This window comes from Heliomarina sp. (assembly GCF_052826185.1).
In genome coordinates this window covers 685,389-733,840 of sequence record NZ_JBRBUI010000045.1, presented here as the reverse complement: position 1 = coordinate 733,840, position 48,452 = coordinate 685,389, and the positions used below count along the sequence as shown (strand labels likewise).

At 61.9% G+C, this 48,452-nt stretch carries 47 protein-coding genes, 1 tRNA gene and 1 other RNA gene (1 of these 49 only partly in view); 23 read left to right on the top strand and 26 right to left on the bottom strand.

What is annotated here, in order from left to right; genetic code table 11:
• Window positions 1-214 precede the first annotated feature (214 nt).
• Window positions 215-1,120, bottom strand: a complete 906-nt coding sequence (locus ACU0FH_RS15790) for an AraC family transcriptional regulator (protein ID WP_446195598.1) — start codon at window positions 1,118-1,120, stop codon at window positions 215-217.
• Window positions 1,121-1,214: 94 nt separating this feature from the next.
• Here ACU0FH_RS15790 and ACU0FH_RS15785 point away from each other — a divergent pair, with 94 nt between their 5' ends.
• The 6 genes from ACU0FH_RS15785 (at window position 1,215) to ACU0FH_RS15760 (ending at window position 6,802) form a co-directional block, all read left to right on the top strand.
• Entirely contained in the window at window positions 1,215-1,964 is a 750-nt protein-coding gene (locus tag ACU0FH_RS15785; RefSeq protein WP_446195597.1) for an SDR family oxidoreductase, read from the top strand.
• Between the two features lie 219 nt (window positions 1,965-2,183).
• Window positions 2,184-2,816 carry a tyrosine-type recombinase/integrase gene (locus ACU0FH_RS15780; RefSeq protein ID WP_446195596.1) on the top strand — a complete coding sequence of 211 codons (633 nt, stop codon included), beginning with the start codon at window positions 2,184-2,186 and terminating at the stop codon, window positions 2,814-2,816.
• Between the two features lie 207 nt (window positions 2,817-3,023).
• Window positions 3,024-4,031, top strand: a complete 1,008-nt coding sequence (locus ACU0FH_RS15775; RefSeq protein WP_446195595.1) for an ABC transporter substrate-binding protein — start codon at window positions 3,024-3,026, stop codon at window positions 4,029-4,031.
• A complete protein-coding gene (locus ACU0FH_RS15770; protein WP_446195624.1) occupies window positions 4,031-5,068 on the top strand; it encodes a FecCD family ABC transporter permease in 1,038 nt (345 codons plus the stop codon). Before ACU0FH_RS15775 ends, ACU0FH_RS15770 begins: the two co-directional genes overlap by 1 nt.
• The gene (locus ACU0FH_RS15765) at window positions 5,065-5,829 is read left to right on the top strand and encodes an ABC transporter ATP-binding protein (RefSeq protein WP_446195594.1); all 765 of its coding nucleotides are present in this window, start codon (window positions 5,065-5,067) and stop codon (window positions 5,827-5,829) included. Before ACU0FH_RS15770 ends, ACU0FH_RS15765 begins: the two co-directional genes overlap by 4 nt.
• Window positions 5,830-5,905: 76 nt before the next feature.
• Window positions 5,906-6,802, top strand: coding sequence for a DMT family transporter (locus tag ACU0FH_RS15760; protein ID WP_446195592.1), 897 nt, complete (start codon window positions 5,906-5,908; stop codon window positions 6,800-6,802).
• A 417-nt stretch (window positions 6,803-7,219) separates the two neighbouring features.
• Here ACU0FH_RS15760 and ACU0FH_RS15755 read toward each other — a convergent pair.
• The 13 genes from ACU0FH_RS15755 to ACU0FH_RS15695 form a co-directional block, all read right to left on the bottom strand.
• A tRNA-Ser gene (locus tag ACU0FH_RS15755) sits at window positions 7,220-7,309 on the bottom strand.
• Window positions 7,310-7,453: 144 nt separating this feature from the next.
• Window positions 7,454-9,862 carry a DUF3772 domain-containing protein gene (locus ACU0FH_RS15750; RefSeq protein ID WP_446195591.1) on the bottom strand — a complete coding sequence of 803 codons (2,409 nt, stop codon included), beginning with the start codon at window positions 9,860-9,862 and terminating at the stop codon, window positions 7,454-7,456.
• An 11-nt stretch (window positions 9,863-9,873) separates the two neighbouring features.
• The gene (locus ACU0FH_RS15745) at window positions 9,874-10,908 is read right to left on the bottom strand and encodes a cysteine synthase A (RefSeq protein ID WP_238368878.1); all 1,035 of its coding nucleotides are present in this window, start codon (window positions 10,906-10,908) and stop codon (window positions 9,874-9,876) included.
• Window positions 10,909-11,101: 193 nt separating this feature from the next.
• Entirely contained in the window at window positions 11,102-12,211 is a 1,110-nt protein-coding gene (locus ACU0FH_RS15740; protein WP_446195590.1) for an NUDIX domain-containing protein, read from the bottom strand.
• 18 nt (window positions 12,212-12,229) lie between these two features.
• Window positions 12,230-12,670, bottom strand: a complete 441-nt coding sequence (locus tag ACU0FH_RS15735) for a TrgA family protein (protein ID WP_446195589.1) — start codon at window positions 12,668-12,670, stop codon at window positions 12,230-12,232.
• Between the two features lie 19 nt (window positions 12,671-12,689).
• Complete coding sequence (locus tag ACU0FH_RS15730) at window positions 12,690-13,898, bottom strand: class I SAM-dependent methyltransferase (protein ID WP_446195588.1); 1,209 nt, start codon at window positions 13,896-13,898, stop codon at window positions 12,690-12,692.
• Between the two features lie 76 nt (window positions 13,899-13,974).
• A complete protein-coding gene (locus tag ACU0FH_RS15725; protein WP_446195587.1) occupies window positions 13,975-15,399 on the bottom strand; it encodes a cryptochrome/photolyase family protein in 1,425 nt (474 codons plus the stop codon).
• A gap of 47 nt (window positions 15,400-15,446) precedes the next feature.
• Window positions 15,447-16,670 (bottom strand): aminotransferase class V-fold PLP-dependent enzyme, encoded by a 1,224-nt coding sequence (locus tag ACU0FH_RS15720; protein WP_446195586.1) that lies wholly within the window; start codon window positions 16,668-16,670, stop codon window positions 15,447-15,449.
• Between the two features lie 86 nt (window positions 16,671-16,756).
• Window positions 16,757-17,053, bottom strand: a complete 297-nt coding sequence (locus tag ACU0FH_RS15715; RefSeq protein ID WP_446195585.1) for a hypothetical protein — start codon at window positions 17,051-17,053, stop codon at window positions 16,757-16,759.
• 276 nt (window positions 17,054-17,329) lie between these two features.
• Window positions 17,330-18,967 carry a BCCT family transporter gene (locus tag ACU0FH_RS15710; protein ID WP_446195584.1) on the bottom strand — a complete coding sequence of 546 codons (1,638 nt, stop codon included), beginning with the start codon at window positions 18,965-18,967 and terminating at the stop codon, window positions 17,330-17,332.
• A gap of 94 nt (window positions 18,968-19,061) precedes the next feature.
• Window positions 19,062-19,478 carry a universal stress protein gene (locus ACU0FH_RS15705; protein WP_238368886.1) on the bottom strand — a complete coding sequence of 139 codons (417 nt, stop codon included), beginning with the start codon at window positions 19,476-19,478 and terminating at the stop codon, window positions 19,062-19,064.
• 312 nt (window positions 19,479-19,790) lie between these two features.
• Window positions 19,791-20,783, bottom strand: coding sequence for an acryloyl-CoA reductase (gene acuI / locus ACU0FH_RS15700; RefSeq protein ID WP_446195583.1), 993 nt, complete (start codon window positions 20,781-20,783; stop codon window positions 19,791-19,793).
• Between the two features lie 106 nt (window positions 20,784-20,889).
• Complete coding sequence (locus ACU0FH_RS15695; RefSeq protein ID WP_446195582.1) at window positions 20,890-21,396, bottom strand: DinB family protein; 507 nt, start codon at window positions 21,394-21,396, stop codon at window positions 20,890-20,892.
• A gap of 174 nt (window positions 21,397-21,570) precedes the next feature.
• Here ACU0FH_RS15695 and ACU0FH_RS15690 point away from each other — a divergent pair, with 174 nt between their 5' ends.
• From ACU0FH_RS15690 to ACU0FH_RS15680, 3 genes are all read left to right on the top strand, one after another.
• Complete coding sequence (locus ACU0FH_RS15690) at window positions 21,571-21,927, top strand: DUF4345 family protein (protein WP_446195581.1); 357 nt, start codon at window positions 21,571-21,573, stop codon at window positions 21,925-21,927.
• A gap of 119 nt (window positions 21,928-22,046) precedes the next feature.
• Window positions 22,047-22,394, top strand: a transfer-messenger RNA (tmRNA) gene (gene ssrA / locus ACU0FH_RS15685).
• A 211-nt stretch (window positions 22,395-22,605) separates the two neighbouring features.
• Window positions 22,606-23,091, top strand: coding sequence for an SspB family protein (locus tag ACU0FH_RS15680; protein ID WP_446195580.1), 486 nt, complete (start codon window positions 22,606-22,608; stop codon window positions 23,089-23,091).
• Between the two features lie 11 nt (window positions 23,092-23,102).
• Here ACU0FH_RS15680 and ACU0FH_RS15675 read toward each other — a convergent pair whose 3' ends face one another.
• The gene (locus tag ACU0FH_RS15675) at window positions 23,103-23,639 is read right to left on the bottom strand and encodes a hypothetical protein (protein WP_238368903.1); all 537 of its coding nucleotides are present in this window, start codon (window positions 23,637-23,639) and stop codon (window positions 23,103-23,105) included.
• 195 nt (window positions 23,640-23,834) lie between these two features.
• On the opposite strand from ACU0FH_RS15675, the gene fumC reads away from it, so the two are divergent.
• From fumC to ACU0FH_RS15650, 5 genes are all read left to right on the top strand, one after another.
• A complete protein-coding gene (gene fumC, locus ACU0FH_RS15670) occupies window positions 23,835-25,229 on the top strand; it encodes a class II fumarate hydratase (protein WP_446195579.1) in 1,395 nt (464 codons plus the stop codon).
• A 129-nt stretch (window positions 25,230-25,358) separates the two neighbouring features.
• Window positions 25,359-26,348: a serine hydrolase domain-containing protein gene (locus tag ACU0FH_RS15665; RefSeq protein WP_446195578.1), complete on the top strand. Its 990-nt coding sequence runs from the start codon at window positions 25,359-25,361 to the stop codon at window positions 26,346-26,348.
• Window positions 26,349-26,369: 21 nt separating this feature from the next.
• Window positions 26,370-26,564: a DUF4169 family protein gene (locus ACU0FH_RS15660; protein ID WP_446195577.1), complete on the top strand. Its 195-nt coding sequence runs from the start codon at window positions 26,370-26,372 to the stop codon at window positions 26,562-26,564.
• Window positions 26,561-26,782: a ribbon-helix-helix domain-containing protein gene (locus ACU0FH_RS15655; protein ID WP_088634961.1), complete on the top strand. Its 222-nt coding sequence runs from the start codon at window positions 26,561-26,563 to the stop codon at window positions 26,780-26,782. Before ACU0FH_RS15660 ends, ACU0FH_RS15655 begins: the two co-directional genes overlap by 4 nt.
• 34 nt (window positions 26,783-26,816) lie before the next feature.
• Window positions 26,817-27,044, top strand: coding sequence for an N-(5'-phosphoribosyl)anthranilate isomerase (locus tag ACU0FH_RS15650; RefSeq protein ID WP_088634962.1), 228 nt, complete (start codon window positions 26,817-26,819; stop codon window positions 27,042-27,044).
• A 47-nt stretch (window positions 27,045-27,091) separates the two neighbouring features.
• On the opposite strand, the gene ACU0FH_RS15645 is transcribed toward ACU0FH_RS15650, so the two are convergent.
• From ACU0FH_RS15645 to ACU0FH_RS15635, 3 genes are read right to left on the bottom strand one after another with little or no spacing between them, the layout of a single operon-like run.
• Complete coding sequence (locus ACU0FH_RS15645; RefSeq protein ID WP_446195576.1) at window positions 27,092-28,447, bottom strand: cytochrome P450; 1,356 nt, start codon at window positions 28,445-28,447, stop codon at window positions 27,092-27,094.
• Window positions 28,444-29,685 (bottom strand): hypothetical protein, encoded by a 1,242-nt coding sequence (locus ACU0FH_RS15640; RefSeq protein WP_446195575.1) that lies wholly within the window; start codon window positions 29,683-29,685, stop codon window positions 28,444-28,446. Before ACU0FH_RS15640 ends, ACU0FH_RS15645 begins: the two co-directional genes overlap by 4 nt.
• Before the next feature lie 57 nt (window positions 29,686-29,742).
• Window positions 29,743-30,495, bottom strand: coding sequence for a cytochrome c biogenesis CcdA family protein (locus ACU0FH_RS15635; protein ID WP_446195574.1), 753 nt, complete (start codon window positions 30,493-30,495; stop codon window positions 29,743-29,745).
• A gap of 104 nt (window positions 30,496-30,599) precedes the next feature.
• Here ACU0FH_RS15635 and ACU0FH_RS15630 point away from each other — a divergent pair, with 104 nt between their 5' ends.
• Window positions 30,600-30,833 (top strand): sulfurtransferase TusA family protein, encoded by a 234-nt coding sequence (locus ACU0FH_RS15630; RefSeq protein WP_238369525.1) that lies wholly within the window; start codon window positions 30,600-30,602, stop codon window positions 30,831-30,833.
• Between the two features lie 89 nt (window positions 30,834-30,922).
• On the opposite strand, the gene ACU0FH_RS15625 is transcribed toward ACU0FH_RS15630, so the two are convergent.
• From ACU0FH_RS15625 to ACU0FH_RS15610, 4 genes are all read right to left on the bottom strand, one after another.
• Complete coding sequence (locus ACU0FH_RS15625; RefSeq protein ID WP_446195573.1) at window positions 30,923-33,775, bottom strand: Rne/Rng family ribonuclease; 2,853 nt, start codon at window positions 33,773-33,775, stop codon at window positions 30,923-30,925.
• A gap of 474 nt (window positions 33,776-34,249) precedes the next feature.
• Complete coding sequence (locus ACU0FH_RS15620; protein WP_446195572.1) at window positions 34,250-35,719, bottom strand: carboxypeptidase M32; 1,470 nt, start codon at window positions 35,717-35,719, stop codon at window positions 34,250-34,252.
• A complete protein-coding gene (gene ctaA, locus ACU0FH_RS15615) occupies window positions 35,716-36,897 on the bottom strand; it encodes a heme A synthase (RefSeq protein WP_446195570.1) in 1,182 nt (393 codons plus the stop codon). Before ctaA ends, ACU0FH_RS15620 begins: the two co-directional genes overlap by 4 nt.
• A 62-nt stretch (window positions 36,898-36,959) precedes the next feature.
• Window positions 36,960-37,706, bottom strand: a complete 747-nt coding sequence (locus ACU0FH_RS15610; RefSeq protein ID WP_446195568.1) for an RNA methyltransferase — start codon at window positions 37,704-37,706, stop codon at window positions 36,960-36,962.
• 133 nt (window positions 37,707-37,839) lie between these two features.
• Between ACU0FH_RS15610 and ACU0FH_RS15605 the strand changes: the two genes are divergently transcribed.
• A complete protein-coding gene (locus ACU0FH_RS15605; protein ID WP_446195567.1) occupies window positions 37,840-38,460 on the top strand; it encodes a thiamine phosphate synthase in 621 nt (206 codons plus the stop codon).
• Here the strand turns inward: ACU0FH_RS15605 and ACU0FH_RS15600 are convergent.
• Window positions 38,457-39,605: a HupE/UreJ family protein gene (locus tag ACU0FH_RS15600; protein ID WP_446195566.1), complete on the bottom strand. Its 1,149-nt coding sequence runs from the start codon at window positions 39,603-39,605 to the stop codon at window positions 38,457-38,459. The genes ACU0FH_RS15605 and ACU0FH_RS15600 overlap by 4 nt on opposite strands.
• Between ACU0FH_RS15600 and ACU0FH_RS15595 the strand changes: the two genes are divergently transcribed.
• The 4 genes from ACU0FH_RS15595 to ACU0FH_RS15580 all read left to right on the top strand — a co-directional run bounded on the left by ACU0FH_RS15595 (window position 39,604) and on the right by ACU0FH_RS15580 (window position 43,009).
• The gene (locus tag ACU0FH_RS15595; RefSeq protein WP_446195565.1) at window positions 39,604-40,401 is read left to right on the top strand and encodes a DUF4198 domain-containing protein; all 798 of its coding nucleotides are present in this window, start codon (window positions 39,604-39,606) and stop codon (window positions 40,399-40,401) included. The two genes, ACU0FH_RS15600 and ACU0FH_RS15595, sit on opposite strands and share 2 nt — an antisense overlap.
• A gap of 48 nt (window positions 40,402-40,449) precedes the next feature.
• Window positions 40,450-41,349 (top strand): PfkB family carbohydrate kinase, encoded by a 900-nt coding sequence (locus tag ACU0FH_RS15590; protein WP_446195564.1) that lies wholly within the window; start codon window positions 40,450-40,452, stop codon window positions 41,347-41,349.
• Window positions 41,346-42,260 carry a pseudouridine-5'-phosphate glycosidase gene (locus ACU0FH_RS15585; RefSeq protein WP_446195562.1) on the top strand — a complete coding sequence of 305 codons (915 nt, stop codon included), beginning with the start codon at window positions 41,346-41,348 and terminating at the stop codon, window positions 42,258-42,260. Before ACU0FH_RS15590 ends, ACU0FH_RS15585 begins: the two co-directional genes overlap by 4 nt.
• A 77-nt stretch (window positions 42,261-42,337) precedes the next feature.
• Window positions 42,338-43,009 (top strand): DUF502 domain-containing protein, encoded by a 672-nt coding sequence (locus ACU0FH_RS15580; protein WP_446195561.1) that lies wholly within the window; start codon window positions 42,338-42,340, stop codon window positions 43,007-43,009.
• Between the two features lie 3 nt (window positions 43,010-43,012).
• Here the strand turns inward: ACU0FH_RS15580 and ACU0FH_RS15575 are convergent, their stop codons facing one another.
• The gene (locus tag ACU0FH_RS15575; RefSeq protein WP_446195559.1) at window positions 43,013-44,044 is read right to left on the bottom strand and encodes a patatin-like phospholipase family protein; all 1,032 of its coding nucleotides are present in this window, start codon (window positions 44,042-44,044) and stop codon (window positions 43,013-43,015) included.
• Window positions 44,045-44,200: 156 nt separating this feature from the next.
• Here ACU0FH_RS15575 and ACU0FH_RS15570 point away from each other — a divergent pair, with 156 nt between their 5' ends.
• Complete coding sequence (locus ACU0FH_RS15570; RefSeq protein ID WP_446195558.1) at window positions 44,201-44,791, top strand: L,D-transpeptidase; 591 nt, start codon at window positions 44,201-44,203, stop codon at window positions 44,789-44,791.
• A gap of 44 nt (window positions 44,792-44,835) precedes the next feature.
• Here ACU0FH_RS15570 and ACU0FH_RS15565 read toward each other — a convergent pair whose 3' ends face one another.
• Complete coding sequence (locus ACU0FH_RS15565) at window positions 44,836-45,609, bottom strand: 3-hydroxybutyrate dehydrogenase (protein WP_446195557.1); 774 nt, start codon at window positions 45,607-45,609, stop codon at window positions 44,836-44,838.
• Between the two features lie 513 nt (window positions 45,610-46,122).
• Here ACU0FH_RS15565 and ACU0FH_RS15560 point away from each other — a divergent pair.
• Together ACU0FH_RS15560 and ACU0FH_RS15555 are read left to right on the top strand one after the other, a co-directional pair.
• A complete protein-coding gene (locus tag ACU0FH_RS15560; RefSeq protein ID WP_446195556.1) occupies window positions 46,123-47,964 on the top strand; it encodes an extracellular solute-binding protein in 1,842 nt (613 codons plus the stop codon).
• A 149-nt stretch (window positions 47,965-48,113) separates the two neighbouring features.
• Window positions 48,114-48,320: a hypothetical protein gene (locus tag ACU0FH_RS15555; protein ID WP_446195554.1), complete on the top strand. Its 207-nt coding sequence runs from the start codon at window positions 48,114-48,116 to the stop codon at window positions 48,318-48,320.
• A 1-nt stretch (window position 48,321) separates the two neighbouring features.
• Here ACU0FH_RS15555 and ACU0FH_RS15550 read toward each other — a convergent pair whose 3' ends face one another.
• A protein-coding gene (locus tag ACU0FH_RS15550) for a helix-turn-helix domain-containing protein (protein WP_088634979.1) crosses the window boundary here: on the bottom strand, window positions 48,322-48,452 show its 3' portion. It continues 493 nt past the right edge of the window; the window shows 131 of its 624 coding nt (coding positions 494-624); its start codon lies beyond the right edge, outside the window; the stop codon is at window positions 48,322-48,324.

Below are 48,452 nucleotides of genomic sequence, written 5' to 3'. Positions count from 1 at the left end.
TGAACCTGCAATTGCCTTGTACACGAAGCTCGGGACCCGCGAAGATGTCATGCATTTCGATTTCCCATTGGACTAACAGCAGCCGTTCGATCCAGTCGCAGCATCCCTCAAAATGGGCTCAAACCGAGCTTCTGCGCACTGAGTCCAACTATCCCCGGGCCCGCGAAGGTCTGCTTGGCGGACAAAGCGGACATCGGATCGCAGATGCATCGGATCATCCTGCAGAGGCGACCTTCATATACCGGCTGGGAGAATACCCGACATGACGGGCGAAGGCGGTGCTGAACGCACTGGTTGATCCGTATCCAACGTTGGTCGAGACATCAGAAATATCGTGCCGGCCCGTGCGCAGCATGTGCTTGGCAAGCGTCATCCTCCAGTTCAGAAGATAGCTGAACGGCGGCTCACCGACGATCCGGTTGAAACGCGTGAAGAACGCTGAGCGTGACAATCCTGCGGTCCCCGCCAATTCGGCTACTGTCCACGGGTGGTGAGGAGCGGCGTGTACCGCGCGTAGTGCCGGGCCGATACGGGGATCGACCAGACCGCGCAGCAGGCCGGATGTTGCCCCGGACCGGGTCGTGGACCTGAACGCCTCGATCAGCAGAACCTGCAACAGGTGTTCGACCACCACATCGCCTGCCGGTCGGTCCGCACGCGCTTCCTCCCGCACCAGATCCGCCAGGGCAGCCAGGCGGTCATCGCCACCCACGACGACGATGTCAGGCAGGAGCGACACCAGTAGATCGGCATCCGGGCTGCCGAAGCTGCAATATCCGATCAGTTGCTGAACCTCGACCGGCCCGTCCGGCCGGCCGATCCGGAACACGCCGTTCTCGCCAAGGACGGGGCGGGTCCGGAGCCCCGGCGGGGATGGCGGGTCGATACTGGACACGGTGAACCCCGACGCGGCCGGAATAAGGACGAAATCCCCTGCGTTCAGATCCAGTGGCGGCTTTCCGTCCACCTCCAGCCGCACACGTCCGGAGAGCTGCATGCAATAGAACACCTCCTCCACGTCTTCCCGGCGCACCGAAAACGCCCCTGAGCCCTCCGTGAGCTTCGAATGCGGCGCGTGGGGTCGCAGAAGGGAGATCACCTCTGAGAGCGGATCGGCCATTTTCGGACTCTCGATAAAAAATTCTGGATTATTTACGGTAGTTCATCCTGTCTTGTGTGTCGACATTAAGAGCACCAAGAAAAGGAGAGTTTATATGAATACCGTCATGATTACTGGATGCTCCTCGGGCTTCGGCCTCGAGACAGCGCGCCATTTCCTCGATCAGGGATGGTCCGTCGTCGCCACGATGCGCAAGCCGGATACATCGCTTCTGCCTGTTTCGGACAGATTGCGCCTCGTGCCGCTGGACCTCACCGATGGCCACAGCATCGCACAGGCGGTCGAGGCCGCGGGGCCGATCGACGCGCTGGTCAATAACGCGGGCGTCGGCTGGCTTTCCGCTTTCGAAGGAACGCCGGACGACACGGTCCGCAGGATTTTCGAAACCAACACCTTCGGGACCTTCGAGATGATCCGTGCCGTTTTGCCGCAGATGCGCGCCAAGGGAGCGGGCGTCATCGTCAACGTCTCCTCCAGTGTGACGCTGAAGCCATTGCCCCTGCTTTCGGTCTACACGGCCGGCAAGGCCGCCTTAAATGCCTACACCGAGTGTCTTGCGCTCGAGCTCGCGCCCTTGGGCATTCGAGCACGGTTGGTCTTGCCCGGCCAGGCGCCGGCAACACGGTTCGGAGCGAATGCGAGGGCCTTGATGACCGAGGCCGATGAGACGCCAGAGGCCTACACCCCGTTTGTGGCACAGGTGATGAGCGACTTTCAGGCCAATTCGACCAAAGAAGCGACCCACCCTGAAGACGTCGTTCAAGCCGTTTGGCGTGCGGTGACAGATCCGGACTGCCCGCTTCACCTTCCAGCTGGCAGCGACGCAGAAGCACTGGCCGCCTGACTGGAGCGCACTCGGGCATCGGCGAAGGCCGCTGCCCGTTTGCTGTATGCAATCCTGCCAAGACACAGGCTGCCGCCGCGCGGATTCGTTTATCTCGCGCATCGCGGCATGAAAGGGCTCAAACCCGACTTTCTCCGCATGCGCACCTTTCGATGATATACTTCAACGCCAACGTCGGGTTGGCGTTGTGGCAGGGCGTGGCGGATCGGAGGAACCGCCATGACAATTGCGAACTTACCTGCCATTCGGGCTTGCCGCCCAGCTTGGAATAAAGGCCGTGTGGTCGGCCAGAAGCGCCCCTTGATGCCTAAGCACGTCTGGGCCATCCGCGTTCGTCTCGAAATCGCCGAGAACCACAGAGAGCTGGCACTGTTCAACCTCGCCATCGAGAGCAAGCTAAGCGGGTGTGACTTGGTGAGGCTCAAGGTGGCCGACGTCTATACCTCCGGTCATGTCAAGCAACGCGCTTCGATCATCCAGAACAAGACGCAGAGGCCGGTCCGTTTCGAGATCGCAGAGGGCACGCGTAAGTCGCTTGCGCGATGGATGGACGAACGGCTGATGGTCGGTTCGGAGCACCTGTGGCCTGGCCGGTTTCACGAACGACTTCACATATCGACGCGGCATTACGCCCGGTTGGTCCATGACTGGGTCAAATCCATAGGGCTCGACCCGACATCATATGGCACGCACTCGATGCGACGTACAAAGGTGGCACAGATTTACAGGAAGACCGGCAACCTGAGGGCGGTCCAGCTCCTGCTCGGCCACACCAAAATGGACAGCACTGTCCGCTACCTTGGCGTCGAGCTCGACGACGCACTGGCTATCTCCGTAAGCGTGGAAATCTGAGACCTCGGCGCCGTCACTGGCGGCCCGTTGCTGCCATTTGCGGGGCACTTGGCGAAGGTCCGGTGCTTCGCAGCCCACTAGCGTCGAACCCTTGGAAGTTGCAACTCGTGACCTCCCTTTCAGAAGTACCCGACAAAAACACCTTGAAACCGCCATCGGATGTCGATAGCCGGTTCCCGACAAAACAACTCAACAATGAGGTCCCCGATGACGAGCCAGATTCTCCCGGCTCTTGCAGTGACTGCTCTGGTCGTCTCGGCCAGTGCGACCCACGCCCAGACGGACTACCCCTTGACGATCGAGAATTGCGGCCTGTCCGTCACCTTCGAACAGGCGCCGCAAAACGCCGTTGCCCTGGGCCAGAACAGCGCGGAGATCATGCTGCTTCTCGGGCTCGAGGACCGGATGGCCGCGACCGCGTTCTGGCCCAATTCGGTGCTGCCCGAGGTGGCCGAGGCCAACAGCGGCGTCGAGTTGCTCACGGTTGAATTTCCGACGCTGGAATCCGTTCTGTCGAAGCAGCCCGACTTCGTGGCGGCGATGCTCACGACCCTTCTCGGGCCCGACAGCAAGGTCGCCAAGCGTTCGGATTTCGAGGAGCTTGGTATCCCGACCTACTTGTCGCCAAGCGCCTGTGCGACGACGCTCGACGCCAATGACGCATACGGCTCACGCGAGGAGCTGTGGAGCATGGACCTGCTCTACAAGGAGATCGAGGACCTGTCGCGGATCTTCGACGTCGCCGACCGCGGAGACGCGCTGATAGATGACTTCAAGGCGCGCGAGGCCGCCCTGCGCAAGCAGTTCTCGGGAAACGCGGATCTGACGTTCCTTTTCTGGTTCTCGAGCCCGTCGCCGGCCGACGACGCCTATCTGGGCGGGGGTAACGGGCCGTCCGGCTACATCGCGGACATCCTCGGCGGCACCAACGCCATCACGACCGAGGCCGACTGGCCGGCGGTGAGCTGGGAAGGCATCATGGCCGCCGACCCGACCGTGTTCGTCTCGGCCCAGGTCGACCGAAACCGCTGGGACCTCGACACCGCCGAGAACAAGATCGAATTCCTGACGTCCGATCCGACAGTCAGCCAGATGGAGGCGGTGCGCGAGGGCCGGATCGTGACCATGAGCGGCGCGGCCATGAACCCCAGCATCCGCACGCTCTACGGCGCCGAACAGGTCGCCGAACAACTGAAAGCGCTCGACCTGCCGTGATGTCGTCCGACGCTTCCGAGGGCGGGGCCGGACGGCTTGGCCTCTTCCTGTGCCTGTCCCTGGTCGTCCTGACCTTCGCCGTCGCAGCCGCGACGGCGATTGGCGATTACAACATCGGGTTGGGCACGGTCTTTCTGTCGGTCACAAACGAGATGGGCCTGACCGGCGCCGAGATCGCGCCGATCGAACAGAGCGTCGTATGGAACCTGCGCCTCAGCCGGGCGCTGGTGGCGGCCCTGGCCGGCGCGGGCCTGGCGATTTGCGGGGCGATCCTGCAGGCGCTGCTGCGTAACGCGCTGGCCGAACCCTTCGTGCTGGGCGTGTCGGCGGGGGCCTCCACCGGCGCGGTCTGCGTCATCGTGCTGGGTATTGGCGCGGGCAGCCTGTCGCTGTCGCTGGGGGCTTTCGCAGGTGCCTTTGCCGCCTTCGCGCTGGTGGCGCTTCTGTCCAACGGCGCGACGAGCGGGCCGAACCACACGATCCTCGCCGGGGTCGCGGCATCGCAGCTGTTCAATGCGCTGACCTCTTACATTGTCACGACCTCTGGCAACGCCCAGCAGGCACGAGACGTGATGTTCTGGCTGCTGGGCAGCTTCGGCGGCGTGCGCTGGCCGGATTTTCAGCTTCTTCTGGCCGTCGTGATCGTCAGCCTTGCAATCTGCATCTGGATGGCGCGCTCGCTCGACGCCTTCACATTCGGCGACGAGGATGCCGCCGCGCTCGGCGTGCCCGTCGGCCGCATCCGGCTAGTGCTGTTCGCGGTGACTGCCCTGCTGACCGCCACGATCGTCAGCATGGTGGGGGCGATCGGCTTCGTCGGGCTGGTCGTGCCGCACGCGGCGCGATACGTCGTCGGCCCGCTGCACCTGCGGCTGTTGCCGGCCTGCGCAGTCGTCGGCGCCATCTTCATGGTGATCGCTGATATCGTCAGCCGCGTGATCGCCACCCAGCAGACGGTGCCTATCGGCGTCGTCACGGCGCTGGTCGGCGTGCCCTTCTTCGCAATCATCCTCTACCGCGCGAGGCCGCAGACATGAGCGTCAAGGCGATGAACTTGGTCTGGGGCGTGAAGCGCAGCACCATCGTGTCCGACGTGTCGCTGACGGTCGCGCCGGGCGAGACGCTCGGCCTGATCGGGCCAAACGGGTCGGGCAAGTCGTCCTTGTTGCGGTTGCTGGCAGGACTGCGGCGGCCGGCCTCGGGGCGGGTCGAGATCAATGGCCAGGACATCGCGCAAGTTTCGCGCAAGGCGCTGTCGCGGCAGGTGGCCTTCGTCCAGCAGAGCGCGGCGACCGACACCAACGTCACCGTGGCCGATGTCGTGCGGCTGGGTCGGACGCCGCACCGCTCGGCGCTTGCCGGCTGGTCCGAGGCCGACGAGGCGTCGGTGACCGAGGCGCTCGACCGCGTGGACATGGCATCGCGCCGCAAGCAGGCGTGGCAGACCCTGTCGGGGGGCGAGCGTCAGCGCGTACATATCGCTCGGGCACTGGCACAGGCGCCGCAGGTGATGTTCTTGGACGAGCCAACCAACCATCTCGACATTCATCATCAGATCGAGATCTTGCGGATGGTGCGCGATCTCGACCTGACCAGCGTCATCGCGCTGCACGACCTGAACCTTGCCGCGATGTTCTGCGACCGGATCGTCGTTCTCCGGGAGGGGGCTGTTTGCGTTTGCGGCACGCCCCACGCGGTGCTCACGAAAGACATCCTGCGGGACGTCTTTCGCGTCTCGGCCCAGATCGACGGAACGGCAGATGCCGGGCGCCCGCATATCCGGTTCAGCGCGGAATGAGGCCGCGGGAAACCTCGGGCCAGGATACGCTGACATTCGGCTTCTCGGCGATCTCGAGTGCGCAGTCGGAGCTTGCATGAAGGCCGTGGCCAAATCGCGTCCCGTGGCGAACGAACGGCTCGGCATCACGTTGCGCATCCTGTCGACGTTGGCCTTCGCGCTGATGGGCGTCTGCGTGAAGGCGCTTGGCGACACGGTGCCCTTGGGACAGGTCGTTTTCTTTCGCTCGGCAGTCGCGCTGCTGCCTCTGGTGGCCTTTCTGTGGTGGCGGGGCGACTGGCCGAAGGGCCTCGTGACCTCCCGCCCCTTCGCTCACATCGGGCGCTGCGTGTTGGGCGCGGCGGCCATGTTCACGTCCTTCGCGACCATCCGTCTGCTGCCCCTGGCGGAGGCGACCATGCTCTCGTACCTCGCGCCGGTCATGCTCGCACTGCTCGGCTGGGCGCTTCTGGGCGAGCAACTGACGGCACGGCGGATCGCCGGCGTAGCACTCGGTCTCGCCGGGGCGGCGGCGTTCTGCCTTCCGGCCTTCGCGGGCGTGCTGCCAGACGCGGGCGGCCTGGGAGTGCTTCTCGGCCTCGTTACGGCGGTGCTTACCGCCGGAGCGTTGATCCAGGTGCGCCGCCTGACGCTGCTGGGCGAAGGGGCCGCGGCGATCGCGTTCTGGTTCGCCATCGTCTCCGCACTCGCCGGCCTCGCGACGCTGCCGTGGGGATGGGCCTGGCCCGGCCCGGTGGGTTTGATGCTTCTGGTCGCCACGGGCCTCGCGGGCGGCCTTGCCCACATCCTGATGACGCTGTCTTTCACGCACGCGGAAGCGTCGGCGCTGGCACCTTTCGAATACCTTGCGGTGCTCTGGGCGGTGGCACTGGGGTTCGCCTTCTTCGGCGAGTTACCGGGAGTTGCGTTCCTCCTCGCAGGTCCGCTCGTCCTGATCGGCGCGATCATCGCGCGGCCGGCCAAGCCAAGATAGGACGCGGCACAAAGACGCCAACCTTGCGGCTGTTGATCCAAGAATATCTGCCGGGCTGCTGTATCGATTGATTCAGATTCGCGCTTTCCGGACCTTCATGCTGGACGCAGCGAATGACAGCTTCCCGCCCTTTTTACCCCCAAACCCCTGCCAAAGATTTAGATGCCAGCGTCATTTCGACCGAACAACCCTGACATCGAAAACACCATTCAGACTAAAAATAGTATTTATTGCCAACGCCTTACAAACTGCGTCCTAAAAAGGCGTAGTCAACAGCTTCGGAGAATTCCGGCGTCAGAGAACGCCTTTACCCGATTACCAAATCCAACCACGCAACAGCCAAAATTCTATAACCCTCTAATACAAGGGAAAAATCCGGCAGCGTTGGGCGGTAGAGAATAGTTGCATCGAGGCAAGTGGCGGAGAGACAGGGATTCGAACCCTGGAGACGGTCTCCCGCCTACACACTTTCCAGGCGTGCGCCTTCGACCACTCGGCCACCTCTCCGTAGGGCGGGTATTTGCCGGAACACTTGCCCCATTGCAAGGAGAAATCGGTAAAAATTCCGAGCAATCCGCGCTTTCTTTCGCGTGCACCGTCGCGCAAGGGATATAGGGTCTCCCGATGGTCATGCCCCACCCGGCGACCGGCTCAGGAAGGCTGCGCAGCGGCGTCCGGCTCTTCCGGGCCTTCGGGGGTCTGGTTTGCATCGGTCCCTGCCCCAGGCGCGCTCTTCTGCGGCTCGGGGCGCTGGTTCAGCGCCTCGGGGTTGCGCAGCCAAACGTCCCGCTGGGCAAAGGGAATCTCGATGCCTTCTTCGACGAACCGGGCCGCGATATGGTGGTTCATCTCCGAATGCACATTCATCACCCAGTTCACATCGCGCAGGATGGCGCGGATCTCGAAATCGAGACTGTCGGCGCCGAACCCCTTGAACAATACATTGGGTGCCGGATTGGCCAGAACCATCGGATGGTCATTGGCGATCTCGCGCAGGATCTCCTCGACCCGGCGCGTATCGGTCCCATAGGCCACGCCCACCGGCACGATCACCCGGCCAATCGTGTTGCCCCGGGTAAAGTTGGTCACCGTTCCGGAAATGAAATCCGAGTTCGGCACGATCACATCCGTGCGGTCAAAAGTCTCGATCCGGGTCGAACGCACCGAGATATCGCGCACATAGCCCATCTGGCCGTTGACCTCGATCCAGTCGCCCTTGCCGATGGGACGTTCGATCAAGAGGATGATGCCCGAGACGAAATTCGACACGATGTTCTGAAGGCCGAAACCGATACCTACGGAAAGCGCACCAGCCACATAGCCAAGCGCGGTGAGGTCGATGCCAGCCGTGGTGATCGCGACCAGCGCCGCGATGGCGATCCCGACATACCCGATCCCCGAAAGCACCGCCGTCTGCCCGCCCGCATCCATCTTGGTCTTGGGCAGGATAGAGCTGCGCAGCGCCCCCTGCAGCATCCGCGTCAGCATGTAGCCGATGGTAAAGACCACCGCGAAGGTCAGGAAATCGGTAGGCGAAATCCGGCTGTCCCCGATGGCAAATCCTTCCTGGAACCTCGCCCAGACCTCGGTCAGGTCGGCCAGACGCGCGCCCCAGATCAGCGCCAGCAGCGGCAGCGCCAGCACCGCCACCAGAAACCCGGCCAGAACCGGCACAAGCCCTGTCTGCTCGGACTCACTGGCCCCGGTGGCAAGATAGTAAAGGTCGTAAATCAGCCGCTGAATGATCGTGACGACCCCGGCCAGGAACAGCGTTCCAACCGCCGGGTAGACCAGCGCATCTGCCGCTGCGCCGTAGCCGATGGCTGCCATGATCGGCGCGACGACGCCGACGGCCATGGCCATGCGCCCCAGCGCCCAGATCACCCGGTCGAGGAAACCGATCTCATCGCCCTCCTCCGTTCTGCCGCTGGGCAGGATATGGGCAAGCACCTGCCCAAGCCGGAAGATCGCGATCGAGGTCAGAACGAGGATCGGGAAGTCGAGCAGGTAACGCGTATTATCCGTGTATTCCCCGACATCGCTGATCGTGCTGATGAAATCATGCGCCGCGAGCATCACGCCCAGAACGACGCTCAGAAACCGGGCCTGCTTGCGGTCCGACGGTTCCAGCCTGACCGTGGCCGTCGCATCCGAGCGCGAAAAGACCTGTTCAGCCATCCACCACATCAGCAGGATCAGGGTAATCCAAGCCGGTATCTGCTGGACCACGGGCTCGGTGATCGGAGCCAAAAGCCCCATGTTGTTGATCGCGGTGGTCACCATCGCCACGCCAAGCATCGGCAAAATGATCTGCCCAAGCGAGGTCAGAAAACTGAACACCCCGGCCCCACGGCGCGATTCCAGCCGCAGGTGGTTCGACAGGCGGGTCGCCCATGACCGTCCGCGCGCGGTCAGCACAAGCCCCAGCACCAGAACCAGCAGCGACACCGGCAGATCGCCCCAGAACTTGCGCCTGAAGTCTTCCGAACGCCAGTTGTCGACGGAATCCTGCGCCAGTGACCGAATATTGCTGCCGAAGGCACTGGCCACCACACCCCAGCGGGCCGGGTTCAGCGGACTTGGCCCAAGCTGCAACAGCTGGTCCGCGCGCCTTTCGCGGATGATATTGTCGATCTCGCCGATCAGCCCGTTGGCAAGGCTGTAGGCCTCTTCCGCATTCAAGACCGGCGCTTTGAGCTGCGCCATCTGATCGTTAAGCTGCTCGCGCCGCGTCGCCACTTCTCCGGGCTCCGGCGCGTCGCCCTTCTCGACATCTGGGGGCGGGCCAAGCGCATTAATCTGACTTTGCAAAGTACTGATACGAGAGGAGTTTATCCCCTCGGCGGCCAGAAACTTCTCGCGCCAATCGGCAAGCTGCGACCGCAGGGTCTCCAGCGTTTCATCCGAGGCCTGGTCAGCCTGAATCAGGTTTTCCGCCCGGTCGGCCAGAACCTGCCAGGCATCGTAATCGGGGGCCTGCTGCGCCTGAACCGCGCCGCCAAAACCTAAGACAAGCAGACACAGGAAACCGGTGACGGCGGAAAGCAGGCGATAATGCATGGGATCAGGTCTCAGCTATCCACAAAGACGCCGGGAATCGACGCAGGCGCGCGATCCATCCACGACGGCACCGGCAGTCCTTTTTCGGTCAGGAATTCCGGGTTGAACAGTTTCGACTGATAGCGTGTGCCGTAATCGCACAGGATCGTCACGATAGTCTTGCCCGGCCCCAGATCCTTGGCCATGCGCACCGCGCCCGCGATGTTGATGCCGCTCGATCCGCCGACACAGAGCCCTTCCTCGGACAACAGGTCAAAGACGTATGGCAGCGCCTCTTCGTCCGGGATCTGGTAAAGCATGTCGGGCCGGAACCCTTCGAGGTTGGCGGTGATCCGCCCCTGCCCGATGCCTTCGGTGATCGAATTGCCCTCGGGCTTGGCCTCGCCCTCCTTATATAGGCTGTAGACGCCCGACCCCATCGGATCGGCCAGACCGATCTTGACGCCCTTTGGTTGCAGGGCCATGCCGACCCCGGCCAGCGTACCGCCCGACCCGACCGAGCAGATGAACCCGTCGACCTTGCCGTCGGTCTGTTCCCAGATCTCGGGACCAGTGCCTTCGACATGCGCCTGCCGGTTTGCGGTATTGTCGAACTGATTGGCCCAAATCGCGCCTTTTGGTTCGGATTGTGCAAGCCTTTCGGCCAGTCGCTGTGAATAACGCACGTAGTTATTTGGATTTTTGTAAGGCGCAGCAGGCACCTGAACAAGCTCGGCACCGGCCAGACGCAGCATATCCTTCTTTTCCTCGGACTGGGTTTCCGGGATCACGATGACCGTCTTGAACCCCATCGAGGCGCCGACCAGCGCCAGCCCGATCCCGGTGTTCCCGGCCGTGCCTTCGACGATGGTGCCACCCGGCTGCAACTCCCCGCGTGCCATCGCGTCGCGGATGATGAACAGCGCCGCACGGTCCTTGACCGATTGACCGGGGTTCAGGAACTCGGCCTTGCCGAATATCTCGCACCCGGTTTCCTCGCTCGCCTTCCGCAGGCGGATCAGGGGTGTGTTTCCAACGGCTTCTGCCAGATCACGTGAGATACGCATGGCGTTCCTTTCCTATCTTCAGCAAAGGTGTAGCCCTGCTGACGCCCGATCTCAAGCGATCAACGCGTCCCAAGCTCTACGCCCCGCGAACGGTTTATCGCGAAACCGCGCTCTGCTAGGTATTCCCGTCCCGCCTTGCTGACAGTCACAAAACCGTCAGCCCCGGACGCCGGTCAATCCCGCGATGCTTTTCCTAAATGCCCGCCTCGGCCCGCAACCTGTCGCGGTGGCGCGACAGCCAGAGCGATGTCGTAACCAGCGGCATGTCGCGATGCCGCTCAGCGTCAATATCCGCGATCAGCTCGTCATAGCTCACCAACCGGCTCACAAGATCCTCGCCCTCGCTTTCCAGACCGCCCCCGCCTTCGGGGCGATCCTCGAGGTCGCAGATGCCGATGAACAGGTTAAGAAACTCCCCGGAAGACCCTGTAGAAGAATAACATTTTCCAGCCGCGTGCAACTGACGAACCGTCAGCCCGGCCTCTTCCTGTGCCTCGCGACGCGCGGCCTCTTCGGCGGTTTCGCCCGGATCTACCAGACCGGCAACCGGCTCCCAGATCCACGGGTCCGGATCGCCCAGCATGAAGACCGGCGCGCGGAACTGCTGCACCAGCAGCACCCGGTCGCGCAGCGGATCATAAGGCAGCACGACAGCCGCCTCGCCCACCATCAGCGCGCCACGATTAAGCACATCGCTCATGCTCCCGTCATGCCGGCGAAACTGCAGGTCCATCTCTTCCATGGTGAAGAAATTCATATAGGGCCGATGATGCGCATGCACCTCGACATCCTTTGCCAGATCCCAGTCGGTGCTGGCCGGGCGTCGCCGGGCGACCATCCGCGCATTGGCCCGGATCGAGATCGGCGTGAACCGTTTTACCATCTCCTCGGCACTGATCCGGCCATACCACGCCATGATCTCGACGGCAGCGATCATCTGCAATTCGGCCCATTTCTCTTCCCAGTCCGAAAGCAGCCATGGCGCGCCCGGCTCCCAGCGGCCGGTCGCCGAAAAGAACACCAGCGCCCGATCCCCGCCGACAAGCTGCACAGGCTTAAGGTCGTAATCAAACGCACCCTCGTAGAACCGCAGCCGCGCCACGTCCTCATCACTCAACCCACGGGCCAGCAGCCCCTCGGCCCGCGCGCCGGGTCGTTCGGCGATGATCGGAAAGGCCTCACCCGCCGCCCAGAACGCCGCGTGATCTTCAAGCACGGCAGGTGCTGTCTCGACCGCATGGCCAAGAACGCGCTCAAGCAGCGGCAGATGGCACAGCGTGCCATAGAAAAACAGGTCTGACATGAAAACTCTCCCGCTGGATCAGCGCCACTGACGCCAGGCATATTCGGTTGCGAGCCCCGCCAGTATGCCGCCGACGATCAGCGTCATCACGATATGGGTCACAAAGATCGTGATGGCATAATCCAGCCCGATCTGAAAGATCGCCGCGACTGCTTCAAGCGGGCCGTCATAGCGGTTGCGCATCGCCCGGCGCATCATTTCATAGCCGCCCTGGATGAAAAGCGCCCAAAAGACCATGACCACCATGCCGGTCAGCCCGTTGTTCACCGCATTGGTCATCCCGCGCCCGGCGCGGTCGCCCATGACCACCCAACCGATCGCCAGACCGATCGCGACATTCACGTAAGTGAACCAGCCGAAATCCATGCCCTCTGTCATCAGCGGCATGATCTGTCCGGACACGATAAAGGCTAGGAACGCAAGGCTGAGCGCAGCAACTAGTCGTGAGGCGTCGGGCATATAACTTCCGGCAATTTGGCTACGAAGGCCGCGACACCGTAATCTGGGTGACGTCGACGCCCTTACTGTCAAAGGCCGACGCGCATGAAGTCAAATAGAAATTCCACATGCGTCTGAACCTGTTGTCAAAACCCATCTCTGCGATCTGGTCCCACCTTTCGTTGAAGGTCTCGTGCCAGCGTCGAAGGGTGATGTCATAGCTCTTGCCGAACTCGATAGAACGTTCCACCGCAAGACCGGCCTGTTCGACCTGCGCCCGCAGCACCGCCGGGCTGGGCAGCATGCCGCCGGGAAAGATGTATTTCTGAATGAAATCAACGCCGCGCTTGTAAACTTCCCAGCGCTGGTCCGACACGGTGATGATCTGAAGTGTCGCCGTCTTACCCGGTTTCAGACGTTCGCGCAGGGTTTCGAAATAGACCGGCCAGTATTTTTCGCCCACCGCTTCGAACATCTCGATGCTGGCGATCCCGTCATAACTGCCGGTTTCATCGCGGTAATCCTGCAGCTTAAAGCTCACCAGATCGGATAGACCTGCCTTTTCAATACGTTGCTGGGCGTAGTTGAATTGCTCTTTGCTGATCGTCAAGCCGGTCACGCGCAGGCCCCGTTCCCGCGCGGCATATTCCGCGAAACCGCCCCAGCCGCAACCGATCTCAAGAATATGATCGCCCGGTCGCGCGCCCATCTGATCGACGAGAGAGGCGTATTTCGCGGTCTGCGCGCTCTCGGTGCTTTCCTGACCATTCAAAAACAATCCACTTGAATAAGTCATCGTATCATCAAGCCATAGCTTGTAAAATTCGTTACCCAGATCGTAATGGTACGAAATATTACGACGCGCCTGCGCCTTGTGATTGCGCTGTAGCCAGAACCGTAGCTGCTCGTAAAACCGCACCAAGCCCATGCCGGGAAACCCGTCGTATAGCGCCTCGTTCCCGGTGCTGACCAGATCCATGAAAGCCTGCAGATCCGGTGTGCTCCACCATTCCTCCAGATAGGATTCCGAAAAGCCCAGATCGCCCTCTCGGATCAGGCGCGCAAAAACGTCGTTGTTGTGGATGTGCAATTCCGCCACCGGACCAGGCTCCTTGCCCTCGGCGCGGAAATGGCGACCGTCGGGCAGGATGATGTCCATCCGTCCGCGTTGCAGCGCGTTCAGCATCTCCATCACCTGAGGGAAATAGCGCGGCAGGTTTTTCTGCCCCTTGGTATCGGTCAGGATCATCGGTCGTTTCCCATCGAGTTTAATAAAATCTTAAGATGCGTTTCGCATTTGTGGCAAGAGATGACGGCCATCGGCTTCAGAAATCCCGGTTTTCATAGGCGTCCAGAGCGGCCTGCCGGCCCTCTTGAACACCGACCACCGGCTCTGGATAATCATCACCGGCTTGCATCGACCAGTGCCGGGGGATCGCGTCAAAGTAGGACAGCGCGGTTTCCGGCGGCTCGTCCTGCCCCTCGGCGATCCAGGCCTTGGCGTAAACCCCGTCGGGGTCGAACTTATCCAGCTGCGTCACCGGGTTGAAGATGCGGAAATAAGGCGAGGCATCCGGCCCGGAACCCGCCGCCCATTGCCACCCCATCGAGTTATTCGCCGGATCCCAGTCGATCAGGCAGTCCTCGAACCATTTTTGCCCGATCCGCCAATGACACATCAGGTTCTTGGTCAGATAGCTCGCCACGATCATCCGCGACCGGTTGTGCATACGCCCCGTTACGTAGAGCTCACGCATGCCCGCATCGACAAAAGGCACGCCGGTGCGCCCCTGTTTCCACGCCTTGACCTCGGCCAGACGCTCATCCTCCTGCCATGGGAAGCTGTCCCATTTCTCGCGCCAGTTATCCGTCAGGATGCGCGGCGTGTGATGCATCAGGTGATAGGCGAACTCGCGCCAGACCAGCTCCTTCTGAAAGGTTTCGGCCCCGGCCTTGCCATCCTCGCGCGCCCGTTCAGCCGCCGCCCAGCAGCGGTGTGGGCTGATCTCGCCCAGCGACAGGTTCTCGGACAGGCCCGAGGTTCCGTCCTCGCCCGGCAGATCGCGCCGTTTCGCATAATCCGCGACCCCGTCGCGCATGAAGTTGGCAAGCCGCGCAATCGCCGCCTCTTCGCCTAGCTGCACGTAGGGGCGCACGACATCAGCCCCGCGATCCATCGCCGCGCCAAGCTCCCAATCCTCCAGATCGTCGCTGTCAGGCCACTTGCCCGGCGCTGAAATATCCGACGGCGTCGAAAGCGGCGCATCCACATCGCGCCCCTTCACCGCGTTCCAATAGGGCGTATAGACCTTGTAAAAACTGCCCTCGCCGGTCTCAACCGTCCAGGGTTCGAACATCAGGTGCCCGCCAAAGGACTTTGCCTCGATCCCCGCCGCTTTCAGATCGGATTTCACCTCGGAATCCCGCTCAACTGCCCCCGGATCGTAAAGCCGCGACCAATAGACAGCGCCAGCGCCGGTTTCCTCGATCAGCGCCTGCAACTGGGTCAGCGCGCGGCCCCGGCGCAGGATCAGGCGCGAGCCCTTGTCGGACAGCGCCTTGCCGAAACACTCAAGCCCCAGACCAAGCCGCCATTTCGGCGCGGCGCCAAGCGCCTCGGCCTGATCGTCCAGAATGAACACCGGGATCACCGGCCGCCCGCTTTCGCAGGCCGCGTGCAGCGCCGGATGATCCGACAGACGCAGATCGCGCCGGAACCACAACAGTATCGGAGTATTTTCGCCCGTCATTCACCACTTCCCATTTTAACGGGATACGTAGTCCGCCGGAGCTTGGATCAAAGTAAATCGTCCAAGGCGTTCAAGAGTTTATCCATTTCACCTTGGGTTGTGTAATGGGTAAAGCTTAGCCGCAGAACGCCGGTTTCGGGGCTGACCCCGATGCCTTCGAGCACCCTGTGCGCGTAGAAATCGCTCGCGCCCGCGATGATGCCCCGCTCGGCCAGTGCCTTGGCCACCTTGACCGGGTCTTGCGTCAGCGCCAGCGCCACGGTCGGCGCACGCCCCTCGGCCCGGTCCGGCCCCAACAGGCGCACCGCATTGCGCGATTTCACCGCGTCGAGCAGCGGTTGCAGCAGCGTCGTTTCCTGCCCGCGCATCAGGTCATGCACGAACTGTCCCCGCTCCACCGCGTCACTGCCGGTAAACCCATGATGCGCGCCCAGCAGATCGATGTAATCCGCCATCCCTGCGCAGGCAGCGATCTGGGCATGATCGGGACCCGCCGGGGTGAATTTCTTGTAGATCGAGTCGCCGTTGAAATAATGCCCCTGGTTCGGCAGCAGCTCGGCCAGCGCCCGGCGCACCACCATCAACCCCTGATGCGGGCCGTAGGTTTTATAGGCCGAAAACAGGTAGATATCCGGCCCCAGCGCGTTCAGATCGGGAAACCCATGCGGCGCATAGGAAACGCCATCGACGCAGACAAAGGCCCCTGCCGCATGGGCCATCGCGGTGATCTCGGTCACCGGATTGATATGGGCCACGACGTTCGAGCAATGCGGGAAACAGACCAGCCGCACCTTTTCGTCGAGCAGATCCTCAAGGTCTTCAGGGTTCAGCAACCCGCTGTCTGGATCGACCCGCCATTCGCGGATCTCGATCCCCTCCTCCGCCAGACGCCGCCACGGTCCCGAATTGGCCTCGTGATCCTGATTGGTAACAATGATCGCCTCGCCCGGGCTCAGCCACTGGCGAAAGGCCTGCGCCAGCACATAGGTGTTCTGCGTGGTCGACGGCCCGAAACTCAGCTCGTCCTTCTCAACCCCCAAAAGCGCCGCCATCCGCGCGCGCGCCTCGTCCATTTCTTCGCCGCCAAGGCGGCTGGGGTCGGCATCGCCATAGGGCTGCATTTTGCGCTCGGTATAGAACCGCGTGAGGCGCTCGATCACCGGCGCGCAGGCATAGGATCCGCCCGCGTTCTCGAAATGCGCGAAAGCAGCAAGCTCGGGCTTGGAAAAAGCCGGAAACAGAGAGCGAACATAGTCGGAATCGAGTTTCATGCCGTAAGGGAAATACGAGTTTACCAAGGAAGGCAAGTATTTAGGCGCAAGCGCCTCTCGATTGCAGACCGCTTGGCGTCCCGCCCCTAGCGTCCGCCCAGACGCATGTTCAGACGCGGCTTGCCACTGGGAGTGATACCAATTCCGACAGGCCCGCCACCGGGCCGCACGGTCGCGCCGACGCCCTTGGGCCCAACGGTGATCGATCCGTCCTGATTGGCGGTGCGCACCTTGGGTCCGTTGCCGCCGACGGTCACCGAACTATGGGCGCCCTTCTTCTTTTTCTTCTTGTTGTTGTTGCCTTGCTTGCCCCGGTCTTGCGATCCGGCATCGGCAACCAAGACCGCCGCGCCCTCTCCCGACATGGCAGAAGAAGAAGCCATGCCGGGATCGGCGGAGTTAACAATCGCTACAGCTATGCTGCACAGAAAAATCAAACTCGGAACTGGGGCACGGGCCAAGCCGCTAGGGGGATAGGGGGGACTGATCGGCATGGCGTAACTCCGAAATAGATATTTCAGTTACTGCAACAGCGTGACAATCGTTACACTCAACTTATGATTGAAAAATACCGATCAGATCAACCCTTAAAGAACAATTAAAAAACGGTTGCGGCAAGTTTTTTGCCGCAACCGCACAATGCCTAAGCAAATTTCAGCTTACCGGGGTTCGCTGGCAAGCCCGCGATAGATCGCCCAGCACATCAACAGCAGAACGACCGTGAAAGGCAGTCCTGTCGAGATAACCATGGACTGAAGCGAACTCAGACCGCCCGCCGACAATAGCAGCACGATGGCCACGGCGCCTTCGAAGATGCACCAGAACACACGCTGCGGTACCGGCGCGTCGACCTTGCCACCCGCCGTGATCGTGTCGATCACCAGCGAACCGGAGTCCGACGAGGTCACGAAGAACACGATGACCAGCACGATCCCGATCAGCGAAGTGATCCCTGCAAGCGGCAACTGGTCCAGCATCTTGAAGAGTTGACGCGGCAGTTCGGCGTCCTGTGCGGCGGTGTAGCCGTCCTGCACGACCTGCTGGATCGCGACGCCACCAAAGACCGACATCCACAGCACGCAGACAAGGCTTGGGATCAGCAGCACGCAGATCACGAATTCACGCACCGACCGGCCCCGGCTGACGCGGGCGATGAACATGCCGACAAAGGGTGACCAGCTGATCCACCACGCCCAGTAAAACGAGGTCCAGCCCTGCATAAAGTTCACGTCCTCGCGTCCCACGGGGTTCGACAGCGCCGGCAGGTATTCCACATAGGCCAGCAGATAATCGCCAAACCCGGTCAGGATCGCTATGGTAGGCCCGGTGAACAGAACAAAGAGCAACAGCAGGAACGCCAGCCCCATGTTGATCTCCGACAGCACCTTTACCCCGCCATCAAGGCCGCGCAGCACCGAGATCAGCGCAATCGCGGTGATGCCGGAAATCAGGACCACTTCGACCGTGTTGTTGATCGGGATACCGAACAGCTCGTTCAGACCGGCATTGGCTTGTGTCGCACCGAAGCCGAGCGAGGTCGCAAGACCGAACAGCGTCGCAAAGACCGCCAGCGTGTCGATGGCGTGGCCCCACCAGCCCCAGACCCGGTCGCCGAGGATCGGGTAGAATGCCGAACGGATCGTAAGCGGAAGACCCTTGTTATAGGAAAACAGCGCCAGCGCCAGCGCAACGATGGCATAGATCGCCCAAGGGTGCAGACCCCAGTGAAAGATCGTCGCCGCCATGCCCAGACGCACCGCAGCCGCCTCGTCACCGGCTGCCGCACCCAGCGGTGCCCAGTCAGTCCGCGCGCCGCCTTCTGCCGCCGTGCCCCCCATCGAGGATGAGAAGTGGCTCATCGGTTCGGACACGCCGTAGAACATCAGACCGATGCCCATGCCCGCCGCGAAAAGCATCGCGAACCAGCCGATATAGGTGTAATCGGGCTTGGCATCGACGCCACCCAGCCGGACCGACCCAAGCGGGGTGACGATCAGGAACAGGCAGAACAGCACAAAGATGTTCGCCGCGCCAAGGAAGAACCAGTCAAAGCCCTTGGTCACGGCGCCAAACAGCCAGCTGAAGGCCTCGCCCGCCTGCTCCGGCAGGGCCAGCGTGTAAAAGACAAAGGCCACGATGGCGATGCCCGAGACCAGGAATACGGGGTTGTGAATGTCAAAACCGAACGGCCCCAGCTGGCCGTCGATATTATCCTGTCCGATCTCGTAATCGGTTTCGATCACGTCAGAGGCACCGCTTGGCTCCGGTATGCCCTGATCGCCAGAAGTGTCGGTCATATGCGATCTCCTTGTTGTTTGATGCCGCGCCTCCGGGGGCGGCTATTGTCGTTTCATCCGGTCCGCGCAGGACTTGCGCGGCTGATGGCACAGGTCAGTCGCGAACTACCATGACAGAAGCTGCGGCATGGGCCGCGATCTTGCCGCCGTTCGACGGCCAGATGTATTCCTTGATGCCGGGCACATGGCTGGCCATGACAACCAGATCGGCGTCGGTTTCTTTAACCGCCTTGAGCAGAATCGCATCCAGATCGATCGCCGGGTCGTTGACCACGACCGCCCGCGCCGAGGCATTGACGGAATTGCTCGCACCGAAATCGGCCGCAAAGGCATCAAGCTTCGTGCGATATTCTTCCGGGGTATGCGCGACCGAGCCCGGCGTATCCGCCGTCACCCCGACCATGATCACCTCGGCCCCGTAATGTTTTGCCAGATCGGCGCTGCATTGCAGCCCTTTCACCAGCTTTTCCTTATGTGCCAGGTCTACCGGCACCATGATTTTGGAAAACACGTCTGTCCCTCCTAACCCGCAGCGAGTCGGCCATTCTGGACGACAGGCTGTTTGTCAGCCCGACGCTAGCGGTATTGGTGTTGCTCGGGTCCGAACGGCGTATCCGTTCGATCACCACCCATGCGACACAATAGCCCAATAATTAGACAAATTGCAAACAACTGCGGCCATTTAACTGCAATGCGCGACACGCATGCCAGAGGGTACCTGAGGGGTCAGCACCCGATTTGCCCGATGCCAATGGCTCGAAATGCAAACGACGCGCCCCGGCCAGAGGCGCGTCGTTCTACGAATTTCGACTTCGGGTCAGGATCAGGCGTTGACGTCCACGACAACGCGCCCCTTGACCTTACCGGCAAGAATGTCGCTGCCCAATTCGGGCAGATCGGACAGGGTCGCGGGCTGGATCATCGCCTCGAGCTTGTCCATCGGCAGGTCAGACGCAATGCGCGACCAGGCCCGCAGCCGGTTGTCATAGGGCTGCATCACGCTGTCGATCCCAAGAAGGTTCACGCCGCGCAACAGGAACGGCACGACCGTCGCAGGCAACGCCGCGCCACCGGCCAGACCCACCGCCGCGACCGAAGCGCCGTATTTCATCTGGCCAAGCACTCGCGCCAGCATCGCGCCGCCCACCGCATCGACGCAGCCGGACCACATCTCGCTCTCGAGCGGGCGCTTGACGGTCTCGTTTATGTCCTCGCGGGCCACGATCTGCGTCGCGCCCAGCGATTTCAGGTAATCCGCGGTCTCGGGCCGCCCGGTCACACCGGCCACCTCGTAGCCGAGATTGCCAAGGATCGCCGTCGCGACCGACCCGACACCGCCCGCCGCGCCGGTGACCAGCACCGGACCATGGCCGGGTTCCAGCCCGTGATCTTCCAGAGCCATGACCGCCAGCATCGCGGTGAAACCGGCGGTGCCGACCGCCATCGCCTGTTTCGTATCCAGCCCCTCGGGCAGCGGCACCAGCCAGTCGGCCTTGACCCGCGCCTTTTGCGCATAGCCACCCCAATGAGCCTCGCCCACGCGCCAGCCGGTCAGCACGACCTTGTCGCCGGGCTTGTAGCGGTCATCGTCCGAGGCTTCGACCGTGCCCGCGAAATCAATGCCCGGTACATGCGGATAGCGCCGTACCAGACCGCCGCCCGGCCCGATGCACAGCCCGTCCTTGTAATTGACGGTGGAATATTCGACCGCGACGGTCACCTCTCCATCAGGCAGATCCTCCAGCGAGATCTGGCTTACCCCGGCACTGGTCTTGCCGGTTTCATCGTCCTTTTCCACCACGAGCGCATTGAACATCTCTAACTCCTGCTTGCTGGATTCACCGGCCAAGACGCCTCCTCGCGCCTTCGCCTCCTTGGTCAATTTGAACAGCTAACAGCCCCCCGGCCCCGCTGCAACGCGCTCAGAAATCTTCCGGCATCATAAACAGGTCGGTCACCGGCGCCTCCGACCCCGTCGCGGTCAGCATCGCGTGGACCTGTCCGCGGTGATGGGTCTGGTGGTTGAAAAAATGCGGCACCAAAACCGACATGGGCTGGGTATTCTCCCTGCCCGTCAGCCCCGAGAACCACGTCAGGTCGCCTGCCAGATCGACATTGTGCAGATGCGCCGCCCAGAGCGAGATGCGCCCGTCCAGCTGGAACCGCTCGGCACTCCACGCCGCGAGCGTGGGAAACCTGTCAAGCGCCTCTTTCGCGGTGCAGTCGGGCTTCTCGCCGCCGTCGAAACGCGACATCCAGATCTTATCGCCCCAGCACAGGTGGTTCAGCGTCCCAAGGATTGAGCCAAAGAATGCCTTGCGGTCGCGCGTCAGTTCCTTAAAGTCCAGCGCCCCGAGCATGGTTTCAAGCTGCTTGTTCTGCCAGCGATTGTAACGCGCGAAAGTCACGCAATACCGGGTATCGATCATCCCTGGTGCCCTCCGTCGAACCGGATGAAATATCGCGAAAAATATTGTCAGCTTTGGAAAACGCTTACAAATAAAAACGTTAACCGGACTGTGTTATGCTGCCTTGCAGAATATGTAACACCCGCATGACAATCACACCTTGTCTTACGGTGTGATCGGCTTAAACAAAATTGCATGATCGAAACTCTGAACATCATCGCGGCGATGCTGACCATCGGATTTGGCCTCGTCGGACTGATATCGCCCAATTACACCGCGTCGGTGCTTGATCTTACCCCGCGCGGCAGCACTATGGGCTATTCCGAGCTTCGCGCCTCGACGGGTGGCCTGTTTGTCGTGGCGGGGATCGCCGCGCTCTGGCTCTCTGCGCCGATCGCCTACGCGATGCTCGGTTTCGTCTATGCCGGGGCAGCGCTCGGGCGGCTCGTGTCGCTGCTTTTCGATCATCCGCCGGTGAAAAAGGTCATGGCCTATGGCGGTATCGAGGCGGCGCTCGCGCTCTGGCTGATCTGGGCCAATCTCAGCTTCTAGCCCGATGCTGCGCTGCGGCGGTGTACAGGAGGTGTACAGGTGCTGTACGGGTTGTGCATCGCGTACAGCCCGCTATTTCAATCATTTTTCCCACCGCGCGTTGCCCCCGACACAGATTGACGATTGAAACCGCGCGGCCCCCGTCCTATATGAGACCTGTCCTTCGGGACTATGGACATAAACGCGCTCGTAATAAGCGGATCGGACCCGGGGGCGGTACCCGGCGGCTCCACCAAACATCCTTCATTTGGGGATCATGGGGCCGAAACAGGATCGACGAACGTCTAAAGGGGTTAGCTTTGTCCCGGCTGTCTGCCACCGTTATCGGCGAAACAAGTACAATTGCAAATGACAATCGTGCTCCGGTCGCCGTTGCTGCGTAAGCAGTAACAAGACCGAAACTTAAGCCCTTGCGCCTAGCAGCGTAAGGCGGGGTTCGCAGGCGCCTGGCAACAGAAGCCTGCACTTTCCTCCGCCACGCTCCAGAAAGACACGGCAGGGATCGCTGGCAATTGCTCACCCCGCTACAGACCTGTAACAAGGCGTTTCGAACAGATTCTGCTTTTAACAACTGCCGCTATGCTACTGAAATCCCTATAGTTGAATTTCTCCACAGACCGGCCTTTCGTTTCTCTCAGAATCTTCTATGTTTGAGTTACTTTGTTCAGGACACGCTCAATGGCGCACGGAATAGACTATGGAAACCTGATGCACACCGCGATGCGCGGACTGATAAAAACAGTCCTCGCCAAGGTGGCAGAACTCGGCGAACTGCCCGGCCAGCATCATTTTTTCATAACCTTCGACACATCTCACCCGGATGCGGAACTGGCCGATTGGCTGGCCGACCGCTACCCCGGCGAAATGACGGTTGTCGTGCAGCACTGGTTCGACAATCTAGACGTGGGTGATGACGGATTCGCAGTAACGCTGAATTTCGGCAACCAGCCCGAACCGCTGTACATTCCCTATGATGCGATCAAGACGTTCGTCGATCCGTCGGTGGAATTCGGCCTGCGCTTTGAATCGCCCGAGGATGAGGAAATCGACGAGGCCGATCTTCCGCCCGAGCCGATCAATACCGATCATGCCCGTGAAAAACCTGAAGAATCCGAGAAATCGGATGCCGAGATCGTCTCGCTCGACAGCTTCCGCAAGCACTGAACTTCGGCGTTCTACTGCCGTTTGAGATGCGTGCTGACTGCCGGTTTGGCGTCTTCGCTGTTCAGCCTGCTGAATTCAAGATCAAGCCCGCCCTCGGCCAGCGACCTGTCGAACTGCTGGATTTCATAACCGCCATCTGCCGTCACATAGAGAGAAAACACGGTCAGCGTGTCGTCGACGATCCGTGCCCAGACATAGGGAAGCCCCTTCATCGGATCGAGCTGGACCTCGTGGCCAAAGACGTTCTTGGTCATCGCCGCCGCATAAACCCCGTCGCGGTCGCTCGGCTGGAACTCGATGTGATAGGATTTCTGCGTGGCCTTGTCGCTGCGAAACGTGGTCGAACTCCAGTCGATGGAAAAGCCTTCCTTGGTCTCGCGGATCGCAACACTCATGTCCCGGTCGACCAGGGAACCGTCATAGGTCTCCACCTCGGCCGAGCCGGAATAGTCGCCTACAAACGGGGTGATAGCCGATTCCGCCATCGCGGCAGTGGCAAGGAATGCGGTCGCGAAACTGGCCAGCAGGCTTACGGCAATCGGGCGCATGTCGGGGATCCTGTTCTGGAAAGCCATCATAATCTTTCAACATAGATAGATTATGCACCGGTACAATGCCTGCAGGGCGGCCATTCTCCTGTACCCGATCACGTCTTGGCCATATGGTCTGGCCAAGCTCAGCATTTGCGTCAGCGCCCTACCCCGGCTAAAGCGCAAGGCAAGACATGCAAGACGGAGAGAGAGATGTCCGATACCCGCACCGAAACCGACAGTTTTGGCCCGCTCGAAGTCCCGGCGGACAAGTACTGGGGTGCCCAGACCCAACGCTCGATCATGAATTTCCCGATCGGCTGGGAAAAACAGCCCGTACCGATTATCCGCGCCCTTGGCGTGGTGAAGAAAGCCTGCGCGATGGCGAACAAGGACTCCGGCGCACTTGATGCGAAACTGGCCGACGCGATCATCGCCGCCGCAGGCGAAGTCATCGAGGGCAAGTTCGACGACAACTTTCCGCTCGTCGTCTGGCAGACCGGTTCGGGCACCCAGTCGAACATGAACGCGAACGAGGTGATCTCGAACCGCGCGATTGAAATGCTGGGCGGCAAGATGGCTTCCAAGGACCCTGTCCACCCGAACGATCACTGCAACATGGGCCAATCCTCGAACGACACCTTCCCGACCGCCATGCACGTGGCCATCGGGATGCAGGCCCGTGACGTGCTGCTGCCGGGTCTGAAAAAACTGCACGAGGCACTGGTCGCGAAATCGGACTCCTTCAAGGACATCATCAAGATCGGCCGCACCCATACGCAGGATGCGACCCCGCTCACGCTCGGACAGGAATTTTCCGGCTACGCCCATCAGGTCGCCAAGGGGATCGAACGCATCGAAGCCTGCCTGCCCGACATCTATGAACTGGCGCAGGGCGGCACCGCCGTCGGCACCGGTCTGAATACGAAAAAGGGCTGGGGCGAAACCGTCGCCGCGAACATGGCCGAAATCACCGGCCTGCCCTTTGTCACCGCGCCCAACAAGTTCGAGGCGCTGGCCGCCCATGACGCGATGGTCATGTTCTCGGGCGCGCTCAAGACGGTCGCGGCAAGCCTCTTCAAGATCGCCAACGACATCCGCCTGCTGGGCTCCGGCCCGCGTTCCGGTCTGGGCGAGCTGATCCTGCCCGAGAATGAGCCCGGCTCCTCGATCATGCCCGGCAAGGTCAACCCGACACAGGCCGAGGCGCTGACCATGGTATGTGCCCATGTGATGGGCAATGACGCGGCTGTCGGCATGGCGGGCTCGCAAGGTCACTTCGAACTCAACGTCTACAACCCGATGATGAGCTATAACGTGCTGCAATCCATGCAACTTCTGGGCGACAGCGCCTCGGCCTTCACCGACAACATGGTGGTCGGCATCGAAGCGAACGAGGCCCGCATTGAAAAGCTGATGAAGGAATCGCTGATGCTGGTCACGGCACTGGCCCCCACCATCGGCTATGACAATGCCACCAAGGTCGCCAAGACCGCGCATAAGAACGGCACGACCCTGCGCGAAGAAGCCATCGCGCTTGGCTTCGTGGACGAGGAAACCTTTGACCGCGTTGTCCGCCCCGAGGACATGATCGGTCCCAAGGACTGATCCCGGTCACATGACACATCACGGGCGGCCTCTTTGGCCGCCCGTTTTGATTCCTGCCCGCGCTTTCACCCGCGCATTCGTGATCCAGCCGGGTTTGGCAATCCGCATCGCTTGCGCCAGATTATGCCCATGATCACAAGACGCTCGCTCCTCGCCGCCTCGACGGCCATGCTCGCCACCGGCGCCCTGACGGGCCGTGCGCGGGCGCAATCCCTTTCCGATCTCGAAACCGCTGGCGACAGGTTCGACCAGTTGCATTCACTGCAGGTGATGCAAGGCGATAAGATCCTCTTTGAACGCGCCTTTCGCGGCCCCGGGCTGGACCGGCTCGCCAATATCAAGAGCTGCTCCAAGAGCATCGTGGCCTTGCTGTTGGGCAATGCCATCGACAAAGGCGCGGTGACGGGTGTCGAGGCGACATTGGGTGAGGTCGCGGCCGCGCTGATCCCTGCCGGGGCCGACCCGCGCGTGGCCGATATCACGCTCGAAGACCTCGTGACCCTGCGCGCCGGGCTGGAACGCACCTCGGGCGGGAATTACGGCGAATGGGTTTCTTCGCGGAACTGGGTGGCCAATGCCCTGTCCCGCCCCATGGTGGCCCGGCCCGGTGGGCGGATGCTCTATTCCACAGGATCAACCCATGTGCTGGGCGCGGCGCTGGCGGAGGCCACTGGCGACAGCCTGCTCGCACAGGCACGCGCGGCACTGGGCCGCCCGCTAGGCATCGACATCCCGCCCTGGACCCGAGATCCGCAGGGCTACTATCTCGGCGGCAACGAAATGGCGCTGACGCCGCGCGCGATGCTGCGCATCGCGCAGGTCATGCGCGACGGTGGCCGATACAACGGGGCGCAGGTCATCCCGAAAAGCTGGATACAGACCAGCCTGCGGGCGCGCACCCGCTCGCCCTTCTCTGGCATGGGATACGGCTATGGCTGGTTCCTCACCGACACGGGCTATGTACTGGCGCGCGGCTATGGCGGGCAGGTGATTGCCGCCCATCCGGACCGTGGGCTTGCGGTCGCGCTGACGTCCGATCCGCTGCGCCCTGCCCGTTCCGGCGGATATTTCGGCGATATCGAGGCCCTGCTGAACGGGCCGATCCTTGCTCTTGCATAAAAGCGCTGGCAGAGTGAGCGCATGAGCAACGTCGTCAACCTCAACCAGTTCCGCAAGACCAAGGCCCGCAAGGAACAGAAACAGCGGGCGGAAGAAAATGTGGCAAAGCACGGCCGGACCAAGGCTGAGCGGCAGGCCGAGGCCGATGCCGCCGAACGTGCGACGCGGCTGCTCGAAGACCACCGGCGGGAAACGGACGAAAGCGCCGAGGAATGAACAACCGCCCGGTCAAGCGCTCGCTGACCCTGAAAGGACACCGCACCAGCGTCTCGCTAGAAGATGATTTCTGGTCCGCCTTCCGCGAAATTGCCGCCGCCGAGGACAAGCCGATCAACCTGCTGGCCGCCGAGATCGATGCCGAACGCGGGGTCGACTGCGGGCTGGCCTCGGCGATCCGGCTGTATGTGCTGCGTCACTTCCGGAGCCGCGCTTAACCCGATCTTTACGGGGACGTGCCACCACGGAGGGATGAGCGAGACTTTGATTCAAATCGATGCGGATCGCTGGATTCTCCAGTTGTTCAGCTCGCAGACCGCCTGCGAGGGCGGCGTGGTACGGCGACGCACGCGGGATGTGAAACGCTTCGTCGGGCTGGACCGGCTGCGCCACGAAATCGACCGGCGCGGATATCGGGCGGTCGAAAACGGCGGCCATATCGTGATCTTCTGCAATACCGAGCCGATCACCCGGCTCTGACCCATAGGAGGTCCAAATTTCTGACCCAGAAATTTGCCAAGAAAATCCTATTTTCTTGGGTCCGCCCCGCGCCGCGTCAGGCTCAGCCGGATCCCATCGCGCGCCCGCACCGTCAGATGCGCCACTGGCACGGGCTGGTCTTCCGCAACGACCTCGAAATGAAACTCCCGCACCAGTATCGACAGGATCAGCGGGCCTTCCATCATCGCGAACCCGGCGCCCGGGCAAACCCTTGCCCCGGCCGAAAAGGGAATAAAGGCCTCGCGCTGGCACTGCCGTCCGTTCTCCCCGTGCCAGCGCGCCGGATCGAACCCGTCGGGGTTGTCCCACAGCCGCTCGTGCCGGTGCAGGTGCCACGGGCTGAGCACGATCTGCGCGCCGGTCGGTATGTCGCGCCCGCGCATCTCATGCGGACAGGATGCCTCGCGCACCATCATCGGCACCGGCGGGTACAGACGCAGCGCCTCGCGGAACACGTCCCGCGACAGCCTGAGCGCATTGATCGCGGCGAAACCTTCGCCCATGCCCGCAGCCTCTTGTGCCACCCGCTCCTGCCAGTCGGGATAAAGCGCGAGCAGATAGAGCGACCAGGCAAGCGCCGAGGCGCTGGTTTCATGCCCGGCGAGGAAAAAGATTGCAACCTGACCGACCATTTCCTCGCGTGAGAAGCACTGCCCGGTGTCCGGGTCGGGCGTGGTCATGATCTTGGTCGCAAGGTCATCGGGGGCACGGCCCTCGCGGATTTCGGCCTCGCGTGCAGCCACCAGCGCGGCGATCAGCGCCCGTATTTCTCGCGCGGACTGCCGTGTGGCTCGGCGATGCAGGCGCGGCACCCAAGTCGGCAGCGGCACAAAAGCCGCGAGGTTCAAAATAGGCTGGCTGCGCTGGTAGGCGCGAAAACGATCGAATACCTGCGCGGCGACCTCGTGGTCGATAGGGATCGAGAAAAGCGTCCGAAAGATCACATCCGCCGCCGCATGGCTGGTGACCGCCTCGATCTCGGTCTCGCCCGGTTGCAGACGTGCGACTGCCGCCCGCGCCGCATCTTGCATCGCCGGAAAGGTATCGCGCAGCCTGCCGCCTTCAAAGGCCGGATCAATAATGCGCCGCTGCCGCTTCCATGTCTCACCATTGCTCAGGAAAACTGAATTGCCAAGCAAGGGCCGCAGTCCTTCTCCGATCCTATCGGATTTCGGAAAATCCCCGGGCCTTTCTTTCAAAACCAGCCGTACTAGTTCCGGCTGGTTCACCAGATACGACCGGAAAAACGGCGTGCGGAATTCGGCCATCCAGGCGCGGTAGAGCTTTGCCGGTTGCGCCGAGAGGATGTCGCGCCGGAACAGGCGCAGATAGCGCCAGAGCGAAACCTTGTCGGCACGCGAGGCGGGTTTCGGCGGCATCATGGACCGGACACCGATCGATAGCCCGAGACCGGCGTTTCGATGCGCGAGGCCGAAGGCGCGCGCCCGGCGAACCGCGTCGCCAGTCGCTGCGGACCGGCGGTGATGCGGAAGTAATCATAGTCCCCCGGACGGTCGAAGGCGCAGAGATACTGGAAGTGCAGCCGAAAGAACCGCCAGCGCAGCTCTCTCCATCTCTCGGGGCTGAGCGTCTGGGTGAAAGCGGCTGAAATCACCAGCGGTCCGCGTCTGCCGGGTGGCGCCACCCCGCTCACCGCCACCGGGTCGCACAAGGCAAAGGCGCAGCCATCGCCGGGGGCCGTCACATCCACCCATGTCACCCGTTCCGAGGCCGAAAGATCGCGGAGATCCCGGCGCAGCCGGTCTGCGGCGGGCAGGAAAGACATCATCGGCACCACATGCCCAAGCGACAGGAAGGACAGCGCCGGGCCGTTGTACGGCACGCGGCCCGCGCGCAAGAGGTCCGCAAGGATCGACACCGCCAGATGCGCGCCGGAGGAATGGCCGACAACCAGAACCTCCTCTGCCCCGCCCTGCAACGCCTCTGCGATGGTATTCCCCATTTCCGCAATGCGCTCTTCCAGCTCGGCCGGATTGGCACCGTGCCAGCGTGCTGAAAACGCATAGTCGTGCATGAGGTAATAGGCGAAATACCGGCCATCGCGTTTCTTGAACCAGCGCAGGATCAGCCGCGCCACCAGCAACGCGGGCAATGCGGCCAGCACTCCGGCGTAAGGGGCAATCAGATAAAACACCCCCAGCCCCGTCAGCACGGCCACCAGCGCCTGTACCAGCAGAAAGCCAACCGGGTAGAGCGCCGCGATCACCGGTCCCTTGCGCAGTCGCATCATCCGCCACAAAGCACCGGTCGAAATATAAATCCATGCCGTGCGCGCCAGTTGCAGATAGGTGCCGGGTATCGACCCGGTCATGCTGTCGCGCACGATGTCCGACCAGACCAGCACCTCGACATCGGCACTAACCGCCGCGCCCTCGATATTCGCCGCGACGTGCCAGCCATAGGCACCGCCCATCTGCTTGGGGCTCAGGGACAGCTCATAACCGGAAATCGCCGCCTGCGCCGCGCCTTCCTTTCGGTAAAGCTCGCGGTAGCGGCGCGGGTGGATCGGGTCGTAACCGGGGATGTAGAATACATGCCGATGCCGCACCTGATCCGCGCCGCAAATAGACTGCTCGGGCGTCACCTGTTCTTCGGCCATTCTGTCCCCATCTTACTGCCCTAAAGCTTAACGGGGAATTTCCCCGAGCGTAAGACGTCAGCCCAGTGTCGCAAGCGAGGGGAAGGTTTCGAGCAACCACCATGAGAACATGCTGAATGCTCCGGTCACCAGCGCCAGCCCGACAAGGAGCAGAAGACCGCCCATCACCTTTTCGATCAGGCCCATGTGACGTTTCAGCCGGTTCATCACCACCATGGAGCGGGTCAGGAACATCGCCGCCAGCAGGAAAGGAATGCCAAGCCCGGCCGCATAGATACCCAAAAGCACCGTTCCCCGCGTCAGAGAGGCCTCTGAAGCGGCGAGAGACAGGATCGCGCCAAGCTGCGGGCCGATGCAGGGGGTCCAGCCAAAGGCAAAGGCCAAGCCGAGGATATAGGCGCCGAACGACGACCCGCCCGCGTCCCCCGCATCCATGCGGGCCTCGCGGTCGAGGAAAGGAATGCGAAAGACGTTCAGGAAATGCAGGCCAAAGATGATGACCACGACACCGGAGATCCGCGCGAACAGCTCCTGGTTCTTCAGGAAGAACGCCCCAAAGGCCGAGGCTGTGAAGCCGAGCAGCAGGAACACCGTGCTGAGGCCCAGAACAAAGAACAGCGCCGCGATGATCGCCTTGCGCCGCCCGGCCCGGTCATCCTGCATATCGTTCAGCGTCACGCCGCTCATATAGGCAAGATACGGCGGAACGATCGGCAGCACGCAGGGCGACAGAAAGCTGATGATACCGGCGACGAGTGCCACGATCATCGCGGGCGCAAGGCCGGCATCTATGATTTCAATTCCGAACATATACATCGTCTTAGGGCATTCACCCGACCGGGTCACGCCCCCTACCCATGGCAGATGGTCACATCCCTGTGGACAGGCTGAAACATCGCGATTATCCCGAAGGCATGACTGAGATCGCCGATACGCTGGACGCCAACGGGCTGCTTTGCCCCCTGCCCGTCCTTAAGGCCCGCAAGCGCCTGCAACCGCTGGCGCCGGGTGCCGTTCTGAAAGTGCTAGCCGACGATCCGGCCGCGATCATCGACATGCCGCATTTCTGCGCCGAGGCCGGTCACGCGCTGATCTCGCAAGAGGAGCAGGACGGTCAGCAGATCTACCTCATCCGCAAGGGCGGTTAGGAACCCTGGAAGACTGACGAACAACAGCGGCAAAGAAAAACCCCGGCACATCGGCCGGGGTTTTCCGTTTTTCAGAACTGTGGCCCGGGTCAGCTGCCCAGCGACCACCAGCCGCGCCGCTTGGGCTTGTTAGGCTCATCCTTTTCCGGCTCGGAATCGCCGTTGGCAGTAACCGGTTCCGGCTCTTTGGACGTCTCGGCCACAGGGGCCGGGCTGGCCGTCTTGGTCTCGGGCGCAGCAGCAGGCTCTGGCACGGTCTCCGTCTCTGGGGCCGCCTCGACCGCCGGCTCGGGTTTTTCTTCGGCAACCGGCTTGGGTTGTTGCTCTGGCGCAGGCGCTTCCGGCACGGCAGGGGTTTCCGCCACTGGCTCTGCCGCTGGGGTCTCCGCTACAGGTTGCGCCGCCGCTTCTTCCGCCGCCGGCGCTTCGGCCTCAACAGGTGCCGCTTTCTTGCGGGACCGGCTGCGCTTGGGCTTGGGCTTTTCCTGAAGCGCTTCGGCTTCGGTCACGTCTTCCGAAACGCTTGCATCCGCGCTGGCGGTTTCCTCGGCGGCCGTCTCCGCTTCCTTCGGCTTGGAGCGGGATCTGGACCGGCTGCGCGACCGCGTTTTCGGCTTGGGCTTATCCTCGGTCGCGGTCTCGGCTTCGGCGTCAGCTTCGGCGGTTTCTACGCTCGCCGCTGCCGTGGCTTCAGCCATTGCAGGCTCGGGCTTATTTTCCTCACCGGACTGCTCGTCGGACTTGTCGCCCTCGGAGTCGCCATTGTCGTTCGATTGGTCCTGCCCGTTCGAATCGCCGTTCGACTTGCCGCCACGCCGCCGCCGACGACGACGCTTGCGCTTGGGCTTGTTCTCACCGTCCCCGTTATCCGACGGCGTGCTGTCCGCAGACCCGGATCCAGTATCCTCGTCTTCGCTCTCGCTTACCTCCTCGTCCGCGTCGATCTGGTCCATGATCGAGGTATCGACCGAAACCACCGGCGCCGCGACCGGGATTGCGCGGGTCGCCGTCTTGAACTTTTCAAGCGAGAAATCGGGGCTGACCAGATGCGGGTCGCCTTCGATACGCACGGACAAGCCGTAGCGCGCCTCGATCTGGGCGATGTGTTCGCGCTTCTGGTTCATCAGGAAATTCGCGATACCGACCGGGCACTTCACCAGCACCTCGCGCGAGCGGCGACGCACGCCTTCTTCCTCGATCTGGCGCAGGATCGACAGCGCCATGTTGTCGTCCGAGCGGATCAGGCCGGTGCCGTGGCAGGCCGGGCAAGGCTGGGTCGTCGCCTCGATCATGCCGGGACGCAGACGCTGACGGCTCATCTCCATCAGGCCGAAACCGCTGATCCGGCCCACCTGAATGCGGGCGCGGTCGGTCTTCAGCTTGTCCTTCATCTTCTTTTCGACGGCGGCGTTGTTCTTGCGCTCGTCCATGTCGATAAAGTCGATGACGATCAGACCGGCAAGGTCGCGCAGGCGCAGCTGGCGGGCGACCTCTTCGGCGGCTTCAAGGTTGGTCTTGAGCGCAGTTTCCTCGATCGAGCCTTCCTTGGTGGCGCGGCCCGAGTTCACGTCGATGGCAACAAGCGCTTCGGTCACGCCAATCACGATGTAACCACCGGATTTCAGCTGTACGGTCGGGTTGAACATCCCACCCAGATAGCTTTCGACCTGGTAGCGCGCGAAAAGCGGCATCTGCTCGTTATAGAGCTTCACGTTCTTCGCGTGGGACGGCATGATCATCTTCATGAAGTCCTTGGCGATGCGATAGCCGCGCTCGCCCTCGACGAACACCTCGTCGATGTCGCGGTTATAGAGATCGCGGATCGACCGCTTGATCAGGTCACCCTCTTCGTAGATCCGGGCCGGCGCGATGGATTTCAGCGTCAGCTCGCGGATCTGCTCCCAGAGCCGTTGCAGGTATTCATAGTCGCGCTTGATCTCGGCCTTGGTCCGCTTGGCACCGGCGGTGCGCACGATCAGGCCCGCGCCGGTTGGCACGTCGATCTCGGCGGCGATTTCCTTGAGCTTTTTACGGTCGGCAGCATTGGTGATCTTGCGCGAAATGCCACCGCCACGGGCGGTGTTCGGCATCAGCACGCAGTACCGGCCTGCAAGCGAGAGATAGGTCGTCAGCGCCGCGCCCTTGTTGCCGCGCTCTTCCTTGACGACCTGAACCAGCAGCACCTGCCGGACCTTGATGACTTCCTGGATCTTGTAGCGACGCGGACGCGGTTTGCGCACCGGGCGAAGATCTTCGGCGTCATCCTCTTCGGCAACGGATTCGATGGTGTCGTCCTTGTCCGCCGCGTCTGCGCCGTCCTCGTCATCGCCATCGTCATGCTGATCGTCGTCCTGATCAGAGTCGTCATGATCCGTATCGGGCTGATCACTGTCTTCGGGTTCTTCGACCGGCGTTTCGGCGACGCGTTCCATCGGCGAGGACCCTTCGGGCACCTCGCCCGCGGCATCCACCGCTTCCGCCATGTCATCGCTCAGGTCGATGGTCTCCATCCCGCTGATTTCGCCCTCGACCTCTTTGGTCTCAACGGCATCCTTCGGGGTGGTTTCCTCGCTTTTGGAGCGCGAACGCGAACGGGATTTTCTTGACTTGGGCTTTGCGGCCTCGGCCTCGTCCTTGGCGCGCTGTGCCTCGGCATAGGCGCGTTCTTCCTCCATCAGGGCCTGACGGTCGGCGACGGGGATCTGGTAATAGTCCGGATGAATCTCGGAAAAGGCGAGGAAACCGTGCCGGTTACCGCCGTAATCGACAAAGGCCGCCTGAAGCGACGGTTCGACCCGTGTTACCTTTGCGAGGTATATGTTGCCAGCAAGCTGGCGTTTGTTTTCGGATTCAAAGTCGAACTCCTCAACCTTGTTTCCGTCGACCACCACAACGCGGGTTTCTTCCGCGTGGGTGGCATCGATAAGCATTTTCTTGGCCATGTGTCCTTGATGCACGACCGCAACCGCGCCCGACCTGGCGGACGAGCGCGTTTGGGGTGGTGTCTTGAAAGGGCGATTTTGGACGCGGCGCGGCAGGGTCTGGCGCCTGGCCTACCCGACTGATTGATCAGTGCTCGCTCGCGCGTCATCGCGGTTCTTCTCCGACAGGCCGGGATGTCCCGTTACCTGCCCATTCTTTCCTTCGCCGCTTTACTTGCAACGAAGGTACTCCACTGATCCTTGGAAGGATCAAATCAGCCTGCCGGGAAACTGGAGGGATTTTTGTCCAGCACCGCTTCCCAAGCAGCGAAACTCTCTCCGGTCCGGCGTGGAAACGCGCGAAACCGTTTGTCTACTTAATGCCATGACGCGGTGAAAGACAATGGTCAACTTGGTTAAGCGACCGCAAATACGGAAACACGCCTCTTGGTTGAGCAACGCCCCGCGCCCCAACAAGCGCGAGGCGGTCTCCGGCTAGAGCCCGTAGAGCGCACCGAACTTCGCTTCGAGATAGTCGAGAAGCGGTGCTTCGGAGACCGGCGCACCGGTCGCCTTTTCAATGACCTTGCGCGGTTCATACAAGCCGCCGTGGCGCTGGACGTTCTCGCGCAGCCAGCTCGTGGCCCCCAGCGTATCGCCCGCCGACAGCTGGTCGTCGAGCAGCGGCACCGCCTCGCGCAGCGCGTGATGCAGGCAGCCCGCGTAGACATTGCCAAGGCTATAGGTCGGGAAATAGCCGAACAGCCCCACCGACCAGTGCACATCCTGCAGGCATCCGTTCGAGGGCCGGTCAACAGCATAGCCGAAATCGGCTTTGAACCGGTCGTTCCACGCGGCCTCAAGGTCGGCGACCTGCAGATCGCCCGACATCAGCGCCCGTTCCAGATCGAAACGCAGCATGATGTGGAGGTTGTACTGCACCTCATCGGATTCCGTGCGGATATAACCATTATGCACCCGGTTCACTGCGCCAAAGAACTCATCCGCCGAATTGATGCCGATATTGCCGTAGACGTCGCGCATCTCCTCAAAGAGCCAGCCAGTAAAGGCGCGCGAGCGGCCAAGCTGGTTCTCGTAGATCCGGCTCTGGCTTTCATGCACGCCCATCGAGGCTCCGTGACCGATCGGGGTCAGCGCATAGGCATCGTCGATGCTTTGCTCATAGGCCGCATGTCCAACCTCGTGGATCGTCGAATAGATGCAGTTGAAAGGGTCAGACGGGTTCGTGCGCGTGGTGATCCGCACGTCCATACCGCTGCCCGAGCTGAACGGATGCACCGCCTTGTCCACGCGGCCCCGGTTCATGTCATAACCAAAGGTGCGGGCCAGCTTGCGAGCCAGTCGCATCTGCACCTTTTCATCATACATCCCGGTCAGCCCCTTGGGCGCGGGCTTGTCCAGCACCGCTGCGCGCAGGTCTACCAGTCGGGGGCGCATCGCGTCGAACAGCGTGGCGATCTCGGCCCCGGTGATACCCGGTTCGTAATCGTCGAGCATCGCATCATAAAGCGTCCCACCCGCCGCCAGCGCCGCGCCTTCTTCGCGCTTGAGTTCAACGACGCGTTCCAGCACCGGCAGAAAGGCCGAAACGTCCTCGTCCGCCCGTGCCGCCGCCCATTTGCCCTGTGCCTCGGAGGTGACCTGCGCCAGTTCCTTGGCCAGCCGCGCGGGCACCTTATTGGCCCTGTCGAACGCCCGGCGGATTTCACGCAGCTGCGCCGCGCCGACCTCGTCCGGGGCCTCGGCCTTTTCCAGCCAGTCGCCGACCTCGGGCGCGGACCGGCGCGCGTGCAGCACGGATTCGATCGCTGCCATCTCGGCCCCCCGCTGCGCGGCTGCGCCGCGCGGCATGACGGTTTCCTGATCCCAGCCCAGACGCCCGGCAATCTCGCCAAGCGCCGTGGTATCGCGGGCATAGCTCATCAGGTCTTCAAATGCGCTCATTTCGCGCCTCCTTTGGTATTGCCCCGGATCGACGTGACCACCGGGTAGGCCGACAGGTAGCGCGCACGCAGGATCAGTGACCAGAGAACGACCGCCATGAACTGGTGCAGAATCGCAACCTGAACCGGTGCCGCGTAAAGAACGGTCACGATGCCCAGCAACATCTGGATGATCAGCGCCGCAAACACCGCGTTAAAGGCGAACCGCGTCGCCGTGTGGGCGCTGCGCCGCCCGCGCAGCCAGACCACCACGCCAAAGGCAAACAGCAGGTAGCCGACGATACGGTGGATGAACTGCACGAGCCCCGGGCTTTCAAAGAAGTTCCGCCACATCTGCGGTTCCGGGAAAGCATTCGGCGGAAAGAACTGCCCGGCCATCATCGGCCAGTCGTTATAGGTGCGGCCCGCGTCGATCCCTGCCACAAGCGCTCCGATAAGGATTTGCAGAAACGCGAAATGCAAAAGGCCGGTCGCCATGCCGAACTGTTTTGCTTCCTTGGCGCGGCGTGCCTGCATCAGGTCACGCTCGCTGCGGCCCAGCAGGTAAACATACCACGCGATGAACCCGAGGATCACGAAAGCCAGCCCCAGATGGATTGCGAGCCGGTAGCTCGCGACCGAGGTGATGCCCTCGCCCTGCGTAATACCCGAATGCACCATCCACCAGCCGATCGCGCCCTGAAGCCCGCCCAGCGCGCCGATCAACAGCAGCCGGCCGGTCCAGCCCGCCGGGATCTGACGCACGGCAAGAAAGCCGAAAAAGCCCAGCGCCCAGACAAGCCCGATGGCGCGGCCAAGCTGACGATGACCCCATTCCCACCAGTAGATCTGTTTAAAGTCCGACAGCTCCATCCAGCTGTGCTGAATACGGAACTGGTCGATCTGCTGGTATTTCTCGAATTCCGATTGCCATTCGGCCTCGCTCATCGGTGGCAGGGCGCCAGAGACGGGGCGCCATTCGGTGATCGATAACCCGCTGTCGGTCAGCCGGGTCAGCCCGCCCACGGCGATCATCACCACGACCAGTGCAAACAGCACCATCAGCCATGCCCGGATACCACGGCGTGCGCCGGTGCGGGTCTTGCCGCTGCTGGTCTTGTCGATCAGCCCGGTCTGGGCCTCGGGCCGTTTGTCGCCGGTTTCGGAAACTTCTTCGAAGATGCTGCGCTTTGAGCTCATCTTGTCCTCATGCGTCATTCGGGCCGGAACCTAAGCCGCAAGTGCCCAAGGGTCCAGCGCGATCAATCGCCGCGCTCTTTCCAGCGCGCCATCTGCCGCATGATGCCGTGCAGCATGCGCACATCCACCTGCGTCAGCGGCATCCGCGACCAGAGATTGCGCAGGTTCATCTTCATCGAGGCGGCCTTGTGTTCGGGAAAGAAGAACCCCGCCTGCTCGAGACGTTCCTCGAAATGATCGCCCAGCGCCGCGATTTCGTGGCCTTCCGCCCAGTCGGTTTTGCCCAGCGGCGTCGCCTCATGGGTGACAGTGCCGCTCTGGCGCATCCACTCATAGCTCATCAAGAGCGTGCATTGTGCAAGGTTGAGCGAGGCGAATTCCGGATTCACCGGCACCGAGATGATCGCATTGGCGCGCGCGATCTCTTCGTTTTCCATGCCCGCACGTTCGGGGCCGAACAGAACGGCGACCTTTTCGCCCTCTCCGATCCGGCGCGCCGCTTCCTGCATCGCGCGTTCCGGACTGAACACCGGCTTGGTCAGCCCGCGCGGCCTTGCAGTGGTCGCCAGCACATAGGTGCAATCGGCAAGCGCATCGGGAAAGGTGTCGAATATCTGCGCCTCGTCCAGCAGGCGCCCTGCCCCGCTTGCCATCACCACGGCCTTTTCGTTCGGCCAGCCGTCACGTGGCGCGACGATCCGCATCCGGTCGAGCCCGAAGTTCCACATAGCCCGGGCGGCGGCACCGATATTCTCGCCCATCTGCGGGCGCACCAGCACGAATGATGGCTGCGGTTGGTCAGTTGGCATAAAGGGATCCCGTAAAAGCTGGGCCGTCCTCTAGTCCCTGCCGTGCATTTGGGCAACCCGTGCAGGCGAAACCGGTTTGCATCACGGTGCGAATTCGCTAGACGAGGTCAATCACGAACCGAGGAATACGGCCATGACCGCGCCCGAGCAGCCGCAAATCTACCTGATCACCCCGCCCGCCTTTGAACTGAGCCATTTCCCCGACCAGCTTGCCGAAGTTCTGGACGAGGTCGAGATCGCCTGCGTCCGACTTGCCCTCGCCAGCCGCGACGAGGATGTTCTGGGCCGGGCATCGGACTCGCTGCGCGAGATCACCCATGCGCGCGACGTGGCGCTGGTGATATCCGATCACGTTGTTCTGGCCGAACGGCACGGCCTTGACGGGGTTCACCTGAGCGACGCGGCCCGCTCGGTCCGTTCGGCGCGCAAGACGCTTGGGCCGGATGCGATTGTCGGCAGCTTCTGCGCCGCCTCGCGCCACGACGGTATAACAGCGGGCGAAGCCGGGGCGGATTACGTCTGTTTCGGCCCCGTGGGCGAGACGACGCTAAATGACGGCACCCGCGCCGACGCCGAGCTGTTCCAGTGGTGGTCGGAGATGATCGAGATCCCCGTGGTCGCCGAAGGCGCGCTGACCGACGAGCTGATGCGCAGCCTTGCGCCCGCGACCGATTTCTTTGGCATCGGTGACGAGATCTGGTCGAGCGATCAGCCCCTTGCCCGGCTGAACCAGCTCATCTCGGCGATGGGTTAAAGGAACACCCGTTCGACAAACCAATAGGTGCCGATCACCGCGATCACGCAGGAGGCCGGCACCGCGATCCGCGACCGGTACCACGGCTTGTCCCGGAACCAGAAGCCAACGAGCAGAAAGGCAATGGAGATCACCGTCAGCTGCCCGATCTCGACACCTACGTTGAACCCCAGTAGCGCGGGCACGAACTGCGCTTGCGGCAGACCGAATTCCGCCAGCACGCTGGCAAAGCCCAGCCCGTGCAACAGCCCGAAGCCGAACACGATGACGGGCCGCCAGCGGTGCAGCTTGCTGGTCAGAACGTTTTCAACCGCCACATAGGTAATCGACGCCGCGATCAGCGGCTCGACAATCGACCCCGGCACCGACACCAGACCCAGCGCGCCCAGCGCCAGCGTGACCGTATGGGCAAGGGTAAAGGCGCTGATCTGCCAGAGCAGAGAGCCCAGCCGGGTCGACAGAAAGAACAGCCCCAGCACGAACAGGATATGATCCAGCCCCTTGGGCAGGATATGATCGAACCCCACGGGCACGTAGGCGGTGAAAGCCTCAAGCGGTCCACCGGCAAACCCGCCCGCCACGGCAATGGCCTCGGTATAGCCGCCCCCCTCGATGAAACCGGTATAGGGATCTTCGACCCCCTGCTGGCGCAACCCCAGATCACCCGAGCCAACAGGCCAGCCGACGATGATGGTCTGCGTCCCCTCAGGCAGGTCGCCCGTCACCGTCAGGATCGAGCTGCGCGCGTATTGCGGGTCTGCCACCTCGGGGATGTCGAAACCTTCCGGCGAGAGGATGACCGGCTCATCCCCGTCGGCCAGTACGGTGAGGGATGCAAGCCAGGCCTCGACCCAGGTCTGCGCCTCGGCCTCAAGCTCTTCCGGCGGCAACCGACGCAGGGTCTCGAAACGCTCGGCCTCGCTGGCGTTATTGGTATCCTGCACCTCGTCCAGATCGATCCCGGCCAGAAAAGCCTCGAGGTTCATGCGCAGTTCAAGCGTAAGCACCCCCTCCTCGACGGTCAGATCACCGATGGTCGGCGTCACCTCGTGTGCGCCCCCAACCGACGGCAGCATGAACCACAGGCTTGACAGGATCATCGCTAGGGTCAGTTTGATCCGGGTGAACAGCAAAAGTATTTCCATGTGTCGCGGCGTCCTGACCCTGTCGGTATTCATATGGCTTGTGTCGAGTTTTCAAACTCTTGCACATGAGTTCTGGATCGCACCAGAAGATTATCAAGTTCAGCCCGGCGCGCCCCTGTCCGCCAATTTGCGAAACGGTCAGGAATTCAAGGGCATCAACCTTCCCTATTTCAACCGGAACACCGAACGGTTCGAGATCATCCGCGAGGGTGACATCGAACCGGTCACGTCGCGCATGGGCAACATTCCCGCGCTTGAGACCACGGCCGGCGAACCGGGCCTGCTGGTCATCCTGCATGAAACCGCTCCCGCGACCCTGACCTATGAAGACTGGGACACTTTCGCGCGCTTCATCGCGCATAAGGATTTTGGCGACATCGAATCCCGTCACACGGAGCGCGGCCTGCCCCGTGAAGGGTTCCGCGAAATCTACCGCCGTTTTGCCAAGGCGCTCGTGGCCGTGGGTGACGGCACCGGGACGGATAGCGTGAGCGGCATGGAAACGGAGTTCGTTGCCCTCACCAACCCCTATACCAACACGGATGACAGCATCTCGGTCCGGCTGCTCTATCAGGATACGCCTCGCCGGGATGCGCAAGTCGAGGTTTTCGACAAGGCCCCCGATGACACCGTCACGATCACCTATCTGCGGACCGATGAAAATGGCGAGGTCACCGTGCCGCTGACCCCGGGCCATCGCTACCTGCTGGACGCCGTGGTACTGCGGGAAGCGCCGCAGGGATCGGAGGCGGTGTGGGAATCGCTCTGGGCAGCGTTAACCTTTGCGCGCCCCTGATACGGCTCTGCCTTGCCAGTGGCCCTGATTATGGGCAGAAGGCGGATCATGAACCAAACCGCGCCAAGTGACATCCTCTGCATCGGCAGCGTCCTCTGGGACGTGATCGGTCGCGCCGCAAGCCATATGCGGCAGGGTTCCGACGTGCCGGGCCGGATCACCCGCCTTCCCGGCGGTGTCGCGATGAACATCGCCATGACGCTGGCGCGGTTCGGCCTGCGCCCGGTCCTGCTCAGCGCCATCGGAAAAGACCCTGAAGGGGACGAACTGATCGACGCCTGCCGCAAGCTTGGCATGGAAACGGCGCATGTCTACCGCTCCGAGGATCTGCCGACGGACCGCTATATGGCGGTCGAAGGCGCGAACGGGCTGATCGCGGCCATTGCCGACGCCCATTCTCTCGAAGAAGCCGGAGACAAGATCCTGCGCCCGCTGACCGGCGGCGCGCTGGGGTCCGAGGCACAGCCCTATGAGGGCATCGTCGCGCTCGACGGCAACCTGACCAAGTCGCTGCTGGAAACCATCGCCCAGAGCCCGGCCTTTGCCCGCGCCGATCTGCGCGTGGCCCCGGCCTCTCCCGGCAAGGCGGAACGGCTGCTGCCTTTCCTTTCCTCCGGGCGTGCGACGCTTTACGTCAACCTCGAAGAAGCCGGCCTGCTGTGTCAGGACGAATTCTCCGATACCGAGGCAGCTGCCGCCGGGCTGCTGTCGCGCGGCGCGAACCGCGTGCTTGTCACCGATGGCGGACGCGCCGCAACCGAGGCCGATCAGGACCGGATGCTGACACAGGTTCCGCCGCAGGTGCTGGTAACCCGGGTAACCGGCGCGGGCGATACATTCATGGCCGCCCATCTGGCGGCAGAACATGCAGGCGCGGATCGCGACGCGGCGCTGGAAAGCGCCCTGCGTGCGGCCGCCCGATACGTCTCAGGAGAAATGCCGCTGTGATCGACATCACCTATTCCGCCGAAGTCCAGAGTGCCCGCGACGCGGGTACGCCCATCGTCGCGCTGGAAAGCACGATCATCACCCATGGCATGCCCTATCCGCAGAATATCGAGGTCGCCGCCGAGGTCGAACAAGACATCCGCGACAGCGGCGCGACCCCGGCAACCATCGTTGTGCTCGAAGGCCGTCTGCACGTAGGGCTGGAGAAGGATCAGCTGGCCCGTCTAGGTCAGGCGAAGGATGTCGCCAAGCTCTCGCGCGCGGATATCGCCGCCTGTCTGGCCACCGGCGGCACCGGTGCGACCACGGTTGCCGCCACGATGATCGTCGCGCGGCTTGCGGGCATCGAGGTCTTTGCCACCGGCGGGATCGGCGGCGTCCATACCGGTGCCGAGCAGAGCTTTGACATCTCCGCAGACCTCCTGGAACTGGCCCAGACCCCCGTGACCGTCGTCGCCGCCGGACCGAAAGCGATCCTCGACATCCCCAAAACGCTCGAAGTGCTGGAAACGCAGGGCGTGCCGGTGATCTGCTACGGACAGGACAGACTGCCCGCTTTCTGGTCCGCCAGCTCTCCCCATGCCGCGCCGCTGCGCATGGACGATCCCGAAACCATTGCACGCGCGCATTTCCTGCGCGGGCAGATGGACCTTCCCGGCGGCCAGCTTGTCGCCAACCCGATCCTTGCAGAGGATGAAATTCCCGCCAGCGAACTGGCCCCCGTCATCGCACAGGCGCAGGCAGAGGCCGACGAACAGGGCGTCGCGGGCAAGGCGATCACGCCCTTCCTGTTACAGCGCATTTTCGAGATCACAAAGGGCCGTTCGCTCACCGCCAATATCGCTCTGGTGCGCAACAATGCCCGGCTTGCTGCCCGTATCGCCATCGCGCTGAACAAAATTCGGCGCTAGGAGCCTCCGAAAGGGTCCGACCCATTGTCGCGCGGGTCAAGACTTCCTAACTTGCGCGCATATCTGGTGGAATTACGATGAACACCCCTTTCGACGACGACTCAAAACGCCGTGGCGGACGGATCGGTACCCTGCGGGCGTCATTCCTGACAGGGCTGGTCATCATTGCCCCCGTCGGCCTGACCATCTGGCTCATCTGGACCGTTATCGGCTGGATCGACGGCGTCGTGCTGCCGCTCGTGCCGCACGACCTCCGGCCCGAGCAATATATCGGGATCAACCTGCGCGGCGTCGGGGTGATCATCTTTCTGGTCTTCACCACCTTCATCGGCTTTGTCGGACGCGGGCTGATCGGGCGTTCGCTGATCCGCTGGGGCGAAAGCATCGTCGATCGCATGCCGGTCGTGCGCTCCGTCTATTCCGGCATCAAGCAGATCTCGGAAACCGTCTTTGCCCAAAGCGAACGCTCCTTCGAGAAAGCCTGCCTTATCCAGTACCCGCGCAAGGGCATCTGGGCGGTCGGCTTCGTTTCGACCACCGCCCGGGGCGAAGTGGCGGACCGCGCGGAAACCTCGGGCGAGCTGATGAGCATTTTCGTCCCGACCACGCCCAACCCGACCTCGGGTTTCCTGCTGTTCTTTCCGAAAGAGGACGTGATCGAGCTGGACATGAGCATCGAGGATGCGGCCAAGCTGGTGATCTCTGCCGGTCTCGTCTACCCGAACGGCAACAAGACCAACGGTCACTAGCCCCTAGCTGTACATCGCAGCCAGATCGATCGTCCCGCGTTCGTTGAGGTCGGACTTGTGATCTGCAAGGAACCGTTCAGTCATCGTTCGGCCCGCATGTTTCAGCTGGCTAATCACCAGCGGGTTCGGGATAAGCTTTGTCGCAACCGAAAGATCGTTCATCAGGTCATCATCCGAAATCATGTGAACCAGCACCCGCGACTTGTCGGTGCTGGTCAGCCTCCCTTCGTCCAACAGCCGCTGCACGAAAGCGATGGCCCGCAATTCGCGCAGCAGCGACGAATTGAAACTGATCTCGTTGATCCGGTTCTGAATCTGCTGCGGCGTGATCGGTATTTGATCGCGCTCCAGCGGATTGATGTTCACGATGACGATGTCGTCGGGCAGGTTCGACCCGAACAGCGGGAACAGCGCCGGATTGCCTGTATAGCCGCCATCCCAATAGGCCTCCCGCCGCCCGGTCTTCGGATCGTCGATCTCGACCGCCTGGAACATCGTCGGCAGACAGGCCGAGGCAAGGATCGCATCGGTCGTGATCTCGTCATGGGTAAAGATGCGGATCTTTCCCGTCCGGACGGCCGTCGCGCAGATAAAAAGCTCTGGCCCCTCGTCAGCACAGACATTGTCGAAATTCAGCGCCTCGACCAGCGGCTGCACCGCATTGCGATAAAACGGACCGTAACTATAGGGCGAGATCGTGCGCGCCACCGCATCCGACCACGCGTAAAGCGGCGACAGTTCCAGCGCCTGCGCGAGCGGCCCAACCGTCGCCGCCCTGAACCATTCAGCCATGCCCGGCAGATCGCTTGCCCCGACACCGTTCCAGATCGCATCGAGACTGGCGCGCGCTCCGTCCCGCCCGCCCGCGAGCATTCCCGCCTTGTAGGCGGCGCCGTTCAGCGCTCCGGCAGAGGTGCCGGAAATGCCGGAAATCTCGATGTCTTCCTCGTCCAGAAACCGGTCGAGCACGCCCCATGTGAACGCCCCGTGCGCACCGCCGCCCTGCAAGGCGAGATTGATCCGTTTGACAGCCATCGAGAGCCCCTTCACCTATGAAAACGCGGGATAATTATGTCAGGGTGCGACATAGCGCTCCTAACATTCATTATCGCGCATATGTGATTTTTGATTGAAACTGGTTCTGTTAGACCCAGATCGAGAAAACAGTAATTCGTACCTGTGAGGCCCCGAATGAGCAATCCGACCCGACGCCGATTTCTTGCCACCGCCACCGCTTCCGCCGCGCTGATCCCGGCCGCGAAGGCATGGGCGGTCGAAATCGAAGATCCCAGTCTTACCCATGACGAAACCCTCGCGCCAGTCCGCCGCAACATCTCGAGCTTTTCGGCGCAGGACTGGCGCGACCACTTCGACTCGCTTGGCGTGGCCAGCATCGTGGCCGATACGACATCGCGCGCGCTGCATTACTGGGATGCGACCGGCGAAGATTACCGGATTTACCCGACTTCCGTCCCGATGAGCGACGAGCTGACCAAGCGCGGCTATACCAAGATCGTGCGCAAGAAGGTCGGCCCCGACTGGACGCCGACCCCCAACATGCTCGAACGCGACCCCGACCTGAAATACATGCCGCCGGGCCCCGGCAACCCGCTGGGCACCCATGCCATGTATCTCGACTGGCCCGCCTATCTGATCCACGGCACCCATGACACCCGCAAAATCGGGCGCCGGTCGTCGAGCGGATGTATCGGGCTTTACAATCATTTTATCGCCGAACTCTTTGAAATCACGCCGGTCGGCACGCAGGTTCGCGTCATCTGACGCCCTCTCCCGCGCCCGGACATCCGGGCGCGGGGATATGGCCATCAGGACGCGGTCCAGCCGCCATCGGCGCTGATTGTCGTCCCGGTGATCTGATCCGCAGCCGGTGAGCAGAGGAAAACCGCGATCCCGGCAATCTGTTCGACCGTCGCGAATTCCTTGGACGGCTGCTTGGCAAGGATTACCTTTTCCACAGCCTCATCCTCGGAAATCCCGTATTCCTTGGCCGTGTCCGGAATCTGCTTTTCCACCAGCGGTGTAAGCACATAACCCGGGCAGATCGCGTTAACGGTGATCGATTCCTTCGCGGTTTCGAGTGCCGCGACCTTGGTCATGCCGACAACCCCGTGCTTGGCCGTCACATAGGCCGATTTGAACGGGCTGGCGCGCAACCCGTGGGCCGACGCCACGTTCACCACCCGACCCCATCCGGCCTTGCGCATCATCGGCAGCGCCGCCGCCATGGTGTGAAAGGTTGAATTCATGTTGATCGCGATGATCGCATCCCACTTATCCACCGGGAACTCATCAATCGCGGCGACATGCTGGATACCGGCGTTGTTCACGAGGATATCGCAGGCCCCCGCCTCTTCCACCAGCTTGCGGCATTCGTCCCCCTTGGACATGTCCGCCTTGATGTAACGGGCCGTAACGCCCGTTTCCTTGGCGATTTTCTCGGCCAGGGCGTGGTCTTCTTCGTTATCCGTAAATGAGTTCAGGACGACATTCGCTCCGGCGCGCGCCAGTTCCCATGCGATTCCCAGACCGATTCCCGAGTTCGACCCGGTGATGACGGCGGTTTTTCCCGACAGTGACATGGTGTTTCCTTCTCGTCAGATGATCACGGGCAGAGTTGCATGCTGCACATGCGAAATAAACGGCTAAATCCGCACAAGGGTTCGATGATTTTTGCCCAGTTCGACGCGTTTGGACGATCTGCCGCAGGCAGCCGGCGGATCGGCCATTTTCAGCCGGTCGGCCCAATATATGCTGGTGACGGAGCGCTGCCTGTGAAAAACGGCAGCCACGCGACAGTGAGGATTTTCACCCATGATTCCTGTCGCGGGAAAACCCGGATGACGCCAACCCGACCAGCAAGGGACAAGCACGCGGGTGCCGAAGGAAACGCAGGGATCAGGGGCAAAAAAAACGCCCGCACGAAGCGGGCGTTAAGTTATTGAGGCAGGTTTCATACAGGCAAGAAACCTATCGAGCAGTGCCCCTGTTATAAGCAATTCCGCAGCGGCATCCAAGCTAAAAGTTTGAAAAGACGTGAATCCCACGTTAGCCTTGTTGCCAATAATATAAGGCCAGAGCAGATTGTCGCCAAAATGAAGATCAATTATTTCCGCCGCTTCCCGGCGATCGGACGTGGATTCGTCGCCGGACTCGCCATGGGATTCGCAGGGGTGCTGACAGGCTCTCTGGCCGGTGCCGAGCCAAGCCATGGCATAGCTATGTATGGCGACCCTGCCCTGCCACCGGATTTTGTGTCGCTGCCTTATGCCAACCCCGAGGCGCCCAAGGGCGGAAAAATCGTCTTCGGCAACACCGGCGGTTTCGATTCACTCAATCCGTTCGTCTCGAAAGGCACTTCGCCCTGGCAAATGCGTTTCTGGAGCTACGAGTCCCTCATGGGGCGATCCTGGGACGAACCTTTCACCCTTTACGGTCTTCTTGCCGAATCGATAGAAACCCCGCCCGACCGGTCATGGGTCGAATTCACCCTCCGCCCCGAGGCTCGATTCTCGGATGGCAGCCCCGTGACCGTCGAAGATGTGATCTGGTCTTATGAAATCCTCGGCGAGGAAGGACACCTGCGCTATCAGGGTTTCGCCGATAAGGTCGAAAGCATGGAGCAGACCGGCCCGCGCAGCCTGCGCATCACCTTCAATCGCGACGACCGTGAGTTGGCGCTCTTGGCCGGGATGCGCCCGATCCTCAAGAAAGCGCAATGGAAAGGCAAGGATTTCGCCAATGCGCCGCTCTCGGAAATTCCCATCGGCACAGGACCTTACGTGGTCTCCGATTATCAGGCCGGGCGTCAGGTCCGGCTTGAACGCAACCCAGACTACTGGGGCAAGGACGTCCCGTTCCGACGCGGCACGATGAATTTCGACGAGATGGATATCGAATTTTTTGGCGATGGCGCGGTGCTCTTCGAAGCCTTCAAGGCAGGCACCCTTACGGTCGAACGTGAATACAACGCCGAGAAATGGAACAGCCAATACGATTTCCCCGCGATCCAGCGCGGCGATGTCATCAAGACCGAGATCAGGCATGGCCGTCCCACCGGCATGACCGGCTTTGTCATGAACACCCGCCGCGCGCCGCTGGATGACTGGCGCGTGCGCGAGGCGCTGCTGCTGGCCTTCAATTTTGAGTTCATCAACGACACGATGACCGGCGGCGAACAGGCCCGCATCCATTCCTATTTCGACAATTCCGAACTTGGGATGCGCCCCGGCCGCGCCGAAGGGCGCGTGCGCGAGATCCTGATGCCCTTTGCCGACAGCCTGCTGCCCGGTGCGCTCGAAGGCTATGACATGCCGGTATCTGACGGAACCGCGCGCAACCGGTCGAACCTGCGCAAGGCCGCGGCCCTGCTACAAGAGGCCGGATGGGGCGTCGAAAACGGCCGCCGCGTCAATGCCGAGGGTCAGCAGATGCATTTCAACGTCCTGCTGCGTCAGGGCGATACGCAGAACAGCTCTATCATGGATCTCTACGTCCGCGCGCTGGAACGGCTGGGCATCTCCGTGCGGGTCGATCTGGTGGACAATGCGCAATACACGGCGCGGGAATCCGAGCAGGATTTCGACATCACCTCGTTCCGCCGCGACCTGTCCCTGTCGCCGGGTAACGAACAGCGACTTTACTGGGGCAGCGATACCGCCGACCGCCCCGGCACCCGCAACCTGATGGGGGTCGAGTCGCCCGCGCTGGACGCCGCAATCGACGCGATGCTGGTATCGGAAACACGCGAGAATTTCATCTCGGCCGCCCGCGCGCTCGACCGGGTCCTGACCAGCGGGCGCTATGTCATCCCGCTCTGGCAATATGACGTGGACCGGATAGCCCATGCGAAGGAATTGAAATTCCCCGACTATACGCCGGTTTACGGCGACAGGCCCGGCTTTTTGCCCGAGGTATGGTGGTACGCCGAGGACTGACTCGGCCACCGGTTCGGCAAGGAATTGCCCTGCGACATTTGACCACACCCAACCCCACCGAAGGTACGTTAGCGTAAACTATCTTCTGCGGCACTGGGGAGGTCACCGTGATGAGGATGCAATGGGCTGAAATAGCCAGTGACTGGTGTATGTGGTCTGAACGAATTCATCACAGGTTTCCGCACCTCGATTCCGAGCAGATGAACCTGCTTTATCGGGATCGGAAATCTTTCGAGGCACATCTTGCCGCGACCCATAACCTGTCCCTGATCGAGGCACGCGAGGAAATCGACGATTTCCTCTATGTCGAAACACTTGCACGAGAGCTGTCTGGCATTCCGTCCCGGATGCAATAGCTCAGCTTAGCGACGTCACCCAAAGGATGGTCGCGTCCTCGGGGCTGACCGAGATCACGTTATGCCCCATCGTTGCATCGTAATAGGCGCTGTCACCGCGCCGCATTTCGATGACTTCGTAGAATTCCGTGT

What these genes read in the sequence shown, in the direction of transcription:
- ACU0FH_RS15790 (WP_446195598.1), bottom strand. Translation starts at nt 1,120, where the DNA reads ATGGCCGATCCGCTCTCAGAGGTGATCTCCCTTCTGCGACCCCACGCG.
- ACU0FH_RS15785 (WP_446195597.1), top strand. Translation starts at nt 1,215, where the DNA reads ATGAATACCGTCATGATTACTGGATGCTCCTCGGGCTTCGGCCTCGAG.
- ACU0FH_RS15780 (WP_446195596.1), top strand. Translation starts at nt 2,184, where the DNA reads ATGACAATTGCGAACTTACCTGCCATTCGGGCTTGCCGCCCAGCTTGG.
- ACU0FH_RS15775 (WP_446195595.1), top strand. Translation starts at nt 3,024, where the DNA reads ATGACGAGCCAGATTCTCCCGGCTCTTGCAGTGACTGCTCTGGTCGTC.
- ACU0FH_RS15770 (WP_446195624.1), top strand. Translation starts at nt 4,031, where the DNA reads ATGTCGTCCGACGCTTCCGAGGGCGGGGCCGGACGGCTTGGCCTCTTC.
- ACU0FH_RS15765 (WP_446195594.1), top strand. Translation starts at nt 5,065, where the DNA reads ATGAGCGTCAAGGCGATGAACTTGGTCTGGGGCGTGAAGCGCAGCACC.
- ACU0FH_RS15760 (WP_446195592.1), top strand. Translation starts at nt 5,906, where the DNA reads ATGAAGGCCGTGGCCAAATCGCGTCCCGTGGCGAACGAACGGCTCGGC.
- ACU0FH_RS15750 (WP_446195591.1), bottom strand. Translation starts at nt 9,862, where the DNA reads ATGCATTATCGCCTGCTTTCCGCCGTCACCGGTTTCCTGTGTCTGCTT.
- ACU0FH_RS15745 (WP_238368878.1), bottom strand. Translation starts at nt 10,908, where the DNA reads ATGCGTATCTCACGTGATCTGGCAGAAGCCGTTGGAAACACACCCCTG.
- ACU0FH_RS15740 (WP_446195590.1), bottom strand. Translation starts at nt 12,211, where the DNA reads ATGTCAGACCTGTTTTTCTATGGCACGCTGTGCCATCTGCCGCTGCTT.
- ACU0FH_RS15735 (WP_446195589.1), bottom strand. Translation starts at nt 12,670, where the DNA reads ATGCCCGACGCCTCACGACTAGTTGCTGCGCTCAGCCTTGCGTTCCTA.
- ACU0FH_RS15730 (WP_446195588.1), bottom strand. Translation starts at nt 13,898, where the DNA reads ATGATCCTGACCGATACCAAGGGGCAGAAAAACCTGCCGCGCTATTTC.
- ACU0FH_RS15725 (WP_446195587.1), bottom strand. Translation starts at nt 15,399, where the DNA reads ATGACGGGCGAAAATACTCCGATACTGTTGTGGTTCCGGCGCGATCTG.
- ACU0FH_RS15720 (WP_446195586.1), bottom strand. Translation starts at nt 16,670, where the DNA reads ATGAAACTCGATTCCGACTATGTTCGCTCTCTGTTTCCGGCTTTTTCC.
- ACU0FH_RS15715 (WP_446195585.1), bottom strand. Translation starts at nt 17,053, where the DNA reads ATGGCTTCTTCTTCTGCCATGTCGGGAGAGGGCGCGGCGGTCTTGGTT.
- ACU0FH_RS15710 (WP_446195584.1), bottom strand. Translation starts at nt 18,967, where the DNA reads ATGACCGACACTTCTGGCGATCAGGGCATACCGGAGCCAAGCGGTGCC.
- acuI (WP_446195583.1), bottom strand. Translation starts at nt 20,783, where the DNA reads ATGTTCAATGCGCTCGTGGTGGAAAAGGACGATGAAACCGGCAAGACC.
- ACU0FH_RS15695 (WP_446195582.1), bottom strand. Translation starts at nt 21,396, where the DNA reads ATGATCGATACCCGGTATTGCGTGACTTTCGCGCGTTACAATCGCTGG.
- ACU0FH_RS15690 (WP_446195581.1), top strand. Translation starts at nt 21,571, where the DNA reads ATGATCGAAACTCTGAACATCATCGCGGCGATGCTGACCATCGGATTT.
- ACU0FH_RS15680 (WP_446195580.1), top strand. Translation starts at nt 22,606, where the DNA reads ATGGCGCACGGAATAGACTATGGAAACCTGATGCACACCGCGATGCGC.
- ACU0FH_RS15675 (WP_238368903.1), bottom strand. Translation starts at nt 23,639, where the DNA reads ATGCGCCCGATTGCCGTAAGCCTGCTGGCCAGTTTCGCGACCGCATTC.
- fumC (WP_446195579.1), top strand. Translation starts at nt 23,835, where the DNA reads ATGTCCGATACCCGCACCGAAACCGACAGTTTTGGCCCGCTCGAAGTC.
- ACU0FH_RS15665 (WP_446195578.1), top strand. Translation starts at nt 25,359, where the DNA reads ATGATCACAAGACGCTCGCTCCTCGCCGCCTCGACGGCCATGCTCGCC.
- ACU0FH_RS15660 (WP_446195577.1), top strand. Translation starts at nt 26,370, where the DNA reads ATGAGCAACGTCGTCAACCTCAACCAGTTCCGCAAGACCAAGGCCCGC.
- ACU0FH_RS15655 (WP_088634961.1), top strand. Translation starts at nt 26,561, where the DNA reads ATGAACAACCGCCCGGTCAAGCGCTCGCTGACCCTGAAAGGACACCGC.
- ACU0FH_RS15650 (WP_088634962.1), top strand. Translation starts at nt 26,817, where the DNA reads ATGAGCGAGACTTTGATTCAAATCGATGCGGATCGCTGGATTCTCCAG.
- ACU0FH_RS15645 (WP_446195576.1), bottom strand. Translation starts at nt 28,447, where the DNA reads ATGATGCCGCCGAAACCCGCCTCGCGTGCCGACAAGGTTTCGCTCTGG.
- ACU0FH_RS15640 (WP_446195575.1), bottom strand. Translation starts at nt 29,685, where the DNA reads ATGGCCGAAGAACAGGTGACGCCCGAGCAGTCTATTTGCGGCGCGGAT.
- ACU0FH_RS15635 (WP_446195574.1), bottom strand. Translation starts at nt 30,495, where the DNA reads ATGTTCGGAATTGAAATCATAGATGCCGGCCTTGCGCCCGCGATGATC.
- ACU0FH_RS15630 (WP_238369525.1), top strand. Translation starts at nt 30,600, where the DNA reads ATGACTGAGATCGCCGATACGCTGGACGCCAACGGGCTGCTTTGCCCC.
- ACU0FH_RS15625 (WP_446195573.1), bottom strand. Translation starts at nt 33,775, where the DNA reads ATGGCCAAGAAAATGCTTATCGATGCCACCCACGCGGAAGAAACCCGC.
- ACU0FH_RS15620 (WP_446195572.1), bottom strand. Translation starts at nt 35,719, where the DNA reads ATGAGCGCATTTGAAGACCTGATGAGCTATGCCCGCGATACCACGGCG.
- ctaA (WP_446195570.1), bottom strand. Translation starts at nt 36,897, where the DNA reads ATGAGCTCAAAGCGCAGCATCTTCGAAGAAGTTTCCGAAACCGGCGAC.
- ACU0FH_RS15610 (WP_446195568.1), bottom strand. Translation starts at nt 37,706, where the DNA reads ATGCCAACTGACCAACCGCAGCCATCATTCGTGCTGGTGCGCCCGCAG.
- ACU0FH_RS15605 (WP_446195567.1), top strand. Translation starts at nt 37,840, where the DNA reads ATGACCGCGCCCGAGCAGCCGCAAATCTACCTGATCACCCCGCCCGCC.
- ACU0FH_RS15595 (WP_446195565.1), top strand. Translation starts at nt 39,604, where the DNA reads ATGTGTCGCGGCGTCCTGACCCTGTCGGTATTCATATGGCTTGTGTCG.
- ACU0FH_RS15600 (WP_446195566.1), bottom strand. Translation starts at nt 39,605, where the DNA reads ATGGAAATACTTTTGCTGTTCACCCGGATCAAACTGACCCTAGCGATG.
- ACU0FH_RS15590 (WP_446195564.1), top strand. Translation starts at nt 40,450, where the DNA reads ATGAACCAAACCGCGCCAAGTGACATCCTCTGCATCGGCAGCGTCCTC.
- ACU0FH_RS15580 (WP_446195561.1), top strand. Translation starts at nt 42,338, where the DNA reads ATGAACACCCCTTTCGACGACGACTCAAAACGCCGTGGCGGACGGATC.
- ACU0FH_RS15575 (WP_446195559.1), bottom strand. Translation starts at nt 44,044, where the DNA reads ATGGCTGTCAAACGGATCAATCTCGCCTTGCAGGGCGGCGGTGCGCAC.
- ACU0FH_RS15570 (WP_446195558.1), top strand. Translation starts at nt 44,201, where the DNA reads ATGAGCAATCCGACCCGACGCCGATTTCTTGCCACCGCCACCGCTTCC.
- ACU0FH_RS15565 (WP_446195557.1), bottom strand. Translation starts at nt 45,609, where the DNA reads ATGTCACTGTCGGGAAAAACCGCCGTCATCACCGGGTCGAACTCGGGA.
- ACU0FH_RS15560 (WP_446195556.1), top strand. Translation starts at nt 46,123, where the DNA reads ATGAAGATCAATTATTTCCGCCGCTTCCCGGCGATCGGACGTGGATTC.
- ACU0FH_RS15555 (WP_446195554.1), top strand. Translation starts at nt 48,114, where the DNA reads ATGTGGTCTGAACGAATTCATCACAGGTTTCCGCACCTCGATTCCGAG.